Below are 55,830 nucleotides of genomic sequence, written 5' to 3' on the forward strand. Positions count from 1 at the left end.
GGTGCGGTTCGGGACCCTGGACGAGCGACACCTGTGGAGGAACCCGAGCGCCTGACGCCTGTCCGTAGCCCCAGTTACGGGACAGCCCTTAGCGATGAAGTGGCCTCACGCCGCACCCAATACACGAGACGGCATAAATGAGTCGCTTACCAGCATCACTGTGGAGCTCCTTGGTGACCGCCCTGGACGGCCGGCAGATGAGTTGATCCGTAGAGCGCTGCGTAACTGGGCTTTCGTGCTTCCGGGACCTGCCGAGCGAGAAGTGCCGGACGAGGTGATGAATGTCCTTCACTGGGTGTCCAAGGCGTCCCGGCCGCTCGCTGATCTTGCTGAGCCTGCTACGGCTCGTGCGGTGCTGGATGCCTTGAAAATCAAGCTCGACGGGACCGCAGCTGCTGCGGAAACCGTGCGGCGTAAGCGGCGGACCCTCGTGAATGCGGCGAACTACGCCGTGGACCTGGGGGAGCTGCGAGAGAACCCGATCACGGCTGTCCGCTGGCAGAAGCCGAAGGTGTCCAACCAGGTCGATCCCCGCGTCGTCGCCAACCCGGAACAGGCTCGCAATCTCCTGACGGCCGTTTCCTACGTTGGTGGGTACCGGCGGGCTCGCGGGCGTCGGCTGGTCGGCCTCTTCGCCGCGATGTACTTCGGCGGCCTTCGCCCGGCAGAAGCCGTTGGCCTGGTCGAGACGGACCTCGTCCTTCCCGAGCAGGGCTGGGGCTCGGCACTCCTGCATCGGACCCGGCCGTCAGTCGGCAAGCAATGGACGGATTCGGGGGAGACCCATGACAACCGCGGGCTGAAGAACCGACCGACCGAGGACGTTCGGCGTGTGCCCATCCCGCCTCATCTGGTTGCCGTTCTCCGTGATCATCTGGGCACTTTCGGCACAGCCGACGACGGGCGCCTGTTCTTCAGCGAGAAGGGCTCGGTAGTTCCCTCCTCGACCTACTACCGCGTCTGGCAGGAAGCCCGGCTCCTCGCGCTTCCGCCGGCCGTCGCCGCCTCGCCGCTCGCAAGTCGGCCGTACGACCTTCGGCATTCAGCGCTGTCGACCTGGCTCAATGCCGGTGTCGACCCGACCGAGGTGGCCGAGCGCGCCGGCAACAGCGTGGAGGTCCTGCTGACCCGCTACGCGAAGTGTCTCGATGGGCGACAGGACGTCGCCAACCGGCGTATCGAGGACCTCCTGCGCGAATACGAGTAAGCACCCTGCACCCCCTTGAGGCTCCGGGCATCTTGTCCGGGGCCTCTCTCGTTTTGAGCCCTTTCCGCTGCGATGCTTCGGGCTGGAAGCGGACGAGGGGGGGCTCATGGAGCTGAAGGTCACGCGCTGGAAGCGGTACGGGCATGATCGCCTGTACGCGAATCTGCCTGATGGCACTGCGGTCGGTTGGGCGGACGTGAGGACGGGGGACATCACCGTCCTGGCCGCTGAGTATCGCGACGACGTGATCGCCGTGTTGACGCACCACTTACAGGACGTCCGCGAGTCAGTGTCATCGCAGGAAGCATCCGCAGCTGACGATCGCCCTACGCTGCCGCCTCTGAAGCCGGCCGACGACCTGTCCACGAACCGTCCCGGAGAAGCTATCCGTGACCTGCTCGACAGATCCGGCCCGGGGTTCATTGAGCGAGTCGTCTCACAGCTCCTGCGGCGTCCCAGCGAGTGGGACTCGTGGCGGAAGGGACTGGCGGGGGAGAAGCGGGTGGGAGCCGAGCTGAACCGCTTGACGCGTCACGGATGGCGGGTTCTACATGCCATCCCCTTGGCCAACCGCGTGGACGTCGATCACTTACTGATCGGGCCTGGAGGAGTGTTCAGCATCAATACGAAGCACCACCACAACAAGACCGTGTGGGTCGGCGACGATGCAGTGAGGGTCAATCACGGAAAGCCGGCGCCTTATGTCCGCAAGAGCCGGGCTGAGGCCAAGCGCGTAGTCAGGGTGCTTGAGCACTACTGCGGCTTTCCCGTACCGGTCGAGCCAGTCCTCGTCTTCGTTGGCGTCACGGATCTCAAGGTGGTGGCCACGCAGCTCGACGTCCGAGTTTACCAGGAGCGCCAAGTAGCGGCTCTGGCGCCGCTCTCAGGGGCACTGACGGCTGAGCAGGTCGAGCAGGTGTACAGCGTGGCTCGCCATCGTCAGGCATGGAGCCAGGCGTGATCCGTACCCTTCAGCGGGCCGCCAGCGCTGTCCCCTCCCGGACCTCACCTGCGGCAATGCTTCAAGATCCCGTCCACGCCTCGTCCACAGACCTCGACATACGGTGGCTCAGGGCGGCACATGCCTGCACATACAACAAGACCCCGCGCTCAGCGTTTCTGCTGATCACGGGGTCTTTCGGCACTTCCTGCGAAGTGCCCCCGGCAGGATTCGAACCTGCGCACACGGCTCCGGAGGCCGTCGCTCTTTTTCGCGTTTCCCGCAGGTCAGCGGCCTATCTGAAAGCCCGTTAGAGGCGCGGTCCCAAGCATGTCCCAAGGGGTCTAGATGTCCCTTTTAGGTCACATGCCAGTCTAGTCCTGTCCGGCGGGGCGGGGAGTGCCTTTCGGGAAATAATCTTGGTCCTCCGCGACGTTCTCGCTCGGCAATCGCTGAGTGGGGGTGGCTGGACCTGAAACTGTTCGACACGGCAAACGGCGTGACCGAGGTCACGCCGTGGCTGGCTGAGGCTGAGGCCGATGTGCAGGTGCTCGTTGAGAGCGCGATGGAGCCCATGCTCGGGGTCCGCTTCCTGGCCACCGAGTACAGCACCGGCCCCGTCCACGGCGGGCGCATCGACTCGCTCGGGCTGGACGAGAACGGCTCGCCGGTGATCGTCGAGTACAAGCGGGCGACCGACCCGGGTGTCCTGTCGCAGGGCCTGTTCTACGTGGCCTGGCTGATGGACCACCGGGAGGAGTTCGAGGCCCTGGTCCGCGAGCGGCTCGGGCCGGCGGCAGCCGCCGGAGTTCTGTGGAGCACGCCCCGGCTGATCTGCGTGGCGGGCGGCTTCACGCGCTACGACTTGCACGCGGTGCGCGAGCACCGGCGGTCCATCGACCTCGTGCGCTACACCATGCTCGGCGAGCACCACATCGCGCTGGAGACGGTCGCGTCGGTCGCTGCCCAGGGCAGCGGGACGCGGCGGCAGAGCCTGCGCGGCGGACGGGGCACGTCACCGCGCCGGCGGACCGACGCCATGGCGGAGCTCGCGGCCGTGGTCGACGAGGTGCTGCTCGGGCTGGGCGAGGGCGTGACGAAGGTCGAGCGCAAGCAGTACGACGCCTACCAGCGGCTGCGGAACTTCGCCTGCGTCACTGGACGGCAGGACAAGCTGCTGGTGTACCTCAAGGTCGCGCCGGCCACGGTGGAACTCGTGCCGGGCTTCACCCGGGACGTGACGGGACTGGGCCATCACGGCACAGGCGACCTGGAGGTCCAGCTGCGCTCGGAGAAGGACGTGGAGCGGGCGCTGGAGCTGTTCCGGCTGTCGTACGCCGCGGCGTAGCGCTTGGTGGGGCGAGGATCTCGGTGGGGGAGGCGCCTTTCGACGGAGGGGCGGGGGAGTGGCGGTGGTGTCGTCCATCCTCCGCAGGATCCCCGGTTTCGGAAACCGGGGATCCTCGCCTATATTGCGCCCGCGCCGACGCCGGACGGGGTCACCAGCCGGAAGGCTTGGTGGGTCCCAGGGCGCGGGTGACGGTGATCTCGATGACGACCCGGTTGGGGTTCACGCGCGGGGTCTTGTACCGCTCGGTGTAGCGGCGCTCGGCGTCGGCGACGGCGGCGGGGTCGTCCTTGATGACGGCGGTGCCTTCGAGGGTGGACCAGCGCCGCCCTTCGGCCTGGCTGACGTTGACGCGGGCTTCGCCCCCGGAAGCCAGGGCGGCGCGGACGTTGCGGACCTTCTTGTTGCCGCCGTCGGTGATGACGCGGGCGATCCGCGTCTCAGGGTCGTAGGTGACGCCGACCGGGGTCGTGTGCGGGGAGCCGTCGGGACGGAGGGTGGTCAGGAAGCAGGTCCGGCGCTCCTGCCAGAACAGGTCCCCGTCGGTGGGCAGGGGGGCGGTGTCCAACGGTCGGTCTCCTCGGTGCGATGGCTCGAACGCCGGAACGGCGCCGTGCAGGTCGCTTCGACCGTAACGCGGAGCTATCCGCATCAGAGGGTCAGGTGCTGCGGCCGAGCGAGGTCAGGGGAGGAATCGAAGGCAGCTTCGAGATGAGCGAGGGGCGCGAGGCCGGGACACACCTCGACCTACTGGTCCCGATCCTCAGCCGAGGACGGCTTCCGGTGCCGGCCGCGTCCCTTGCCCATGGCAGGCCGGTCCCACTCGGCGGGCTTCTCCTGCACGGGCGGCGGCGGATACAACAGGGCTTTCGCGGCGGCCAAGTCCTCGACGACGCCGACGACCATCCACTCGGTGCCGGTCCACTCTTCGATCGCTCTCGGGGCGTCGGGGTCCACGTGGGCCCCACGATGAGGGCCGTCACCGAGCGGCACCGCGCGCCGCCTGCCCTTCGAGGCGGCCTGGCGTGCATCGCGCCGGCGAGCCCACTCCTCCAGCGGTTCGTCATCCTGCATCAGGGCATCGTGGCCGAGTCGCGGTCCGGGCCGCCACCCGTTCACCCGAGTGGATGAATGAACGGAGACCCCCAGGGCGGGTAGCAGCACACGGGCTGCTGTGACGCAGTCTTGGGGAATATCAGGGACCTCTAGGCTGTGGTCATGAGCAGCCGTATCCCGCGAGGGCGCGCGGGCAGGAAGGGCCAGCAGCACCGGGCGACTCCCGGTGACCTGCGGTCGTATGACGTGACCCCAGCCTCCGAGGTGACCGTGACCCGTGCGGACGGCACGGTCGAGGTCCAGCCTGCAAAGCCGGCGAAGAAGGCGACCCCGCAGCCGCGCCGACGCGGTCCGGCAGTGTGCGCGATGTGCGGCGGCAAGATCACCGGGAAGGTGTGGGTCAGCCGGGAGCAGGGGCCAAGCCGCGGGAAGCCGGTCCATGAGGAGTGCGAGAAGAAGGCGGCGGCCTTCACGACGAAGCGCCGGGCCGCGAAGCAGCAGACCACACAGCAGAAGCAGGACGGCGCGCTGTCCCTGAAAGAGGAGAGCCGGCGGCTGCTCGCCGCGCAGGATCGAATCCGTGAGCTACGGCGTGCCCGCAGCCAGCCGAAAGCGGAGCCCGACGGGACGTGACGCCCGGTTCAGGGAGACCTCTCCGTCGCAGTGGAGCGCCTCCCACCCGGCCGGCATCGGGTGGAGCGCCCCAGCCCACAGCAGGGGGCCATGAAGCCGGTCGGATAAGACCGTCCCTCGTCAGCCGTTCCCTAGGAACTCTCGTACTCCGCGGAGCCGGGTGCCCAGCTGTCGCTGAGTGGCACGGCTGTCGAGGCGTACGTCCAGGGCGCCGGGCAGGCTGCTGTCCGCTCGGCGGCCGGCGGGGAGAAGGGCGGGGTCGAGGCCGTCGCGGCGGGCGACGAGGACGCCGAGGGTGAAGCGGCTGACGGCGTCGGGGCCGGCCAGGTGGAAGACGCCGGTCGCGTCGCTCAGCGCAAGCTCCCACAGGGCAGCTGCCAGATCGGCGACATGGACGGGGCAGCGGATGTCGTCCGTGAACAGGGCGCCTTCCCGCGTGCCGGCGGCGAGTTCGTGGACGATGCGTTCGTGTGCGGAACCGCCGTCGCCGATGATCAGCGAGGTGCGGGCGACGGCCGCGCCGGGGTGAAGGACGCGTACGGCCGTCTCGGCGGTGGCCTTTGCGGCCCCGTACGGGGTGACGGGGTCGGGGAGGGCGGTCTCGGTGTAGTGGACGTCAGCACCGGAGAAGATCGCGTCGCTGGACACGTGCACCAGGCGGATTCCCCTGCTCGCCGCCGCCACGGTGAGGCGGAGCGAGCCGTCGGCGGTGACCGCCCAGTCGGCGTCGCCGCTGGATGCATTGATCACCGCGGTAGGGGTCACGGCGTCGAGAACCTCGTCGAGGCGACGCGCATCGCGTAAGTCCAGCTGGTGCCAGGTGGCGCTGGCCGGTTCGCCGGGGCGGGAGTTGAACGTCGCGGCTGTGGCCTGGCCCGCAGCCCGGGCCTGTCGCACCAGCTCGGTCCCGAGGAACCCGCTGGCGCCGATGATCAGCACCGTCATGCCGCCACACCGTACTGCAGGACGCCCCGTGGGCACCTGCCGGTCACGGTTCCTATTGAATCCCGATAGGCGGCACGAGTGGAAGTCGGCTGCGTTCTGGCGCGTGCGTAAGCATCGAGTGCGCGCGCCGGGAATTTCTTTTCCAGGCGTATCCAGAAGGTCGCATGGAGGGTTCAAGAACGGCTATCGTGGGGCCCTGTCGCCCCGTTCCTTGCGGGGGGCCTGGCTCGTGCTCCGCACGGGTGGCTCGGTATGCCGAGCCACCTGCCTGGGGCGCGCAACCGGCGTGCCCCTCACAGGAAGGTGGACCCATGTGTGGTTCAGCGGGGCGGGAGCCCGAACACCCGTCAGGAGGTAGCCCCTTGAAGGGGCTACAGAGGGTGGAGGTCATCTGCGCCATCATGGCGTCGGTGATGTCTGCGATGGTCAGCGGCATGACGCTGCTGGTCTTCCTCAGGGTCTGACGCCGTCCGGGACCGGAGCCTACCCGGTCCCGGACGGCCGTCCGGGAGGGGTCGGCGTGGACGTTCTCGTCCGCGTCGGCCCCAAACTTTTGCGGCGGCGAGATTACTAATCTGCGTCGCGGGCAACATTGCTAATCTTCCGCCGCTTAAAGTTGGCTTCGTAGTCGGCGACGTTAATTTAGCGCCGACAGTGTGACCCTAATGACTTGACGCGTAATTAGTGGGTGCGTCAAGTCGTAATCACCCTCCTAATCTAGCTAGCACGCTCCCTTAAAGCTAGTTCGCCGGGCGGAACCTGCCAGGTCGGAGCCGCATCTGTGCAGGTCAGAGTCGGTGGGCAAGCGCTGAGCGTCGGCGGCGGTCGAGACGGGTCCGGTTACCGGCCGCGGGCGCGCTGGGTGGGCACGGCTGCGGGAAGCCCGCGGGCGGGCGCCGGAAGCGGCCTCGGAGTCGGCCGTGTGGGTGACGGAAACAGGTCTGCGGCGGTCTGGGCGAGCTCGGCCAGGAGGGTGTGGGGAACGCCGGCGGAGAGATGGAGGGTCCACGCCGCCCGGTCGAGGTCTTCCCCGCCGTACAGCGTCCATCGGTCCGCCGTGGCGTGCGGGGTGGACTCGAAGGTGATGGTCCGGTCCGGTGCCGTCCAGGTGGTGCGGGCGGGGTGGCTCGCCGGGTGCCAGGCGGCGCCGTGGAGGACGTTGTCCGGGTGGTCCGCGGTGCTGAGCGGCGGGGCGTCGAGGTGCTGGAGGATCGTGCGGATGAGGGGGACGGGGGTGCCGGCGGTGAGGGTGGCGTGCCAGAGGCGCTCGCCGACGGGGCCGTCGTACTCGGCGATCGTCCAGGCGACGTCGGTGCGGTGGCGTGCTTCGTGGTCGAACTCGGCTCGTACGGTGAGGGATTCGTGGGAGGCGATGGTCGTTTCGTCGAAGGGGCGGTACTTCTCCCACTGGCGGTTCTTGTCGAAGAGGGCGGAGAGGAACGCCTCGTGCTCGCCGGGCTCCGCGGCCGGCGGTTCGGCTGCGGGGGCAGGGGTCTCCTCGGCGGCGGACGGGGGTTTGCCCGCGAGGAGCTGGCGGACGGCCTGCTCTCGGCTGGTGAGCGGGGCGGGGCCGGGGCGGACGGCGACGCCGTAGAGGCGGTGGAACTCGGCGACGGCCTCCGCTTCGGTGCCGAAGGCGAGGTCGGTCTCCTGCCGGAGGTGGTCCTCGCCGTGGAGGTGCACGTGCCGCCGGACGCCTTCCTTGTAGGAGCCGACGGCCACGATGGTGTGGCCGTCGTGAGCGTGCAGGTGGATGACCAGGCGGCCGGCGGCGATGTCGTCGTGGATGCGCTGGGCCGCGGCGCCGACCTCGCGGATCTCCTCGCGGGTGCACCAGGGCATGGGGTAGTTCGCCCAGGTCCACTCGGTGTCGATCTCCTCCTGGAGAGCGGGGTCGATCTCGGTGGTGAAGCCGTACCGCCGGAGCTGCTCGGCGGCCTGGGCGGTGTAGTGGGGCTCTTCGCAGTCGATGCGGGCCAGCACCATCGTGGCCGGGCCGGTGCTGCGCCATCCGAGGTCGTGGAGGTGGGAGCGGGCGGCGTCGGCCGTGGGGCCTGTCGTGGTGGCGATGACGGCGGGATGGTGGTCGGGGTGGAGGGCGAAGTGGATGTGGGCGTTGGCGGGGGCGTACGGCATCGGGGCCTTTCGGGGATCAGGGGGTCCGGCCGGCGGCGACGGGACGTGCCGGCGGCGAGACGGCGGGGGCGCGGCGGGCCGCGGGTCCGGCGCGTGCGGCTCGCGCCGGCGGGGGGAGGGCGTGCCCGGTGGCGTGCTGCCAGCGGGTGCGGATGGCGCCGATGTCGGCGAGGGCCCGGCGAGCACCGGCGACGAGCTGGAACGGTGTGTTCATCGGGTCGTCGGAGTACGCCTGGATGCGCCGACCGGCCTGGTCGGCGGCGGCCAGGAGCGAGCGCGTGAGGGCACGCTGGCCCCAGTGCCCGACGGACCCGGCGGGCTCGGCGAGGAGACGGAGTACGCCGCTCGGCTCACTTCCGTCGTGCAGCAGGCCGCGCTGCTGGGCCTCCCACAGGACGGTGACGGGGTCGACGGGCTCGTGCCGCCGGGCGAGGGCGGTGAGGCACTGCCACAAGCCGGCGTGCAGGGGCTGGGTGAAGTCCTCGGCAAGCAGCCACCGCACGGACTCGATGTCGGCGGGGCGGGCGGTGGCGGTGGCGAGCAGGAGCTGCTCCTCCTCCACCGCTTCGGTGGGGTCGGCCGCGGCGTTCGGCGGGGGTACCGGGGTGCGGGGCAGGATGCCGGCGCGGGGCGGGAAGCGTGTGGCGATGTCGTCCACCACGGCGGCGAGCGCGTCGGCCTCGGCGAGCACTGCCTCGACGGGCTCCGGCAGGGAGACGTCGTGGACCGTTTGGACGAGGAGGCCGGTGGCGTCCCGGAGGCGGCGGCGGGCGTGCTCGGCCTCGACCATCCGCGCGTAGGCCGCCGCGTGCCGGGGCCAGGGACAGACCTGGATGAGGGTGTGCAGGTAGGAGGCGCTCAGACCGCGTGCCTCCTCCCGGGCCGCGGCGAGCACCTGGGTGAGCCACGCGGTGGTCTTCCTGTGTTCGTTGGGATCGGGCGGCGGCAGGGTGCTGATCGCGGCGAACAAACTGGCGTGCGCGGCGGTGCTCCAGGAGTCGGCGGAGATGCCGGTCACGTCGCCGAGGAGGCGTGGGTCGAAGAGGAGCGCGCCGAGGAGGGCTTGCTCGGCGTGGAACACCGGGTGCGACGCCGGGATCGTGCCGAGGTCGTCCTCGTTGGGATCGGGGCTGTGGGACATCAGGCGGCCAGGGTGAAGTCGTCGGTGGTGAGGGTGCGGTCGAGATGTGGGGCGAGGATGTGCGCTGCCAACCTCGGGGGGACGGCGTTGCCGATCTGGGAGAACTGCTGGCCCTTGTTCCCGGCCCACGGGTAGTCGGCGGGGAAGGTCTGCAGCATGCCCGCCTCGGCGGCGGTGATCCTGATCGGCGCTGGAGTCGGCGCGTCTTCGTTCCCGGCAGGGACTGGTGTGGCGATCCAGGTGCATTCGTTGGCGCGGTGCCCGAAGAACAGCGTCCCGGCCGGCTCGTCGAGGGGCCGTACGGTGGCGTTGGGCTGGTTGTTGCTGCGCAGGGACCACGTCCAGTGGCCGGTCTTCCCGGTGCAGGTGGGGGCCGGTCCGGTGGCGGGGCTGTCGCCGCGGGCACCATGACGGGCGGTCCACCCCGCTCCGCGGGTCTGGGGCTTGAGGACGACGTCCTCGACGGCCGGGGGAGCCGTCCAGGTTCCGCGCGCCCGGGCGGCGACGAGGGTCTTGCGGGCCCCGGAGGGGAAGGGTTCGGGGCCGCCGCCGGGCCCGCCGCCGGCGCAGACGGTCGGGACGGGCCGGTCGGTCGCCCCCCAGCCCAGAGCCTCGGCCATCGACACCCAGCGGGTGCGGCCCGGTCCGAAGAGGCTCTCGGGTTCGGCGACCTGGGCGTGGGTCGGCGTCGGGGGTTCGGCGGTACGGACACGGGAGGCGACCAGGATCGCCCGCCGCCGGGTCTGGGGCACCCCGTAGTCCGCGGAGTTGAGGATGCCGCACCACACGGAGAAGCCCCAGGACCTCAGGATCTGCGCGTACTGCCTCCACAGCGGCAGCACGTCGGGCACCTCCTCCATGGCCACCCACTCCGGCTCGCCCACGGCATTCAGGGCGTGGAGGTAGCGCATCGGCTCGGCTGCGAGCAGGGAGCGTTCGTCCCGGCAGGCGGCCAGGAGCTTGGTGCGGGTGTCGATGCCGGCGGCGAGGTCGGCGACCGCCTGGTGGACGAGGTCCTGGTCGAGCAGCCCGAGCCGTTTTCCCGCCCGGCTCCATGCCTGGCACGGGGGCGAGGCGATGAACCCCCGGACCCGGCCGGCGAAGACGTGCACCGGATACGCGGCCACGTCGGTGCGGATCGTCAGCAGGCCGGCCGCCGCCCGCGTCCGGCACGCCCACTCGTCCCACTCCAGTCCGACGTCCCGGATCCCGAAGCGGTGCAGAGGCACGCTCCAACCACCAGGTCCAGCAAAAAGATCAAGGACAAGCCCCTTCGGGGGGATCACGACGCGAGTCCGAAGTCGTCCTGCTCCGGCTCGTCCCCCCGGCAGCTCCAGGGCGAGCAGCCATTCACCACGCCCAGTTCGGCGGCGTCGGCCTCGGCTTCCGCCGCGGCGTCGAGGGCGGCGCGCTCGGCCCTGGTGACGTGGTCGATCGGGGCCTGGCCGAGGGGGACGCGCGAGCGGTGCAGGAACGCCTGGCCCAGCAGGGCGTTCCCCGTCGCGTTGGCGCGGGCGTTGCCCTTCCGGATCGCGGCGTCGAACTCGACGACGTCCGCCCATTCGTCGGGCGAGGTGTCACGGATTTGTCGCCACTGGGCATTTCCGTGGAACGGGCAGCCCAGGCAACTCGATTTCGGGGTGTCCGCGAGCCCGAGAGAGGTGAGATAGCGGATGCAGTCGGAGCGCGTCCAGTCCATGTCGATCAGCGGGTGCCGGTTGCGCATGTACTTCACGTCCGCGTCCTTGGCGCGATGGAATTCGTCGGTGGATATCCCGATCCACTGCTCGACGAAGACATCCTTCGGGACCCGCGTCGGATACGGGTATCCGAGGAGCTTGCGGACTTCCTTCTTGATGGGCTTGACCTTATACTCCCCGCTGCACTGGCGCCGGGTCATCCCAGGTCGGCCGTCCGCGTTGAGGATGTAGAGCGGCATCGAAGCGAAGCGGTGATCGGGGTCCAGAGCGTCGTTGCGAATGTTTCCGGAGGAGACCCGGAGAATGGGTATTCCGGCCGGTGCGGCGATTTCCTGTTCGAGACGGTCAAGGTGTGCATAGACGCTTCGGGGCTCCCAACCGGTATCGGCGAAGATCGCGTAATCGACTTTCGGGAGAACTCCTTCTGCGGATAGGGCGAGCAGGGCGCTGGACTGGACGCCGGCGCCAAGGGAAAGAGCGCGGAACTGGGGCGAGGTGGAAATTTGGAAAATCCTTGGATGAGGGGGCGGAGAAGCGGCTCCTGGGGGCGGGAGCGGGCTCGGCGAGGAAGGGGCGTGGACGGGGCCGGGGCTTGCCGCGGTGGCGTCAGCGGCGTTTCGCTGCGGGGAGGGCAGCGGGAAGCGAAGCCGGTGCGGGGCCGGTGGCGGGGAGCGTGCGTGCGGGAGCGCCGGACCGGGGAAGCGAGGGAGGGGACGCCAGCTCGGTCGCGCTGGTCCGGAGGTCGATGGCCGTCGCGTCGAGGATCTCGTCGACTGCCTCACGGCAGCCGGATACCGCATCGATCACGCGCTGGGACGGAAGTACCGTCCCCATCGAGCCGAGTTGGCGCGTGGCGTCTGCGCTGAAGTTCCAGTGTGTGATCTCGGCATGCATGCGGCCGAGTTCTGTCAGCGCCTCGCCCAGCGGCGCCAGCGCGCCGCTGTAGGCCCTGAGCGCCGTCTTCGGCGAGGTGCCGGCGGACAGCTCGGACAAGCAGCTCTTGATGTGGGTGGTCACGTCCATGGTGATGGTGACCAGATCGACGACGAGTGCGGAGACGCCGTCCGCTGCCGGGGTCTTGGGGGCCGGCGGCAGCGTCTGGAGCTGGAAACGCAGGCGGTCGATTCGGCCGGCTGTGTCGTAGAGGGCGAGCGCCAGGGTGGTGGTCAGGGGAATCTCCGTGGGTGTGTACCTCGGCGTTTCGCCAGGGGTCAGAGGTTCGTGGTGTGCGGGGTCGGGCGGCTTGGCCGGGAGGCCGGGGCGGACGCCGACAGGAAGGTGGCTGGCGCGGTGAGCGTGGCCGCGAGGGCGCGGTGCCCGGCTGGTGTGGGGATGCAGCGGGACCAGAACCAGTGGAGCGGGGAGACCTCGCGGGTGGTCAGGCCGCGTGCTTCCAGGGAGCGGATCGTGGTGATAGCCACGGGGCGGCTCGCGCCGTGCAGGTGCACCGTCTTGTCGTCGCTCACGGCGACATGACCGAGGGCGATGGCCCGCAGGCCGGCGTGCTGAGCAGGCGACAGGCCCGCGGGCCGCTTCGAGAGGCAGGAACCCCGCTGCCGTAGGTCGGCGGCGAGCGCTTCCGCGGCGGCGAGGCAGTCCTGCGCCCCGAAGGCCATGAAGTCGCGGCCTGCGGCGACGGCGTCCCGGGCCAGCCTCCGGGCTTCCATCGCCCACGGGGCGCCCAGCTCCTCCAGGCTCGTGATCCCGCGGACCGGGGCGAGGGCGTCGGCGGCGTTGGCCAGGGCCTCGCTGGAGTCGGTGGCGAGCATGGCGAGCTGCCGCAGCCGCGCCTGGACCGACCTGAAGGTCTGGCCCTGGTGGAGCGGCAGGCCGGCGAGGCCCTCCTGCAGGTCCAGCGCGCGCCGGGCCAGGGACAGCGCCGTGGCGGCTCGGACGGTGATCTCGGGGGCTCCCTTGGGGGTGGTGAGGGCCGGTGAGGCCAGCAGGTCGTGCTGGAGGATGTGGTCCGTCCCGAAGGACAGGAGCTGCTCGATGAAGGAGACGGTCGCGCCGGGGGACCGCCCGGCGTATCGCGCACCGGCTTCCTGCGGGTGATCTGCAGTCATCGGCGGGCTCTCGCCGCGGAGGCGACGGGCCCGGCCGGCAGCGGGCTGGGCACCGACGGCGCTTCGGCGGCAGGGTGCTCCGGCCGGCCGAGGGTGGCTGCCAGGACGAGCCGTCCCATCGGGCTGGGCAGGACGCGGATTTCCTCGGCCCAGGACGCGCAGGGCACAGGCTCGATGAGCCCCTGCTGGTCGAGAGCGCGGATCGCGCTCGGGTGGACGGCGGTCTTGTCCATTCCCACCCAGGGCTGGCCGTCCTCGTCGATCGAGACGACCCCGGTCGCAATGAGCCTCAGGGCCTTGAACTGGTCGGCGCTCATTTGGTGGTGGGCCTCGGGGACGGCGTAGTTGTTCCGGTAGCGCTCCATCTCGGCGGCGACGCGCGCGGCGCAGGCGAGGAGGTCGGAGGCCGCGGTGGCAAGCAGGTCCCGGGCCGCCTGGACGTGGGTCAGCCTGGTGTCCGCGGCGGTCATCGAGACGGGGTCGGTGCTCTCGGCGGCGCTCCGCAGGGCTTCGGCCGCCGCCTTCGCCACCACCTGGAGCTGGGTCAGCCGGGAGGCGACCGTGTGGTCGGTGTGGTCGATGAGGGACATCGGCAGGCCCAGGTGGGCCGTGCCGACGGCCGCGGCGTCCTCGGCGAGCGAGGTGACCGCCGTGACCTGCCGGGCGATCCGCCCGGTCGCCTGCGGAGAAGCCAGCGAGCGGTCGTCGAGCACGTCGAAGCACTGGGCGGCCTTCGTCGCGAGGGTCAGCATCTGCAGGCAGACCTCGTAATGGGGGGCCTGAGGGAGGTGACGGGACATGGGGGGCTGCCTTCGGATCGGGGGGTGGGAGTACGGCTCAGCGGACGGGCGTCCGGCTTGCCCGGGTGGCGAGTGCGGCCGGGCGGGAGGCGACGGGGACACGGCCGAGCCAGGAGGCGAGAGCAATGCGGCCGGCCTCGGTGAGGTACAGACGGGCGGTCCGCGCCCCGGGCCAGGGGTGATGTGCCTCCCGGCGGACCCAGCCGCGTGACTCCAGGGACCGGACCGTGGCAATCGAGAACGACGCGTCCCTCATCCACGCCCACTCGCGGCCACCGGTGTCCTCGACGCTCAGGCGTCCGGTCGCGATGGCGCGCAGCGCCTGGTACTGCGTGGGCGACATCGCCTGCGGCCTGCCGTCGATCAGCTTCTGGGCGCGGAGCGCACCCGCGAAATCCGTAGCGGCACGCAGGGTGTCGGAGGCGCCGAGCGAGGTCAGCAGGGACGCTTCCTGCAGGTGGTGGCCGGCTTCGAGGAGGGTGTCGAGGACCCGGCCGCGCGGGTAGGGCCGGTGGGCGCGCTCCTGGGGCGACACCTGGACGAGGTAGGCATGGACCAGCCGCAGGTGCTCGCCCGCGAGGGCCGCCTGGGTCTCCAGAAGCCGAATGCGGCTGTACGCGTCCTCTACCGCGGGGCTCACGTAGAGCCGGACCTTGCCGATCTCGGTCCTCACCGCCCTTGCGGTATCGGCGAGGTCGTCGGCGCGTCCTGCGTGTGCCAGGGCTTCCGGCGGAGCGGCCGGCCTGGAGAACTCCAGTGTGGAAAGGCGGTCCCGGAACATGGTGACCTCCTCCGCCAGCAGCAGGACGTGGGCGGGGGCAAGCTCGGCCGGCAGCAAAGGGCGGGAATCCGAAGGGCTCGTCATCGCCGGCGCCCCTCCCCGTTGGTGGGCAGATCTCCGAGGGCGTGGACGACCTGCGCCCCGAGCCCCGAGGGGAGACCGGTGAGCGAGGTCAGCCGGGCCTCGCTCCGGGCCAGGTACGGGACGTCCGCGAGGGTGCGCTCCACCGGGTCGGGCGTGGCCAGGAAGGTGAGGAACTGGGCCGGGAGCTGGACCGGGACGGCGCCCGTGGCGTGGACGGCCCAGTGGGTGTCGAATCCGTCGAACACGGAGTGCTCCACCCGCCACGGCTGGCCGGGCGTGTGGTGCATGGTGCAGTGCCCGTCGGGAGAGGTGTACGACCCTGTGCCCGCGGTCCAGTCGTACAGGTCGGCGATGTCGGCGACGGAACATTCCGTCAGCGGGATGCGGTCCGCGTGCCGCATGTCGCCCAGCAGTTGGGGCAGCGCCTGGGTGACGCCGGCGAGGGCCTCCAGCGGCGTCTGCCGCGTAGCGGTGATCTTCCAGGCCAGGTCGTTGCGGGCGATCGTCCACCACATACCGTCCAGGCGGGAGGGCGAGAAATCCACCTGGAGCGTGTCGTCGGGACTGACCACGGTGACCTGCCCGGTCTCCCGATCGTGAGTCCAGGACCACCCGAAAACGTGGATCAGCGGCCCGAGGACGTCGGCGAGACGGTCCCCGGCTCCGGCCAGGTGCCGCGGTGAGACCAGGAACCGGCCCTGCTCATCGGTCATGGCCCTCACCTCGACCGTCCGGCCATCGCCGTCTGTGCGACAGGAGCGGGCCGGCCTGTGGGAGTGGCCGGACGGGACTGGGCGAGAAGCCGCCGGGCGCGGTCCGTGACGGTCACCCGCTGGCCCTGGCGGTCAGAGGTGGCGGCCTCGACCTGGACCAGGCGGTACTTCTCGAAGAAGGCGAAGGTGGCCGGATGGACGGAGGACCCTCCGGAGACGTAGACCTTGGTCTTGTGGCCGAAGCTGTCCTCGTACCGTCGCCCTTCGCCCTGGGCCAGGTCCTCAAGGGCGGTCGTCTGCTTGGTGTTGAGCTTGGGCAGAGGCATGGCCGCCTCCGCGCGTTCGAGGGCGCGGCCGATGCTGGTGGCGGCGTAGGAGCAGCAGGTGACGGTGAGGTCGAGGTCGTGGAAGGCTTCGGCCAGGCACTCCACGATGCCGCTCTCGGCATCGGTCTCGCGGGCCTGACGGACGGCCTTCTCGTCGACCGCCGCGCCGGGAAGGCTCGCGCCGATCAGAGGATTGACGGAAATGGCCTGGGCGAGGTGGGTGGTCACGAGGGCCGCGCTGGAGACGGTGGCGGTGAGGGTGTCCAGGGTGCTGCGGCTGCCGGGCACGGTGACGTACTCGCTCGTGCTGAGCCGCGACAACGCTGTGACGAGCTGTCTCGTCAGTTGCTGGGATTCCAGGAGGAGCGGCGTGACCGTGGAGAGGAACCCGGGACCCGGCGCCTTTTCCACGGCGTCGACTTGGGCGCGCAGCTTCGCGAAGTGGGTGGCGAGTTCCCGGAACGGTGCAGCGGTGTCCGAAGCGGATGAGGGTGTGATGGGAGGAGATCCTTTCGGGGATGGGAGGTCCGGCGGCCATGGCGAACCCGATCGCGACGTGCTGAGGGCGTGCACCCGCGGCCGGGGACGGCTGGTCACGCCGCTGAGTCGTAGTCGTCCTGCCGAGGGGCGGTCTTGGCGAGGGCCCGGGCGGTGATGGCCTTCGAGGCACGGGCGGAGGCGGCGGCGAGTTCGTCGGCGCCGGGCTCGGCGTACCAGGGGCGCAGGTCGAGCATGGCGACGCGCATGCCGGTGGCCAGGCACAACGCGCTGCCCTTGGGCAGGGCGCGGATCGCGTCGGCCGGCAGGATCCGCTCCTGCCGCATCGACACCGAGGTCGACTTCCCGGACTCGGAGTGCGAGGTGGAGACGGTTTCGACGTCGTGGTCGCCGACCATCCTGCTGAGCTTGTCCGCGAAATCGGGGTCGTCGATCCCGCTGCCGATGATCTTCACGGTGGCCGCGCTCCACATGGCGTCCATGCCCGTGTCCCCCCAGACTTTCTGGCCCTGGCGGTAGGACTGCAGGATCGTGATCGGGATGATCCCGCGCGATCCGAGGTGGGAGTACAGGTCGGGCAAGTCCGAGATCTTGCAGACGTTGGCGGCCTCGTCGAGGATCGCGAGCATCGGCGGGTCGAGTCGGCCGCCGGCGCGTTCTGCCTGGGCGGTCGCGGCCCGCATCACGCTGTCGGCGCACGCTGCGATCAGCGCGCTCGCGCCGCCGCCGCCGTCCTTCGACAGCAGGAACAACGAGTCGTTGCTCGTCACGAAGTTGGTCGGCCGGAACTCGGGGATGTCCTTCTGAGGGGTGACCCAGGCGGCGATCTCGGAGTTGAGCAGGGCGGAGGCATACTGCCTCGCGGTCTCGTAGATCCCATCCCGGGTCTCCGGCGGCCCCTCCACCGTGCCCTTCAACTGGGAGGCGACCGCGGTGAACTTGTGGTCGCGCAGGATGTCGAGCGGGCGCCGGTCGGCGGGGAAGGCCAGCCACTGCATCACGTCGGTGATCGGCCGCTCATCCAGGGCGGCGGCCAGGAACAACTGGCTGAGGATGTTGCTGCCGGCCTTGGACCAGAAGTCGCCCTGCTGGCTCGCGTCCACGCTCGCGGCGAGGAAGTGCCCGGCCAGCCGGTTGGCGCCGTCGAGGGTCTTCGCGTCGGCGAGGGGGTTCCACCACATCTCGCGGGCGGCGTGGGCGATCTGCTGCGGGTCCATCGACCACACCCGCCCCACGGCGGCACGGGCGTCGAAGGTCGCCGTAAAGGCGTCGCCTGCCGCCTTGTTGGAGGTGAGCAGGACCGGTCCGGGCGCGGCGAGGATCGAGGGGATCGCGAGGGAAGTCGTCTTGCCGGAGCGCGGGGCCATGATCGCGACGGCCACGTCCTCGAAGCCCATGCGGACCTCGTGGCGGGTCCCGGCGAGGTTACCGACGAGGATGCCGGCGTCGCGGGGTTCGATGTGCTTGGCGTGCTTCAGGCTCGGCCGCAAGGAGCGGGCCTTGTCCTCGACGGCCTTGGCGAGCAGCGGCTGGATGTCGCGGACCGTCGCCATCCCGTCGACGGTCTTCTTCCCGCCGCCGGACCGGTTCTTGTAGCGGAGCCACAGGACGCCCGCGCCGGCGGCGAGGGCCAGCGTCAGCAGGACAGGGACGATACGGGTGGCGACGAGCAGGGACGTTTCTCCTGCTGCGGGCCAGAGCTGGTCGGGATGGAGGAGCGCGTCAGCCGGGCGGTAGGACACCCACGGGGTGGTCCCGGACAACCGGGCGGCGACGTTCCCGGCCAGCCAGGCGAAGTTGGCGAGGGGGAAGCCGATGGCGAAGACGGCGATGCCGATCTTCAGGGCTATGTCATAGCCGTCGGAGCTGGAGGAAGAGGGACTGGGCAAGGGGCAGTGGTTCCTTGGCGGTGCCGGGGAGGGCCGGTGTTGAGGTGGTCAGTGGGTACGGCGCGGCGTCGCCCGAGGTGGCTGCGGCGCCGGTGACGGCTTGCTGCTTCGGCGGGCGGCCAGGCGCTGCACGCGGACGGGCAGCGCGGAGGCGAAGGTCTCGGGCGTCGCCTGCTGCCAGTGAAGGGTCAGACGCTGCCTGCTGAGGCCGAGGGTCTGCTCGTGCGTTCTCGGCAGCGGCTCTGCGACGGCCAGTGCCTGGGTGAAGGCCGTTACGACGCTGGCGGGGGCGCGGCCGTCGAAGCGCGCCTGCCAGACCGTGTGGTCCTGGTCGAGGGCGGCGGTGATGAACCAGCTGGTCATGCCGGAGAAGGTGATCCGCTCGCCCGTCACGATGTTGTCGGGGGAGCGGAACTCGCCGGAGGGCGCCGTCTCCCACCCGGCCTGGCGCAGCGGCTGAGTGGGATCGGCGACGGCCCGCTCGTTGTAGGCAGGGTCGGTCAGGGTGTCGGTGACCGCGGCGATCAGCTCGACGGGGGTCCGCGCGCCGAAGGATGCGTACCAACTGGTGGCAGCGCTGCCGCCGTTGTGGATGATCCGCCACCACTGGTCGCCGGGTGCGGGCTCGAGTCGCAGGAGTGTCTTCTGGTCCGGACTGGAGAGGAGGACCCGGGGCAGCAGGGGCTCGTGTCCGTGGCTCCAGCCAGCGGCCTCGTGTAGGGGGACGGTCACCCAGGCCGCGTCGCCGGGGCCGGCGAGGTAGCGGGGTGAGATGAGCGCCTGGTCGATCATGTCGGTCACCGAATCCTCCGCCCTGCCGCGGCGAGACCGGGTCCACCGGCTGGAGACGGCGGTGGCGAGGGAGCCGCGCGCCGGGAGGTGAGCTGCTCGACCCGCTCGGGCAGGGCCCGGGCGACGTGCTCGGCCGGCCGCCGTTCCCACTCCAGGGTGATCCCGCGGCGCGGGAAGCCCTTCATCTGCTCGGCGGAGCGCCGTGCCGGTTCTGGGGAGGCGAGGGCCTTGAAGAGCGAGGCCAGGATGACGGTGGGTGTGCCTGCGGACAGGAAGGCATGCCACAGGGGGTCGTCCTCGTCGAGTCTGGCGGTGATCCGCCAGGAGCGGCTGCCGGCGAGGGTGTTCCGGCCGCCGCGGACGTGTCCCTCCGGGGAAAGGAAGGCCCCCCGGCCGGGGACGACGGTCCAGCCTGCCTGCCGCAGGGGCTCGTAGGGGTCGACCGGCTGCCGCAGGGGGTAGCCGGGGTGGGTCAGGGCGTCGGTGACGGCGGCGATCAGTTCGACAGGCGTGGACCCGTCGAAGGAGGCGTGCCAGTTCGTTCCGGTGCGGCCGTCTCGGTGCGACACATGCCACCACGGCCCCTCCAGCACCGGCTCCAGACGAAGCTCGCTCTTGGAAAGGGGACCGGTCAGCACGACATGAGGAACGAGGGGGGCGTTCAGCGCCGTCCAGCCGGACACCGTGGTCAGAGGCACGGTGACCCAGGCCGGGTCGCCGGGGCCGGCGAGGTAGACGGGGGACACCAGCGCCTGGTCGACCAGCTCGTGCTTGGTCATCAGCGCCTCACCGCCGACCGGCTGGTGGTGGGCAGACAGGTGGGGTCCGCGACGGCGATGGGGGCAGGGGCGGTGGCTTTGAGGGCGACGAAGTGCAGGTCGAGGAGGGCGTGTCCGTGGATGGCCCAGGTGTCCAGTTCGCTCCACGCCTCCGCATTGCGTTCGGCCAGAGCGTCGATGAACTGGGCATGCGCCGGCTGGGAGATGCGCCGGTCCTCGCGGGCCTTGGCCCACTCGGTGCGCAGAGCCTCCAGGCGGTCGAGCGCCTTGGCGAGCTCGGACAGCTGCCACGGCCAGCGGGGCTCGATGTCGCCGGCGGCGATGTGCTGCAGCTGGAACCGCGCCGTGGCGAGGAGGTAGCGCGCCGAGCGGCGGACGGGCTCGAAAGCGCGCCAGGTCTGGGCGTCTCGCTGAACCTTGCGCCAGCCGTACGACTCGTCGTCGTACGGCCGGCCGTCGGTGTCGGTGTGCTTCTCGGAGTAGGAGTCCCAGGAGGCGAGGATCATCTCGCTCTGCACCACGAACACCGCCAGTGCCTGGAGGGCGGCGGCGTGCTGGTCGGCGCGATAGGGGAACGGGGCGGTCAGAGTGGTTCCTTCGGTCGGGATGGTGCTCACCGGGTACGGCGAGGGAGGGGACTGCCCGGGCGCTGAGGGGAGGGCGGTAGCTCGCGGCTGGTGCTCAGGGGGAAGAGCTGGTCGACCCGGGCCCACAGCGTTGCCTCCGCCTGCTGGGCCGGGACGCGTTCGCGCTGGATGCGGACGCTGTACCGCAGCGCGGGGGCCATGGTCCGTTCGTGGCGCAGGACCGGGTCGGGGGAGACGAGGTCGGTGAGGAACGCGGCGACCACGTGCGGCGGGGTGTGCTCGGTGAAGTGCGCTTCCCAGACGGCCACTTGCTGCTGCGAGATCCGCCAGGGTTCCATGCCGGCGGTGACCTTGATGTGCCACGAGCCGTTGGCGAGACGGCCGATGTGGACGTGCCCGTCGGGGGAGTCGAAGTGCCGTTGGTGGCGCGAGGGCCAGCCGGCCTGTTCGAGGACCGTGACGGGATCGAGGAGGTCTTCGGGCGTGGGACCGGCGGCGTAGGCGGTGGTCGCCGCCGTGATGATCTCAGCCGGTGTGCGGGCCCCGAACGACATCGTCCAGGGCTCCTCCTCGCCGGCCCCGAGGTGCCGCAGGATCCACCAGGGCTGGTCGGGGTCGGGCGACAGGTGCAGTTCGGCCTTGCGGTCGCGGGGGATGACACGCACCACCGGGCTGAGGGGGAGGTGCGCGATCTGCCACCGGTAGACCTGCTGGAGGGGCGCGGTGACCCAGCGGGGGTCACCGCCTCCGGCGAGGTACCGGGGCGAGACCTGGGCGAGTGCGGGCTGCCGGGCGGTCTCGGTCACGGGCGGCCCGGGGCAGGAGCGTCGACGGCGAGGGCGATGTGGCCGTTGGTGGCGCTGCGGCGGGCGATGGCGAGACCGATGGTGTCGGCGTACGTCGCGATCAGGCCCACGCGGGAGGAGTCCAGGTCGCCCTCGGGCGGGAGGAGGACCTCGTCGCCCTCCTCCATCAGCCAGGCCGGGCCGTGGACCCAGCCGGCCGTCTCGGCGAAGCCGGAGGCGATGCTCCGCTGGGCGAGCGTGCCGGACGCCGGGGCATACAGGACCTGGATCGCGACGGCCTGCTGGCGGGTGGGCGTCAGGTCGGGGGCGGCGCCGACGGCGATGTCGGCGGCGATCCGGGCGAGGGGCAGGCCGAGGGCCTGCTCGACGGCCCAGCCGATCCAGTCGCCGCCGATCCGCCCATTGACCTCGATCACGCGCGGGCCCGTGGGGGTGAGACGGATCTCCACGTGCTGGATGCCCCCGGTCACGCCGGTCGCCCGCACGGCGGCCTTGGCGATCGGGGCGACGGTCTCCAGGAGCGGGTCGCCGGCCGTGAGGGTGTGGCCGGTCTCCTCGAAGAGCGGCTCGCTGCCGAGTTCCTTGCGGGTGACGGCGACCGGCGTGGTCACGCCCTGGTAGGTGACACACTCGACGCTCACCTCCGGGCCGGACAGGTACTCCTCGACGAGGACGCTGCAGTTGTCGCCGCCGTGCTGCTGCACGCCGCGGGTCGCGAACGCGTACGCCTCGGCGAGGTCCTCGCGGGTCTCGGCCTTGATGACGCCGATGCTGCCGCCCACGGCCGCCGGCTTGACCACGACGGGGAAGCCGATCGCCTCGGCGACCGCGAGAGCCTCGTCGAGGGACGCGGCGGCTACGGAGCGGGCGGAGGGCACGCCGTGGCGGGCGAACGCGGCGCGGCTGGCGGCCTTGTCCCGGCAGGTGCGGACCGACTCCGTGGTCGTGACCGCCAGGCCGAGACGTTCGGCCAGCTGGGCGACCGCGGTCAGGTGGGACTCGTTCCAGGTCAGCACGCCCGCGACCGGCCGGCGCGTGGTGATGGCTTCGGCGGCGTTGAGCAGGGCGTCCACGTCGTCGAAGTCCGGCACCGTCTCGTGGTCGACGACGTACGGCTTCTCCCAGGTGAGGGGGGCGGTGGTGAGGACGGCGATGTCGTAGGCGTCGGCGACCTGGCGCAGGCAGTAGCCGCGGTACACGTCATCGCCAGGGGCGACGACCAGGACGAGCGGGCGCTGGGACACGAAGGGCTCCAAGAAAGTGAGGTGAGGAAGAGGAAGAGAGAGAAGGGGGGTTCAGCGGCGGCGGGCGGGCGATGCCGTTGTGGCGGCGTGCGGTGTGCGGGTGGTGAGGCGGATGCCGGTCTGCCCGGCCCGCACGGTGGCGGCGTGGATCTCCAGCACGGCGCGTCCGTGGGTGAGCCAGTCGACCAGGGCTTCGGAGGCTTGCCTGTTGCGTACGGCGGAGGCTGCGAGGAGGTCCTCGGCGCTGGTGGACGGATCGGCCACCACCCGCTCGTACTCGGTGTGGGCGGTGTCGACCCGTTCGAGGGCCCCGCGCAGATGAGCGAGCTGCCAGCTCCAGCGGGCCTGGCCGGACTTCCCGGCGAGATGGTCGGCGGACGTCTCGGCAGCGTCCAGCAGGGCGGCGGCTTGCTCTCGCAGGGGAGAGAAGCGGCGCCAGAGGGCGGCGTCCTTCTCGGCCTGCCGGGCGTCGTAGGCGTCCTGGTCGTACGGCCACCCGTCGAGGTCGGTGTGCTCGTCGTCGAACCGCTCCCACGCGGCCAACACGGCGTCGCCTTGCAGCAGGAAGGTGGAGAGCCGGGTGATCAGTGGTGTGCGGTCCGGGGGCGGGGGGACGGAAGGAGAACGGTGGGGCACGGGGGGTCTTTCGAAGGTCAGCGAAGGGAGACGGAGGCGGGGGCGGAGGGCGCGGTCGGTGCGGGCAGGGAGACCACAGGCCGGGTGCGGCGATGGGGCCGGGCCCGCCGGTCGAAGGCGTCGACTCGGGCGAAGTGCGCTTCGACTGCCTCCTCCGGGGCAAGGCCGCTCGGCTCCTGCCGGGCGCCGTGGCTCTCCGGGTCGTACATGCCGCGGACGACGGGGGCGGTGGTGACGAGCTGCTCGGCGAGGCCGTCCAGCAAGTGCTCCGGGATCGCGCCACTGATCCACATGCGCCAGACAGGCGCCCCGCCGTATTCCGGGAGGGCTTCGATCCTCCAGGCCGTCTGCTCCGGGTTGTCGTCGTAGACCTTGGCGAGGTCGGCCCGTATCTGATGGGGACCGGAGGAGCAGGCTTCGGCGGTGCCGTCGGGCCGCCGCTCGACGACCCAGCCCGCCTCCTCCATCCGCGCCCACGGGCCGATGCCGCCGTGCGGGGTCCCGGCGATGAGGCGGTCGGTGAACCCGGCGACGATCTCGGCGGGCACCATCCGGCCGAAGGACGCGCACCAGCTCCAGTCGGCGGATTCGATCTGCCAGTAGGAGGTGGAGAGCGGGTCGAGGACGAGCCGGTGACGGGCCTGGGCGGGGCCAGCCAGCACGGTGCGGGGGTCGCCGGGGGCGGAGGTGACGCTCCAGCCGGCGGCGAGCAGCGCGTGGGTGACGTGCCGGGGGTCGCCGGGGCCGGCGAGGTGCCGGGGCTCGGTGAGGAACGGGATCTTCGAGTGGTGGTCGCGGCTGTAGGAGGCTCGCTGGGAGGTGCTCAGAGCCACGCGCCCGCCTGCGTGAATTCGGTGGCGCCGGTCTCGGCCGGATCCGGAACGGTGGGACATGAGAGCGGAGAAGGCACGGGGGTCCTGGGGTCAGTGGGGGATGTGCTGGCGTGCCTTGGTACGGGGCCGGGCGACGCGGACGGAGTTGCGGGCCCAGGTGGCGGCGCGGGCGGCGGTGATGCGCGCCTGCTGCCAGCCTCTGAGCTGTTCGGGAAGGACGGACACGGAGGTGACCCGGATGCGCTTGCTCGGCGGCACGTGTCCGCGCGGTCGCATCACCGGCTCGGGGGAGGCCAGAGCCTCGGTCAGGCCCTGCAGCAGGTGCAGCGGGGTCGTCGGGGCGGCCTGCAGATTCCAGACCGCGCCGTGCTCGTTGCGGGCGCCGATCCACCAGTGCTGATCGGGGCCGGTACCGACGTACTGGACGAAGGCGTCCCGGGTGGGGCTGACGGCGGTGTACTCCTGGCCGGTGTCGGTGGACCAGCCGTGTTCGGAGAGCGGCGCCCACACGTTGGGGGCGTGTGCGGAGCGTTCCCTGGTCAGTGCGTCGGTGAGGCCGGCGACGATCTCCACCGGCGTCTGCGCGGTGAACGTGACCTGCCAGGCCGGCTGGTGCCCTTGGGCGGCGCCGTGGATCTGCCAGCCGCCCGGTGGCTGGTAGGCGACACGGACGGCCCCGTCGGGAGAGCCGAAGACGAGAGCGGCGGACGACCGGGGGGTGCTGTCCTTCCAGCCGGAGGCGCGCAGGTATTCGGTGATGTGCCGCAGGTCCCCGCCGCCGGCCAGGTAGCGGGGCTCGATGAGGTAGTGCTGCTGTGCGGCCTGCTGGTCGCCCCAGCCAGACCACTTCTGTCGCTGTTTGCTCACCGGTGCCGCCCCCGGGCGACGAACGCGGTGGCCTTCGGCGGCGCGGAGGCGGGTGCCTGTTTGCCGATCTGCTCGAAGGCGCTCCGATGCTGGTCGAGGTCGCCCGAGACATTGGCCAGCGTGTTGCCGGCACGGCCGAAGGCCAGCCACGCCTCTGGCGGGAACAGTCCGTCCGCGGCATGGTTGCGGGACGCCCGGCTGCAGTCAGTGACGAGGTCGGTCAGCTTGCGAAGGACACCGTCCTCCAGGTCCACGACCCGCGCCAGGATCTGTGCGGCCTGCCGAGCGTCTGCCTGCAGCAGATGGTTGGCGAGCTGGTCGAGGTGCTGGGCGATGGCGTCGAGGAGGGCGTCGTCGGTGACGGGCGGGTTCATGGCGTTCCAAGGGGATTGGCCCGCGAAGCTGGTCAGCGGGTTCGGCGGGAGACGGGCGCAGCCGGACCGGAGGGCGGCGCCGGACGGGCAGGAAGACTGCTGGTCCCGCCCGCCTTGACCACCGCCGCGCGCAGGTAGCGGCGCAGAACGAAGACGGCGAGGCGAGGCCGGCGGACCGGATCGAGCGGAGGAACGGACGGGCGCGGGGTACGGGCCTGCGTCACCGGTGGCGAAGGGCCGCGCGGCCACCGGGCTGGGACGCGGGAAGGGAGACATCAGCCGCGGGGCGGGGGGCCGTTCGCAGCGCCACACCGATGCCGAGGCGGGCGAGCCGGGCGCCGGCGGCCTGGACCGCGTGGCCCTGGGCGCGGGTGTCGTCGCCGGCCAGCACGTAGGCGTTCGAGGCGGTCTCCCACACGAAGCCCTCGGCGAGCAGCACCTCGGACGCGGGCCGGGCGGTGGTCGTCGCCGCGAGGGAGCCGTCCTCCCGCCAGGTCATCACGACCGTCGTGTCGGGGCGGGAAGCGGGCTGCGGGGGATTCATGACGGCGTGCCTGACCTGGGCGAGTGCGACCTCGTAGCGGGGCAGGAGGTCGGCGGTGACGGCGTGAGCGGCCCGCTCGGGATCGCCCGGCACGGCGATTCCGTCGGGCTCCCGGACCCCTTCGAACGCCTCGGCGGCGATCGATCCGGTCGGGGCGATGGCCGCCACCAGGAACTCGTCGTCGTGCAGCGGGCGGATCGTGACGTACAGGCGGGTGCCGTCCTGCCGGATCAGGTGGGCGTCCTCACACAGGACGAACTCGGCGATGGCGCCGCTGACCAGGTTGAGGTCCCAGACGTCTTCGGCGTGCCGGAACTGGTCCTCGTCGCCTTGGTGCGGGTGGTACTCGACCGTCCAGTTGCCGGGCAGGTGCTCGGCGAGGACGGTGGCGAACGATTCCAGATCGCGGTCGTCGTCGGGGAAGGATCGGGGGAGGGACATGGGCTCCTCGATGAGGGGACAGGGGGGAAGGTCATCGGGTCCGTCCGAAGGCGGTAGACGTTGGTGGAGCCGGTGGCGGGGGGTGAGGCCCGCGACGGCCCGGGGGCGTAGCGCGGTCCGCGAGGGTGGCACGTACGCTCCTCAACTCCGTTGCGAGAAGTTGCAGTTCGTGATCCGCCTCGCTGCGCAGGCGGGAACCCCAGCGCGGATCGGACGGCCTGCTGAACCGGTCGTATGCGTCGGCGAGCGCGTGCAGGACCAGACCGAGCGAGGCGACGATGCCGTCGTGCGTCGCGGTGAGCTCCGCGAGCTCGAAGGTGAGGTCGTCCACGGAGGCGGCCTCGCGGATCCGGCCGGCGAGGTTCTCGATCGCCCGGCCCGTCGTTACATAACGTGCCTCGGTGCCCTCCCAGGCGAACTCCGGAGAGGCGAGGACCCGGTACCCGGCGGCCTGGAGGCGCGCCACAGCCGTACGGGCGACGGCCTGCTCTTCCTCCGGCATGACCGTGGGGGAGAGCCGGTGCCAGGTGACCCCGCGCGTCTCCCGCAGGAAGAAGGAGCGCTCCAGGATGCCGTGGGCCAGACCGTCCCCGCCGCTCGCGGTGATCACGTCGGTCGCCAGATCGCGCACGATGACCACCGTCTGCTCGGCGTCCGCGTCCGCTGTTCTCACCGCCGCACCGACGCGGCCGGCGTAGACGTCCGCGGGAGTGTGGGCGCCGGGCCTGGGGCGGGCGGAGCGGGCGCGAGGCGGGCGGCGATCTGTCCGAGCTGATCCTGCACCCCGTGGAGGCGGCGGGCCGCCCAGAACAGGTCCCGGCCGGCGGCGGCGGTCTCGTGGCCGGGCAGGGCGGCGGCCTGGCGGCCGACCTGCTCGACGAGCTGCCGCACCGCCGCGATCGGCCCGGCCTGTTCGGCGGCCAGCTGGTTCAGGATGCCTGCGAGCGGACTTGTCGCAGCCGGAGTGCGGGCAGGTGAGGCGGCGGTCGGCCGGGTCGCCGCGGGCTCCTGCTCCTGGACGGACGGGTGTCCGGTGTGAAGAAGCAGGTCGGCTTCGATCCGGCGGGCTTCCGCCTCCAGGGCTTCGGCCAGGCGGCGGGGGGTGGTTGCCCAGGCGCCGTCGAGGCGGATGAGGTTGCCGATCAGGTCCATGCGGTTGGCCTTGTCCCGTACGGCGACCCAGCGGCAGGACCACTCGTCGCCGGGCGGAGCCAGGCCGGCCGTGCGCGCCAGTCGGTGGCCGACCTCGGACCACTCGGCCGGGGAGAGCTCCCGGTCCAGCGGATGCAGGCGCACGTACAGGTGGAGGATCGCGCGTCGGGAGCCGTCCGGGGCGGCGGCGAAGGGATGCTCGACCAGCGGATCGGCGAGGTGCTGGGCCCACTCCGGTGTCGTCCAGTACCGGCTCTCGTCGGTGTAGCGGTCGAGCTGGTCCCAGTAGGCCACCACGGTGCCGCCGGGCTCGGTCGTGAGCCCCTCGTCCGCGCTGAGGGGGCGACCGAGTGCATCGGCCAGGGCGTCGGCGGCTTCGAAGCCGCGCCGGTACAGGTGAATGATCATGTTCTCGCTGGAGGTGTCGGACTGACAGGTAGGGGGCGGAGGGATGTGGGCCTGTCCGTCTATCGGCCGACGTCAGCGACGTGGACCAGCTGGTTGAGCGCGGTCACCGAGTACCAGCGGCAGTCGACCGGCTCCTCGCCGGTCCCGACGCGCGGTATCAGGTACTCGCGCAGGGCCTGCTGGTGCACGAGGCACTCGGGGCACCGGGTGGACAGGTGCACCATGTAGCGGGGGTGGGCGGTCAGGTAGGAGCGGTGGCCGCCGTTCGGGTCGAGCAGCCGCCACCCGTTCTCGTCGGTCGGTATGTGCAGCGAGTCGGTGACCACTTTCATCGCGTCGCCCCACAGCCGCCCCTCGGCGGCCCCCTTGAAGATCATCACGTGCTCCCCGGGCCGGAAGTGCGCGTGGGTGATGTCCCGCTTCGGGGTGAGCGGGTCGTGCGGCAGGTACACGGGGCGGGTCTCAGGCACGGACGGTCCTTCCACGAGGTCGCGGGGCGGCGGTGGAAGACAAAGGGTCCGGAGAATCCCCGGTTTCGGAAACCGGGGATCCGCCGCTATATTGCGCGCTGCGCGCTTACCGGAACGGGTTCTCCGTAGGCCGGTCCCGGTCGCTCGCGGCCTCGACGAGTTCCGGCAGATCCACGCCGTCGGCGTCCCGCTGGTCCACCCACCACCCGGCCCGGGTCAGCAGCCGGACCTGCTCCTCCAGCTGCGCCCAGTCGGCTTCGTCCCAGCTCCCCTCGGTGACGAGAGCCTCGTACGCACTGGTCACGAGCTGGTGCCGGCAGCGCTCGCCCCAGCCGAGGATCTTCTCGGGACCCTCCAGCTCGGGCATGTCGAACTGAGTGGCCCACGCCGCCGCGGCGGCCTGTTCGTTGGCGCGCTTGGCGGCCAGCCACTCCGCGGTGCTCGCGGCATCGGCCTGATGCTCGGCTCGCCAGCACTCGGTGCACTTCCGTTCGGCGAGCCACCGGGCGTACCTGGCGCGCTGGTCGGCCGACCGGGTCGACATGTCGTAGGGGACGGCGTGTCCACAGCTGTGGACGACTTCGAAGGACGTGGGCACGGCCATGAAGATCTCCTTGGGTTCGAGAAGGGAAAGAGGGAAGGGGGTGTCGTCAGGCGGGACGGGCCGAAGCCCTTCCCGCGCGGTGCGCGGGAACACGGCGGTGCCGACCGCGGCGTGCGCGGGTGCCGGGTACGTAGATCCAGCTCCACGCCGCGGCGAGCACGGCGATGGTGAGCGCCGCTCCGGCGGCGGGGAGGCCGGCGCCGAGCTGGGGGTGGGTGGTGAGTTGGCCGGCGAAGGCTGTGCCCGTGGCCTGGCCGATGCCGATGGCGGCGATCAGCCACGCGTACGCCTCGGTGACAGTGCCGGCCGGGGCGAGCGCGTCCACGGTGAGGAAGGCGCTGGTCACCAGGGCCGGGAGGGCCAGACCCGGCAGGGCGGATACGGCGACGGCCGCTGCCGGTCCCGGGCTCAGCAGCAGGGGGAGCCAGCACACGGCGAAGGCGGCGGAACCCGCAACGAGCTGAGCGGTGAGACTGCCCGGCCACGCCCGTCGGCTGTAGAGCGTGCCGCCGAGGAGGCTGCCGACGGACAGTGCCGCCGGCAGGAGTCCCAGCAGCAGAGCGCTCTCGTTCCGCTCGGCAAGTGCGACGGCCCAGACCGTGTGGGCGCCGAGTGCGACGCCGGTCCCGGTCATGGCGACGAGCAGAGCGACCAGCCCAAGCGAGCGCAGGGGGCCGAGAAGCCCGGACGACGCGGCCGTGCCGGGGCGCCAGCTCCGGGACGGGGCGGCGCTCAGGACGACCGCCGCCCCGACCAGGCCGAGCATGGCTGTCGCGACCATGGCGGTGTCCGGTCCGGCGAACGTGGTGATGGCGGCGACCAGCGGGGGCCCCGCGATGAAGATCAGCCCCTGCGAGCCGGTGTCCAGGGCGAGCGCGGCGCGCTGCTGCTGAGGATCGGGCAGCACGCTCGGCCACAGGGCTCGAAGGTTGGCCTCGGCCGGCGGGGTGGAGATGCCGGCGAGGATGACCAGGGCGATGAACAGCGGCGTCTGCGTGGTCGAGTCGACGTGGGGCATGGCCAGCATCGCCAGACTGGTGACGCCGGTAGCCGTCCAGGTCACGGCCGTCTGCCCGTGCCGGTCCACGACCCGGCCGAGTGCCGGCTGCCCGAGCGCGGAGGCCAGCCCGTAAGCCGCGCACATCAGGGCGGCCGTGGACGCGGCCCCGCCCTGGTCGGCCACCAGCAGGAGGAGGACGACCGGCACCATGCCCGTCGGGAGCCGCGCGATCATGGTGCCGACCAGCAGCCGGGCCACGTACGGCTCGCCCAGAACCGGTCCCGACGTCCGTGCGGTCGTCACCTGCTCATCCCCGGCCGGCGCCCTTGATGTGGCGGCCCGGGCGGGAGGGGAGCAGGTGCCGACGGTGTGACCGAGGAGGCGGTGAAGTTCGGGTCGAGGGACTGCACCAGGTCGACGAGCAGTGTGCCCTGCTGTAGCCAGCGCTCCAGGAGCTCAACAGCTCCTTCCTCGTCCTGCGCGCTGCCTTCGGTCAGGGCTGTATCGGCTCCGCGGAGGAGATCGTCCAAAGCCTTCGGCAGCGGACCGTACACGCCTTGGCGTAGATGATGGTCGAGGCTGTACCAGCGTTGGCAGAGGTCCTCGTTCAACGCCCAGACGCGGGGCAGGGCGCCGTTTGTCCGGGCCGACCGGATCTGATCAAGGACGCGTCCTAGGAGCCGGAAGTGGGCCTGAGCCAGGGCGTGTTCGTAGGAAGGCAGGAGTGTCTCCGTGACCTTCTTCAGGACGCCGGCGACATCGGGTGCGGCGATGCTGACCGGTGCCGCCGTCCCCAGCGAGGTGAACTGCGCATCCGGAGCGAGGGCGCCGACGACGATCTGACCGTCCCACGGGCGTCGCAGCACCGCCAGTTCGAGGCCGTTTTCTGAGCGGAGGAAGGCCACTGCCGATACCTGCTCCGAGTACGACTGCATGACGTAGGACAGCGATCCCCCCAGGGAGTCCCAGAGGAAGTTCAGGCGGCTACGTGAATCCGAGGGTGAAAGCAGGCAGTTGCCGACCTCCACCGTCCAGGAGTCGTCCAGGCGTGCAGCGATGCCTCGCCCGATGTCGCTGATGAACGTCTGGCGGGTGGTGGTCACTGTGATGCCGAACCGGTTCGCGTTGGTGTAGAGCGTGTCGAGCGCCTTCTGCGCACGGTCGAGGTCGGACATCGGAAGGACGTGGATTCCTTCGGCGGCCGACTCGAAGTGCGCGAGGTCAAGGGCGATGACGGCCCAGTCGGCACCTGGCCCGCCGGGGAGGGCGACGATGCCGTCGTCAGGGCTTGAGTACAGAGTGATGTGGGCGGTAGGGGACACGGGTGTTCTCCGGAAGGCGGCGCGTCAGCGGCGGCGCGACGGAGCCGCGCGCAGGGCGGGAGCGCGGCGATGAGGCGGGGCGGGGGGAGGGGCGGAGCTGAGGCTGGAGTCGAGGACAACGGGGTACCGCGCGGTGCGGAGCATGTCGGCGGCCCACTGGGCGCGGTCGTTCTCCCAGGTCTCGCCCATGTCGAACGGGAGACGGATCCAGGGGCCTCTCAGCGTCGGCTGGGTCAGGAAGCCGGCCCGCAGGAGCAGTTCCATGGCGAGCGAGTCGACGGGGCCGGTGACTTCCACTTCGCCGCCGCGCTCACGGACGATGCGAATCGAGGCGTCGTCCACGGGTCACTGACCCCGCGAGACAGCAGCGCGAACTGGTCCGGCGGCGGGGATGGGCGCCGTTGTCGAAGGCGCGGTCGTGAGGGGGCGCTGAGGGGAACGGCTGGCTGCCGCCGCTGCGATGCGGGCTCGGCGCTCGGCCAGCCCGTTGCCTCGCGTGGGAGCGGGCGGGGCGGACTGGGCGGGATCGAGGCTGTAGTCGGCCTGGACGGCGAATCCGGCTTGGCGGAGATCGTGTACGGCTTGCCGGCCTCGTCGCCAAGGATCGTGGTCCTGCCGGGTGAGCCGGTACAGATCTGCGGTGCCGGGAACGAGCTCGAACTGCTCATGCACTAGGTACCAGTTGGCCAGATGCGGCGTGATCTCCGTTGTCGGTCGGGCTACGACACCGAGGCCGGGGTCGAGGCCGAAGTGGAAATGGGGGACATGGGGCATGTACGTCCTCGGAGTGGGAGGGGAGGAAGGAGAGCGGGCTCACCGGCCGCGACCTGAGGCGGTCGGGGCTGCGGGGGCTCGGGGAGCCGAGGTGAGCGCCCTGCGGGAGTCGGCCGCGGACGGGGGTGACAGGGTGGCCCGGGCGTGCTTCAGGAGTACGGGGGCGTCGGCGAGCCATCGGCGTACGTCGTCGGCCGACGCAGGGGGCAGCGGGGCCGGCGCCCTGAATACAGAGGGTCGGTCGCCTCGCCCCGGCCGGAGCAGAGCGGTCAGCCGGTCCAGCGCCTCGGCATCCGCCCGGTCCGGGGTGGTGGCCCACCAGACTCGGTCGAGGAGGTGCGCCGCGTGGGGGCGAAGCCGGCGGAGCACGGCCGTCGAGCTCTCGGCGTGGCCGTCACCGGCAGAGCGCCGCAGGTCTTCCAGACGTCCGTGCCCGCTCTCGACCTCCGCCAACAGGCGCTTGTGCACCGCGTGCTCATAGCGGGGAAGAAAGCTGGTCGTCACCTGGGCGGCGGCGAGCTTCGGGTATTTGGGCAACCCGATGGCCGGCGGAGCGAACGGATTGTCGTAGTTGTCGTCGAAGGTGCTGCTCGCGCACGCGCCGAGCAGGTAGCGACCTGCGGCGCCGGGCTGTTCGATCAGGAGCAGTTCCGCGCCGGTCGAGCTGGTGAGGACAGCGCCGTACGGGACGCGGCAGCGCTCCATTGCCTCGGTGAGCAGACCGCTGTCCCACAGCAGAGGGAGCCAGTCCTCCTGCCACACCGGGTGGGCGTAGACCTCGACCGTCGCTGTCCAGTTGCCGGGCAGGCAGCGCGCCAGCTTCTGGGCGTAGTCCCCCAGATACGGGTTGGAGCTGGTGGTCAGTGCGACCCGATAGAGCTTGGCGGCCTGGGCCAGCGCGGGCATCACGTCGCGCATCGTGCTGAGGTCGCGCAGGACGTGGAAGCCCGCCTTCTGTTTCTCGAAGGCGCCCGTCGAGCGGAGGGCGGTGTGTCCGTGGGAGTACTTCTCGCCCACGGGGATGGCGACCAGGCCCTCCTTGGCGCTGACACAGAGGATGATCTCGGCGTCCGGCCGTGCCTGCGGCAGTGCGGTGCCGGCCATGTTCACGCTGCCCGGGCGGCGACGAAGGCGTTGCGCAGGGCGTGGCCGTAGGCGTGGGCGTGCTGCCGGGCGGCGAGCTCCAGCTCGTCGTACTGCTCGCCCTGTGTCATCTGCCCGTCGTGCTTCCGGTACTTGTAGACGGGCAGGGGCAGCAGGACGCCGGGGGCCAGGTTGGTGACGCCGACGGCGGCCATGTAGTCCTCGCCCTGGACGAGGCCGCCCATGCCGCCGGCCGCGCGTACGAGGCGGGTGCGGGCCAGGATCGTCGTGGGCCCGATCGGGATGGTGTCCTGCGGGAGCGGCCAGTACGTGACCACGTCGCCGGCGGCGTGGAAACCGGGCGGGGTGGGGCACTCCCACACGCGGGTGGTGCCGTCCGGCAGCCAGTCCGCGCTGTACCCGGCAACCCACCCGAGGCGGTCGGTGACTGCGGCCAGCCGTACGCCCAGGCTCCAGTCGGGGAAGACGTCATCGTCGTCGGCCCAGTTCACGAACTCGGTGTTCACGAGGTTCAGGCCGAGGTTGCGGGCGCAGGCGGCGCCGACTGGACGGGGCAGGGGGAGAACCCGTACCCGCGGGTCGGCGGCGATCGGGGCAGGCACGTTTTCGGGCGGGGCGCCGTCGAGGACGAGCACGGCCTCCCACGGAACGGTCTGCCGGGTGAGGCTCGCGTGCATCTGCTCCAGGTAGAGCAGGCGGTCGGGGCGGAGCTGGGTGGCGATGACGACGGTGATCTGCGGGGCGGACAGGGATGGGCTCCTGGAGTCGGGGTCAGCGGGTGACGCGGGTCTTGGCCGGGGCCGGCAGGGGACTGGCGGGCGCGGCGACCTTCAGCGCGGGGCGGACTGGCCGGACGGGTACGGGCTGGTCGCGGCCCCACAGCGACGGGGTTCCCTGGAAGCGTGTGAGCGGGGAGGTGTCCCAGCTGACGATGGGGCCTCCGCGGTCGTCCCAGGTCAGGGCGATGACCTCGATGCCGTGGTCGTGCAGGACGTAGCCCCATTCGAGGCCGCCGGCGTTGGCCTGCGTGATGGTGATGGGCTCGGCCGGCTCGCCCGAGAGGGTGACGATGTCGTCGAGGGGGCGGCTGGGGAAGCGCTCCGCGTGCGGATCGATCTGGTTCAGCACGTGCTCGGGGGCGCCTTCCAGCAGGTCCATACCGAGCCCCGACCAATCGTGCGGGGCGTCGACGAGATGGCGGCGAAGGGCTTCGAGGTCTCCGGCGAATCGATACTGCAGACCGCCGAGCAGCAGAGGGAGCTGGTTCTCGGGGTAGCCGTCGAAGTGGCAGTAACGGCCGGCGTACCGGCTTCCGGTCGAGGGGTCGGTGGGGCGAGCGATGAAGGAACGGGTCGACAAGTTCAGCCTTCGGAAGGGTGTTAGCGGCTGGGCTTAGGGCCGGAGGACGGCGCCTCAGGCGGGGCAGGCGGGAGGCCCGGTGCGGGCTTCGACCCCGGTTGTGTAGGAGCGGGGTCGTACGTCGCCCGGAGCGCGGCGAGGTCGGCTGCCTCGGCGTCCCAGAGCGTGGACATGAGGCGGTTGGCCGCCTCCATCACCTTCCGGGACGGGGAGTCGGCTTCTGACTTCCCATACCGGCCGTTCCAGTCGGCGATGTCTGACAGGACCTGGCCCATCGACTCCAGCACGGGCCTGCAGGCTTCGATCAGGTGTCTGGTGACCGCACTGACCTCGGCGATTGTCCGGGCCTCGTTGAGTGCGACGCGATATGCGGCGGTGTCGAGAGGGACAGGCGAGCCAGTCGGCAGAGGACGCTCGGCGAGGTACGCCTCGGCGTCACGACGAGCCCATCGCAGGAGGTCGCCCTCCGTCGCCATGCCGAAGTGCGCGGCGATGATCTGTTCGGTGCTACGACCGATGTTGTCGTAGTGCTCGTAATCGGGGTGCAGGGGAACTCCAGGAGAAGGGGTCAATGCATACGGGAATCGGTGTCGAAAAGGTCCAATTCGGCTGCGTGTAGCTGATGTTGGACGACGAAGCTGCGTCCGGCGACCTTCCAGAGGCCGCGGCCCCGGCTGAGGTGGGACAGGGCTCCGGCTTCTACGGAGGTCAGGCCGAGGAGGCTGGAGGCGGCGGCGAGCTGGTCGGTCTCCTGGCGGTAGATCACGCGCGTGCTGCAGTCGGCGAGCAGGCCCTCGGCCAGGGCGCGGCTCTGGCTGCCGGCGTCGCCGGCTGAGAGCAGGTCGGACAGGCGGTGGATCACCATCAGGTTCGCGATGCCCAGGCCGCGGGAGAGCTTCCACTGGCCCTGCATGCGCATGAGGAGGGCAGGGTGGCGCAGCACGCGCCACGCCTCGTCGTAGACCACCCAGCGCCGTCCGCCGCCGGGGTCGGTGAGGGCGGCTTCCATCCACGCGGAGGCGCAGGTCATGGCGAGGACAAGCGCGGTGTCGTCGCTGCCGCCGAGGCGGGAGAGGTCGACGGTGAGCATCGGCCGGTAGGGGTCGAAGACCGTGGTCGACGGGGCGTCGAACATGCCCGCCAGGTCGCCGAAGACCAGGCGGCGCATGGCGTGGGCGAGGTCGCGGGCGGCATCTCCGAGGCGTCCGGAGAGCAGGCCGCCGGCCAGTTCGAGGCCGGGACCGTCGGCCAGGGCGTGGGCGACGTCGCCGAGGAGAGGCTCGCGGCTGGCGGCGGCGGCCCGGGCGACGGCGCTGTCGAGCGCGATGTCGAGGGCCGTGTGCTCCATGGGCAGCAGATCGCGGCCCAGGACGGTGCGGGCCAGGGAAGCAAGCAGGAGCAGACGGCGAGTGCGGACCTCTCCCGCCCATTCGGTCTGTGGGACCGAGGAGGGCCGGGGTGCGGCGTCGAGGGGGTTGAGGCGGCCGGGCAGGCCCGGGCCGAGCGCGATGGACTCGCCGCCCAAGGCCCGGGCGACGTCCGACCATTCGCCCTTGGGGTCACACGGGACGTAGACGCGGTAGCCGAAGGCGATGCTGCGCAGGGCCAGGCTCTTGGCCAGGGCGGACTTGCCCTGGCCGATCACCCCGGCGAGCAGCACGTTGGGGTTGGTGAAGCCCTCGACGCGCCCGTACAGGGAGAACGGGTCGAAGGTGAAGCTGCCTTCGGCGTGGAGGTCCTTGCCGATGTAGATGCCGTCGGCGCCCAGGCCGCCTTCGGCGAGGAAGGGGTAGGCGGCGCTGGCGACGGCGGTGGTCATGCGGTGGGCGGGGAGCTTGAGGCGGTTGCCGCGGGCGGAGGCGGGACCGGGACGTCCGGTGGGTGGGTAGAACGGCGCGGGGAAGGCTGCTTCCCCGGACTGCTGGTCGGGTCCGGTGCCGGCGGCGGTGCGGGCCCGGGCTTCTGCGCGGGCGGTCTGCTTGCGCAGAGCCCGGCGCTGGGCGCGGTCGATGCCATGCGGGGTGAACAGGGGAGTGGCGCTGGCGCGGCGGTGGGACAAGGGACGCTTCCAGTAGGACGGTTCAGGACGCGAGGTCGGCGGCGGTGGTCTTGCGCCGGATCGCGTGGACGGCGGCGAGGTGCCGCTGGCAGATGGTGAGGAAGGGCGGTCCCTCGGGAAGCCGGTCGGGCTGGCACTTCTCGTCCTCCGTGGCCGCAGGGACCAGGTGGAAGGCCGCGTGGACGGAGTCGGCGGCCTGCCACACGCGGGTGTGGGCCGTGGCCAGGTGACGTCCGGCTGCCGGGCGCTCGGGGCGGGTCTGCTCGGCGGCCTGGTCGATGAGGCGGTGCAGGGCGGTGAGGTGGGCGTGGAGCGCGTCGAGTTGGGGCCGGTCGCTGGGCTGGTCCTGGCCGGTCGCGCTCTGGGCGCGGGTGTGGTGGCGCAGCCCGGCGGTGGCGGCCCGCAGGTAGGGGTACGCGTCACCGTCGAAGGCGTCGCGGCGGTCATCAGGGGACATGGGCTTCTCGCGGGGAAGGAGGACGCCGTCGGGCGGCAGGGCGGGCTACAGGGTGCTGCGGGCGAGCGGGAGGGCCGCGGTGATGAAGGCATCGGCCTGCTGGTAGATCAGGCGCCGCAGGTCGACCTGGGCGTCGGCGGCGGCCGTCTCGATCTGGGTGCAGGCGGCGTCGAGGTCCTGGTCGGTGTCGGCGGAGACGGTGAGCAGTCCGGTGAGGGCGACGTCGGCGTGGCCGGAGATGAGCTGCTTCTCGCGGGTCTTCACGTCGGCGTACTCGACGCTGTCGGCTTCGGAGTCGACCTGTCCTCGGCGCTGGCGCTCGGAGGCGTCCGCGATGATCGCGGCCTTGCGGCGCTGGACGTCCCGCAGAGCGGAGTCGATGCCCTGGGGCGCGTAGATGAGGGAGAAGGTGCGGCGGACGCCGGCGCTGAACATCAGGCTGTGCAGGAAGCCCGGGCTCGTCTCGGTCCGCGGCCAGTTCTCGATCCAGAAGGTGGCGTGCCGGGCGCTGTCGGTGACCAGCCGGTCGGCCTCCTCGACCTGGGCGACCGGTCCGGCGGCGGCAGGGTCGGCCTCTGCCTGACCGGTGGCGGACCACTGCTGCAGGTGCGCGGTGGCGGCCGGGTCGTACGCGGTGCGCAGCACGGCGGCGATCTCCTGGGGCCCCAGCCATCCGGAGACGGTCAGGCCCGCGTTGCGGGCGGCCTGGGCGACTGAGGAGGTGGTCTGTTCCATAACGGTGAAGGCGCCGGTGAGGCCGCCGCCGGCCTGGCTGATCAGGCGCTTGGCGGCCTTCAGGTCCAGGGCGATGGCGAGGTACGCCTCGTGCGGGGCGGCGGCAGGTCCGGCCGAAGCGAGGAGTTCGGTGTAGATCTGGCCGGCGATCGGGGCATGGGGGTTGCCGTGCTCGGTCCAGTGGCGGGTGAGGCTGTCGCCGGAGTTCGGCACGGTCCGCTCCAGGACCTGCACGGTCGAGATGCGTCCGGTGCGGGCGATGCCGGCAAGGGCCCGGCCCCACGCGGATACGTTGGCGGTCTGGGTGGCCGGGTCGAGCAGTGCGAAGGCGCGGGAGCTGACGCGGGCGACGGCGGTCAGGGTCTGGGTGTGGGGGTCGTGGACGGCGGCGGCTCCGGAGTCGGCGGTGGCGACGCGCAGGGATGCGGCGGTGCCGGGCAGGTGCAGCAGCCCTTCCACTCGGGGCCGGGAGACGGGGCGGGCGCGCCACAGGGTCTGGCCGGTGCGGCGGCGGTGGGCGAAGCGTCCGGCGAGCGGCGCCCAGTCGATCAGGGAGCGGCCGTCGCGCCGTACGCCGACCAGGACGGCGGTGGTGAGCCACAGCGGAGCCAGGACGACGGCGCCGAGCAGGCCCGCGGTCACCACGGTGGCCAGCAGCACGGCGAGGGTGGAGGAGACCAGGACGAGCTGGGGGAGGGTCAGACCGAGGAGGATGCCGCGGCGCGACCGGGTAGGGAATTTGACGGTGAGAACGGAGGACACGATCGCTTCCGGGAGGGAGGAGCCGGGGGCAGGGCGGGGAGGGTCCCCTGCCCCCGGCGGCGGGTGTACGGGAGGGGCGGCTACGGGCCCGGCGGCGGGCCGGCGGGCGCGGAGTCGCTGCTCGCGGCCCCGTGAGCGGGCGGCATCGCAGCCGAGCTGCTGCCGAACTCACCGCTCTGCTGCCCCGCGGGGGCCGCTTCGCTGCCGGCCCAGTTCCCGCTCCAGCTCGGAGGGGTGCCCTCCTGGCCGTCGGGCGTGCCGCCGCCCTGGGACTGAGGTGAGATCGTCTGCTGGAGCAGGTCCTGCAGACGGCTCTCGGAGTCGCCCTTGGAGCCTTCGCTTTGCATGCCGGTGCCGGTCGCGGGGTTGGCGGCGATGTCACCGGGGAACCCGCCACCGCCGGCCTGGGCACCTCCTGCCGCGCCGGCTCCGGCGGCGGCGCCGCCCGTGCCGGCGGTCGCCGCTGCGGCTGCTGCCTTACGGCCGGCGTTCTCGGCGTGCTGGCGGGCCACTGAGGCTCCTGCGCCACCGGCGCGGTGGATGGATTCGCCGTCGGTGCCCTCGGACGCCCAGTGGACGAACTTGAAGACCATGTACGGGCACAGCAGCACGAGCAGCATGATCACCATGCCTGCCGCGACGTCCGCCAGGGCGGCGAGGCCGTCCTTGCTGTCGGCTTCGCCGAGCGCGGAGATGCCGAGGACGAAGACGATCGTCATCAGAAGCTTGGAGACGACGAGGGTGGCGGTGGCTTCGATCCAGCCGCGGCGCCACCGGCGGGCGACCTCCCAGCCGCCGCCCGCTCCCGCGAACACGGCCAAGGTGACGAGGATCAGGATGCCGACCTTCCGGACCATCATCACGCACCAGAACAGGAACGCTCCTGCGGCTGAGGCGAGCGCGGCGATGACCGCGACGAGCCAGCCCAGTCCGGCGACGGCACCGATGGCCGAGACCTTCACGATCCGGCGCACGGCGGAGGCGATGTCCGTGCCGGCCGCCGCGAACAGTCCGGCGGACAGCGCGTCGACGACTTCGATGGCCACGGTGGTGAAGGTGATCGCACAGAATGCGAAGAGAACGCCGCTCGCTGTTCCGGTGAGGGCCTGGACGAGGGCTTGGCCGTCTCGCTTGACGGCTGCTCTGACGAGCTGGGCGCAGAAGGTGGCGACCAGCACGATGAGGCCGATGGGCAAGATCGTCTCGTAGTTGTCGCGGAACCAGCTCGCGCCGAGGTCGATGGCGGTGGTGCGGTCGATGGCCTTGGCAGCCAGGTCGGCCGCCGCGGCGGCGAGGTCACCGGCGCTCTGCACCATCCAGTTCCCGATCGCGCCGACGGGATCGGAGGCGAACTCGATCGCGTCGCCGATGTCGCAGATCGAACCGGCGACGGGCAGGTCACAGAAGCCCACGTCGGGCGTCCTTTCGGGTCAGGAAGTACGGGAGAGGGCTACTGGGCGACGCGCGGGGCGACGGCGACCAGGCGGCAGTCCGCGCTGGGCCGGCACTGGACGGCCAGGGTGATCTGGCGGTCCTCGGCTCCCGACCCGCCCCCGGTCCAGGCCAGCTGGGTCTTGCCGCGCACGGTGACGGCGTAGATGTACGCCTCGGTGATCGCGGCGGGATCGTCGGCGATGGCCTGCTTGAAGGCACTGGGGAAGTGCGCCTCGGAGACGGCTGCGGTGGCGTGCTGGCCGTTGTCCTTCAGCCGCGACCACAGCACCGGGTCGGGGATCTGGGCCTGCACGGAGTCCCAGTCCGCGTAGGCGGATTCGGACGTCATCCAGGACTTCATCCCGGCGAGCTGCTCGGCGTGGCTGGTGGTCCGGGCGTCGAAGGACCACAGCATCACCGCGCTGGCCCGGGCGAAGACGAGCGGGTCAGAGACCGGAGGCGGCCCGGCCACCGGCGCTGCCGATTCGCCGTCCGGAGGAGGAGCCGAACCGGCGGCGCCGGCAGGGGGCGAGGTCGTGGCGTGCGGCTGTGGCGAGGCGTCGGCCGTCTTACTGCTGCCGGTCCACCAGGCGACCACGCTGGCCACGAGCAGCAGCATGATCAGTGCGCCGGCGGCGATGACGATCCGTCGTGATGGCCTCCAGCCGACACGGGGGGAGAGGGAACGTTTCCCCATTACTGGACCTGGGACCCGAGGGCGGAGAAGAAGGCCACGATTCCGTTGGCGGCGCCGAGACCGAGGGCGGCGCCAGCGGCGACCACGGCGCCCTTCTTGCCGTTGGCCTCGGCCTGGTGGCCGCCGGTGTGGTGACCCCAGGCCCACACGCCGAGGCTGACGGCGAGCGCGCCGACCACGGCCACGATGCCGAACAAATTGATGCTGTTCACGACGGTGCGCAGGACTTCGAGGCCCGGCAGACCGCCGCCCTTCGGGGAAACGCCGGGGTCGAAGGCGAGCAGGAGATGGTCGTACGGGAGGGCGGTGAGGGTGGCGGGGGAGATGGTGGTGCGCTCCTTGTGAGGGCAGGGCACAGCGGCCCGTGCCGGGGAACGGGAGAAGAAGGAAGGAGAGGGGGAGAAGCGCTCGGCGGCGCGAAGTTGGCCCGGCCCGCCCGGCGCCTCGAAAGGGCGGGCCGGGCGGGGCCGGTGTCAGAGGACCCGGCGCGCGCTGTGGGCGGCGTAGTCCGCGAGGGTGCTGAACCGGACGTTGCGGCCGGTGCGCGGGGCCTCGATGACGAGCCCGTGGCCCGCGTACAGACCGACGTGCTCAGGGGCGGCCTTGGTCCCGCGGCTGAACAGCAGATCGCCCGGGCGGAGCTGGGTGAGGGAGACGGCTCGCCCTTCGTGCGCCTGGGTCTGGGAGACCCGGGTGAGAGCGATGCCGGCGGCCTTGTACGACTGCTGGGTTAGGGAGCTGCAGTCGCAGCGCTTAAGGGCGTCTTGGCCGTGCGCGTCCGTGCAGGACCCGCCCCACTGATACGGCGTACCGAGCTGGTGCATGGCCCAGTCGAGAGCGGTCTTCGCGCGAGGATCGGCGTCCGCGGGGATCGTGTATCCCTTCGGGACCGTGCCTTCGGGGATCGGACCGGTGGCGGCACCGCCGGTCTGCGGCTCGCACGAGTCGGCCGGCTGCTGGGCCGGTGTTCCGCCTGCGGAACCGTCGGGCGCGTGGAGTGCGGTCATCAGCGCCTGCTGCAGGGCGCGGGCGAGAGGCTCCCACTGGGCGTAGGCGTCCGGGAAGCCGGAGCGCTGTACCGCCTGCGCGGCCTGGGTGATGGTCATCTGCTGCCAGCCGGAGACCTTCAGCAGGCCCTCGTAGAACTTCCTGCTGGCGTAGGCGGGGTCGCGGATCTGAGCGGGAGTTCCCCAGCCCTGGCTCGGGCGCTGCTGGAACAGACCGAGCGAATCGCGGTCGCCGTACGACAAGTTGCGCAGCCGGGACTCCTGGATCGCGGTGGCCAGCGCGACGACCTGGCCGCGTTCGGGAACGCCGAGGTCGATGCCGGTGGCGACGATGGTGCGGGCGTGCGGGATCTGCTCGGCGGGCAGTTCGAGGCCCTCGATACGCGAGCCCTTGGCTTCGGACCCACCGAGAACGGCGGCGACCTGCTTCTGTACAGCGGCGGCGTCGACCGGGGCGGTGGTGCAGGACGGCACCGTCACGGCCGAGGATCCGCCGGCGGCGGCGACAACGGCCGTGCCGGCGAGGAGAAGAGGGGGAAGGCAGAGCGCGCCGATCGCGGCGGCGATGCCCTTCACTCGCGGGCGGTCTCCGGACGGCGGTCAGCGAAGCGGTCGCATGGGGAGGGGGAGGGGCGGGACAGGAACACGGCGAGTCCTTCGGGGAGGGCTCCGGCCGCACGGTGCGCGAGAGGAAGGGCCGTGCGGCCGGAGCGGTGGTGCGGAAGCGGGCTGGCCGGGGTGCGTGTTGGCTCACGCACCCCGTCAGGCGGGGGTGTTACGGACGGAACATCAGCGGGACCTCCATGGAGCGGGGAGGGAAGACGAGGAGTTCGGGCGGGGTCAGCAGGGGCGGTACATGAGGGCCTCCGTCTCAGGTCAGTGGTGCTGGGGAGGAAAGGGCGAACAGGGCGGCGCGGAGCGCGTGCGGGGTCACGGACGGAACACAAGGGCCTCCTGGGCAGGAGTGGGGAGAGGGAGAGGGCGCCATCAGCGGTGTCCGCCGGGCAATGACAAGACAGTAAACCCGGATCCCCGGTCACCGAAATCGCCAGCCGGAATCGGAGCGCTTTTTCTGGCTCTTCGGCGGTGATGCTTCTCAACCGGGGATCGTGCCCTAGAGTTTCGGCCTCCCCCCCTTTGCGCCCGGTCGAACTCGGCTTCTGCCGCCGGGCCTGCCATCAGGGGACCCTCCTTCCGTTTCTCCTCCGAATTGGGGCACCCTCATGTCTTTTTCCCTGCACCACGGTGACGCGCTGAGCGTCCTGTCGACCCTGCCCGACGGCTGTGCCGACTCCGTCATCACCGACCCGCCGTACAACTCGGGTGGCCGGACCGCGCAGGAGCGAACGAGCCGTTCGGCCCGGCAGAAGTACGTCTCCGCGGACGCCAAGCACGTCCTGCCGGACTTCACGGGCGAGAACATGGACCAGCGCAGTTACACGCTCTGGCTGACGCAGATCATGACCGAGGCGCACCGGGTCACGAAGACCGGCGGGACGGCGCTGCTGTTCACCGACTGGCGCCAGCTCCCGGCTACCACCGATGCCCTCCAGGCTGCCGGCTGGCTGTGGCTGGGTGTCCTGACCTGGCACAAGCCGCAGGCCAGGCCCCAGAAGGGCAAGTTCCGGCAGGACTGCGAGTTCATCGTCTGGGGAGCGAAGGGCCGGGTCAACGCCTCCGCGAACCCCGTCTACCTGCCTGGCCTCTACAGCGCCTCGCAGCCCTCGGGCAAGGACCGCAAGCACATCACCCAGAAGCCCGTCTCGGTGATGCGCGAGCTCGTCAAGATCGCCCCGCCGGGCGGCACGGTCCTGGACTTCTGCGCCGGATCCGGCTCCACCGGCGTGGCCGCTCTGCTCGAAGGACGGCAGTTCATCGGCATCGAGAAGACCGAGGAGTACGCGTCCGTCGCCACCGAGCGCCTGTCGGAGACCCTGCGAGAGACCGCATCCCAGGAGGACTTCGTCCTCGGCGCCTGAGCGGCAGGGCGCAATATAGCGGCCGATCCCCGGTTTCCGAAACCGGGGATTCTCCGGACCATCGGAGCCACTGAGTCAACGGCTCCGGCTGCAAGGAGATCCTTTTCGTGTCCGAATTCACCGAGTCCCCCGACGGCGGGGAATTGGAGCCCGTCCGTGTTCCGGAGCCTGACCTCGAATCGATTGAGGTGTCCGTCCGGAAACTCCTCGATCGCTCGGCCGAACAAGCGCGGGTCATCGACCGTCTCGCCGCCGCCCCGCCGACCGATCCGCGGTCGGCGGGCATGCCGTTCGCCGGCTTCCCCGGCATGCCGGCCTTCACCCCGCCACCGGACCCCAAGCCGATCCTGGAGCTGGAAGGCAACGAGTTCGAGGACGAGCTGGCCGTGTTGAGCGACTGGGTCGACGACGTCCTGATGGACGTCTACGGCGCCGAGATCACCACCGCCGCTCCCTGGTGCCCCGAGTGGCAGGAGCACCTCGACGTCGTGGCGTGGCTGCACGCCTTGTGGATGGCCTACCAGCAGCACAAGGAGCCGGACGCCGGCGCGTCCGGGATGTTCGTCTGGCACCGCGACTTCCTCACCCACGCCATGGCCCACGTCCGCTCACCCGGCGGGCCGCTCAGCGCCTGCCAGACGGACCCGGAGCGTCCCGAGCACCGGCTCCTCCGTGGTCCCGGCCCGTCGACCAGGACCCTCGCCCGCGATGCCCGATCGCGGCAGGAGAACGGTGACGCGCCCTCGACCGAAGCCGGCCCCGCGTCATGACGGCTGAGCCCCGCCCTGCCTACGGGCTGTCGTTCAACCCCGGCGCCCTCACGGACCTGCGTGCCCTGCCGCAGGGCATCCGGGACCGGGCACTCGACCTGATCGAGGGCGTCGTCCGGGCCCGGATCACCGGCCCTGAACTCGCCTACGAGCTGAGCGAGTACCGCAAGCTCTACCTCGGCGCCGGCGCCGAATGGCGGATCGTCTACCGCCTGCAGAAGGCCCCGCCCAGCTCTCAGTACACCGTCGAGGCGCACATCGTCGCCGTCCGGCCCCGCGCCCGGCACGAGGTGTACGACGTCGTCCGCGCCCGCGTGAACCGGCCGCGCCCACCGGCGGGCCCTCGTGTCCACGCGGCCCGCACCATCCCGCCTCAGCTGCAGAGCAATGCTCCGCAGCCTGCGCCCAAGGTCGCCACGACTGCTCCGGCACCGCCCTGGCGACCGGCGGACCTGTTCACCTCACCCACGCCCCACACCGACCCCAAAGGACCTCAGCGTTGACCACCCGAAGCCCGTTCCTCCGCCTCCTTGGCGCCCTCCTGGACGACGACCTCACGGGCGCCCGCACGCCCGAGCCGAACCCGCACCATCAGGCACTCCTGGACGCGAAGGCACGCCAGGACGACCTCGAACGTGAACTGCTCGACATCGTCAACGGGCCGAGGCCGGTCACCGACGCTGAGGTCGACGACGAGATCGAGGACATCGCGGCCATCCTCAAGGATCTGATCGCAGCAGGACGGGAGGTGGATCGCCTGCTGGGCGACGACACCTGCTCGGCACCGGCCGTCCCGGTCGAGACCGACCGGGACGGGGCCGTCCCTCAGCTGGACCCGTGCTGCTTCCCTCGTCGTCCTCTCGGCGGAGAGTGCATCGCGGCTGCCTGTCTGGCCGTCTTCTCCGCGTACGGCTCACCGGACGCCCTGGCCTCCGCCGACCTGGTCGACGGGCTTCGGACTCTGCCGGGCGTCGCCGAGGGCCGCTGGCCGTACGCGTCCCTCACGCAGGCCAGGCTGGCCACGCTGCTTCGCCCGTATGAGATCTCCAGCCGCGACATCACCCTCCCGGACGGCCGACGGCGCAAGTCCTACCGGCGCACGGCCCTCCTCGCGGTCCTCTGCTCGGACTGCGCAGGCTTCTGGCAGACCCGGTGACAGCTGCCCCCCGAACGGCGGCGCCGACAGCCCTGGACGGACCGATCGAGCAAGCCGTGGGAGACCTGGCCGGCCTGCACCACGATCACCACGCCGGACTGCTCTCGGAGGACCGCGCCGCCCTGGCGTCCGCGCACCGCGACCTCGGGGTCGCCGAAACCGCGGTCGCCTACCACCGCAACGTGCTGATGCAGCTGTCCTCCGGCGCGCACGTCGTCGAAGACGCCCTGCTCGACCGGATGCGGCGGACCCTACGGGACCTCGCTCAGGCCGTGGACGACCGGGACGAGAAGCAACTCCGCGCTGCTGCTGCCCTGGAGAGGGTCCGGGCCTCCGCCCCGCCTACGCCCGCGATCAGCGCCGAACTCACCGCGCACGACCTGGCCGCCCTGCTCTCGCTCGCCGCCGGCGGAACCGTCCGCGAGCACCTGCACACCCACCGGGTCTCCGCGCGGACGGCCCAGGGCCGTCTCGTGGACTACATGGCCTTCCAGCGCCTCGAACACCACGGCCTCGTCGTGAGAGACGCCTCCCGCGACCTGATCGTCGGCCAGCCCGTCACCCTCACCGACGCCGGCCGCTCCACCCTCGTCGGCTCCCGCCACACCGCACAACAGAAGCCTGCCGCGCCCGCACGTCCCGCCGGCGCCTGGCCAGTTCCGGCGCGCAGCCGCTGAATCACCGCCCGCCGCCCAACGGCGGACGGCCCCGAGGCCACCAGCCTCGCCGCCGGCGGACGCTCTGCCCGCCCGGCAGCCCCGCCTTCCCCCCCCCAGAACCCTCAAGGAGTCCCTCCGTGCGTTTCACCCGTGCCGCCCTGTGCGCCGTCGCCCTCGCCACTGCCGCTGTCCCGGTCGCAGCCTCCGCGGCCACCGCCGCGACCACCACAGCCCCTGCGGCCACGCCGCTCGTCCGCGCCTGCGACCTCCCCGGCCCGTGGACCATCGGCACCAGCGCCGTCAAGATCCGCAAGAGCCCCACGACCAGCTCCACCGCCGTGGGCGTCCTCTACAAGGGCCACCGCTTCACCGTCCACTCCTCCCGCAGCGGCTGGCACTACATCACCGACCTCACCACCGGCGTGAAGGGCTGGGTCTCCGGCACCTACGTCTACCGCGACGTCCGCATGTGCCTCGACTGATCCCCCAGCCGGGCGCTGCCCGACCTTCCGGCCACCCCCGTCCGGCACCCGCGTGACTCGTCGCGCCGCGTCGTGTCCCCGCTCCCGCAGCGGGGACACGACGGCGCCGCGACCACCCTCCCTTCGACCGAAAGCCCCATCGCACGTGACCGACGACAGCCCCGACTACGACCTCGACGGCTTCGAGCCCGCCGCCCCCTGCCACGAGGACCTCCTCGATGCCGTGGAGAGCTCGTCGTACAAGGTCCTCGGCGAGCACCGCACGTGGACCGACGCCTACTTCGTCCTGTACGACGAGGGCGCTACCTGGGGCATCCCCGGAGACTCCCAGCTCAGAGCGGTACACGTCGCCCGAGACTTGAAAGACCGAACCTTCACGATCGACAGCGCGGAGTTTCCGCTGATCGCGATGGCCGAATCGTGGCTGATCGCGCGAGGCTGCCCGGCCGCCGTGGTCGGCCCCGACCGCTACCAGCCGGCCGACGCCGTCACGCACGCCCTGGAAACCCGCATCCGCCGCGACGGCGACCACTTCGCCCTGCTCGCCAGCTACACCGACGACGAGCGCGACGCACCCGAGACCGCGGTGATGCTGCGTTCCCTCAACCCGGAGGCCGGACCGGAGTTCAGGATCCTGCGGGAGTGCGTCGACATGAGCACCGGCACACACACCCTGCGCGAGGGCGGCTTCGCCACCTACGACCAGGCCATCCAGTGGTGGGAAGCCTGGAGCGACGGCGACGCCCCACCGCTCAAGCCGCCCGCCCCCACCGTCCTGCGCACCGTGCCGACGGCCGCGCCCGTCACCCCGGCACCGACAACGGCCAGGCCACCAGGACGCTGACCTGGCCGGGCCTACGCCACCGGAGCCGCCCCTCCCGGACAGGTTCGGCCAGCATCAAAAGTGCGCAATATAGCGGCGAATCCCCGGTTTCCGAAACCGGGGATTCTCCGGACCCTTGCCTACTACAGCGGCCCTCTCGCAGGGCTGCCATTTCCCTGTTCCCCCTGGTCCGGAGCCTCCGCCGTGTGCTACTCGCCTGCTTCCATCGAAGCCACCGTCCTTCCGAGCCGCCCCCTCGCGTCTCATCCGCCCCGGGCGGCCGGCCGGACGGCCCCATCCGGCGGAGGACGTCACGTCGCCCCAGCCGCAAGCGCCCCCGGCTCAGCCGACGCCGGGCACAACCGCCGCGACGACCGCGACCGCCCCTGACCTTCCCCGCCTTTCATCCCTTTCTGGAGCACCTTCCGTGTCCGAGACCCCCGACTTCCTCGACGGCGAGATCGTCGCCGTGCTGGCCGGCCGCATCGAAGCCCGATTCGGGACGCCGCTCGACGAATTGATCCGGTCCGCGAACCAGGCGTCCGCCACGGCCGGACTCACCAGCGTCATCCACGCTTACGGCCTGCTCACGCAGGCGCAGTCGGCGCTGGAGGAGGCCGAGGACGCGCTCGTCGCCGCCCTGGAGACGGCCACGGGCGAGGTTCTGGACGACCCGGTGATGGGCCTGGCCCACCAGGTGAACCGGGCTGTCGAAGCGCGGGACCTGTACGCCCAGTGGGTGACCGCGCTGGTGGAGGTCCCGGCCGGACCACAGCGCGCGCGAACCAGTCCGGCGCCCCGGCTGACCACCACGCTCCCTGTGGCCGCCCCGGCTCGGCCCGCGCAGATCGGGATCGCACGATGAGCGTCGCCGACAAGAAGAGCAGCCGTGACGAGGCGCTGGAGCGGGCGTTCGGCGCTCCGCTCGCCGACCTCTACGCGCAGGTCGTTCGGTCGGGGGCGTCCCCCGCGCTCACACGGGCCCTTGAGGTGCGGGCGATGCTCGCCCTGTCCGAGGAGCAGGTCGTCCGCGTCCGCGACCGCGTCCACGCGAGCATGGCCCCCGCCGGAAACCTGGACGAGCTCTCGGCGGAGACCCTCCAGACCGACGTGTACTGGCTCGACGCCGCGCTCGATGGCCGGCGCGGATACATCCGAACGCTGGACGCACTTCTGGCCGCGATGCCGCCGCCGACCACCCGCCTCACCCCCCTGACCAGCACTCTGCCTCCCACGCAGCCCGCCTCCTCGGCACAGATCCGGCCGGCAGCACGGGGACGCTGAGTGCCCGATCCGTACGCCGCCTCCCGGGCGGCGGGGGACCGGATCGCAGCTCTCTACGGCCGGCCGGTCACCGAACTCGCGGTCGGCGCCGAGCCGGGCACCATGCGGTACGCCCTGCTCAACGCCTTCGACGCCCTGCAGCACGCCGACCATGGCGTCGTCTTCTACGCCGAGCAGCTGCATCGCCTGACCGCTCCCGGGCGCACCTTCGAGGCCACGGACGCCGGGCACATCGTCGACGCCGCCCGCCGCCTGGCTCACGCCGTTACCGCCCGAGATGCACACGACCAGGTCCTTGGCGACGTCCTGCAGAGCCTCCACCGCGTACCCGAGCCAGCGCCGGCCACCCCACCAGCCGTTCCCGAGACCGCCGTCGACCTGCCGCCGGCCGTCGTCTCTCCTGCCGCCCGCGCGCGGTAACCCGCTTCCCACCCCGTTCCTCTTCTTCCGCTGGAGTTCCGTCGTGGCCGCTGCCCGAGCCCTTTCCCCCGACCTGCGTCGCGTCGCCGAGACGCTGGAGATGATCGCGCCGCGCTGGAGCGTCTGGATGCTCATGACCCTCGCCTCCGAGCCGAAGGGCCTGCGCTACACCGAGATCCAGTCCCGCCTGCCCTGGCTCATCGCCAGTCAGATCACCCCGCGCGTGCGCGCCCTGTGCGAGACCGGGCTGCTGGAGCGCACCGAGGTGACCCACCGGCACGTCACCTATGGCCTCACCGACCGCGGCCGTGCACTCCTTCCGACGCTGCACGCCCTGGCGGAGTACGGCGATCAGCACCTCGACAAGGAGCTCGTCGAGACGACGATCATCATGGAGGGCAAGCCGCAGGTGATGCAGCTGCCCGAGCGGATCCCGGCTGCCCAGAACGCCGAGGACGCCCTCGCCCTGATCTCCTACCGGCACGCCACCCCCCTGCTGTGGGCCCTCAAGGAACGCGGGCCGTCCAGCATCGTGTCCCTGCGTAAGACGCTGCTCCCCGGCTACAGCCCCAGTGCCGTGTACCCGCCCGTGCACCGGCTCATCGACGACCGCCTCGTCTCCGTCCGCCAGCCCGTCTGGCCCACCGGGGCCGAGGACGAGGGGATGGAGCTGCGTCTCACCGACGCCGCCCACGCCCTGGCCCCCGTCTACCGGGCCGCCTCCGTCTGGGCGAGCGGCCGGCCCCACAAGGACGCGGCCAGCCACCCGCTGTGGGGCGCCCCCCGCCTCCCGGCCGCCGCGCGGACGGGGCAGTGGGCCGCCCATCAGGCCCGGCAGAGCACGCGCCCTGCTCTGCCGGTTGCCCAGCCGCCCGCTCCTGCCCCGGCGAAGACCTGGCGGCCGGCCGACCTGTTCTCCTCCCCGACGACCGGCCCCTGCCGGTGACCCGGACACCCCGGCCGGCGCCCCGGCTCGGCGAAGCCACCGTCCGCTCCCTGCTCGGCGGGATGCCCGTCCGGGATCCCGCCAGCAGCCAGGCGGCTGCCCTCCTCAGCCGCCTCATCCGCGAAGAGGCCGACGTGCTCGACGGCATCGCCGAGCAGCTCCACCAGCAGGCCGAGTACGCCATCGATCAGCTCAGCCGCGTCGCCGACGGCCGCGACCAGTACCGCCACCGTTCCACCGACGGCGTCCTGCAGCTCACCGGCCCGCAGATCGACATGCTCCTCGCCCGCCGCGGCGACGCCGTACGCCACCTGACCGGCCTGTGCACCGCCTTCAAGGCCGTCTCTCAGACCACCGCCGCGCCCGCCCCGGCCGTCAGCCGTGCCCCGGCCCACCGTCCCAACGGCCGCTGAACCTCAGTACCTTCCACCGGAAACGCCCGATGCCCCGCACGCACTCCACATCCCGGCCACCCGCCGGCCGCCACGCCCGCATTCCGGCCTTCGGCCCCGTGCGCGGCGTCTACGTCCCTCGTACCGCAGACGCCGGCGCGTTCGCGATGAGCACCTACGGCATTCCCCTGCTCGTTCTCGCCGTCACCGACTCCGCCGCCCTCACCGGCCTGGCGTTCGTCCTCGAATGGCTCCCCAGGCTCTCGGCGTTCGCGCTCGCGGGCGCCGCAGTCGACAGGGTCGGCAGCACGCGGGTGCTGCGCACCGCCTCGGTGCTGCGGGCCGTGGTCGTCCTGGCCGCCGCCGGCGCCCTGCCCGCGATGGGCGACGGCCTGGGCGCCGTGGTCACCGTCATGGTGCTTGCCGCCGCGACGGGCGTCCTCAGCGAGTTCGCGTACATCGCGGCCGAGACCGCCGGCGGCGCCGCGAGCCGGGACGCGGGCGAACACGCCCACCGGGTCCAGGCCGTCCTGCTCGGCATCGACCAGTGCGCCACGCTCGCCGGCCCGGCCCTGGCCGGCGTCCTGCTGCAGTACGTCGGCGCGACCGGCATGCTCCTGACGATCGCCGCCTGCTCCCTGCTCGGCGCCGCGCTCGCCCCGCGCCAGCGCCCGATCTGGCCGCAGGAGGCTCCCGCCCCGGTCGTCCAGGGCATGAAGACCGGCTGGAGGACGCTCCGGTCGCTGCCCGCCCTGGGGTGGCTCTGTGTCGGCCTGCTCCTCTCCAACTGCGCGATCGGCCTGGTCCAGGCCGCCGGCCCCGTACTGGTCATCCAGCAGCTCGGTGGTACCAGCAGCCAGGTCGGACTGGTCTGGTCGGCCGCCGCCGTCGCCTCCCTGGCCATGGTCGCCCTCGCCCGACTCGCCATCGACCGCGTCGGCCTGTGGCCGGTCGGCGCCGCAGCCGCCGCCCTCGCCTCCGCCACCTGCCTCGCCCTGGCCGCCGCCCACACCTACACCGTCTTCCTGGTCCTCGTGGCCCTCCTCATGGCCGGAGAGGCAGGCATGACCGTCGTCCTGCGCACCCTGCGCGCCCGCCTGGTCCCCGCCGAGGTCTTCGGCGCCACCCTCTCCCTGATCATCCTGCTGCTCCTGGCCCCCTTCCCGATCGCCGGAGCCCTGGTCGCTCTCACTCCGCCCGACCTGCTGGGCCACGCCATCACCGCATGCGCCGTCCTGCAGGCCCTCGGACTCGCCGTCTCCTTCGCCAAGCTCCGCGGCCACCCCGCCGCCCGGCGCCCCGCGACCGCGTGACCCCTACCCGTACAAGGAACCGCCCCGCCATGACTCAGCCGACCGACGACACCCGGCACGAGCGTCTGCACCTGCACGAGGTCGCCTTCCTCGACGACCGCTCCTTCGACCTCTATATAGAGGAGCGGTTCGACCAGCTGGTCACGGCTGCGATAGCCGACGCCGACGGCCGGCTCCGCCCCGAACAGCACACGGCCCTCCACGCCCCCGGACGCCTCCTTCAGCTGCACGACGCCCTCACCTTCGCCCAGGGCGACCTCCAGGTCGCCGCCGAGCGGATGACCTACCACGGCGACGCCCGCGCCGCCCGGACCACCCGCCTCCTGCGACGCGTCCGCACCGCCCTGCACGAGGTCACCCGGAAGACCACCGCCGTGCGGCGCGAGGAGGGACGACAGCGTGAAGCCGAGGCCACGCCACCCTCCACCGACGTCATCGTCATGGCCCGCAACTGGCTCGTGGACGCCCTTCCCGACCACTTCAACCGGCTGCTCACCAGGACGTTCACCGAGGCCGGATTCCCCCTCCGCCCCGCCGCTGCCGACGTCTTCGGCACGGTCGAGGAAGGATGGGACGACGGCCTCCTCACCGAGCCGCGCACCCAGCAGGTGGACGATCTGCTCGCCAAGGGCGCCGTCGCCTTCCGCGGCCTGGTCGCCGACGACGTCCGGGCCCAGAACGCCCGCACCACGGCACTGCGCCACCCGCTCCTCCAGAGGCGCTGGGCCCAGGCACTGGACGAACTCGCCGAGCTGACCATCCCCGTGGCCCGGGCTTCCAGCTCCTCGGTCCTCGGTCCGCTGCCCGCCGGCGTCTACGACCTGCCGGAGACCGACGCGTACAAGGTCTTCAACTCGCGCCGTTTCCTCACCGCCGTCTGGCAGCGCCAAGCCGAACGCAAGCACCTCCTCCGCCACTACGCCGCCACCGTCACCGAACGCCGCCGCTCCTCCCCGGAACACGACCTGCGCCGCCGGGCCGTCGAGACAGCCATCGACCGCCTCGTCAACCAGCAGCCGGCCGCCGCCTCCCGTCTCGTCACCGGCCTGCTCCCGCACACCACCGGCGACGGCCTGATCGAACTCCCGCCCGGCGAACGCGCCAGCCTCAAACGCCGGCTCATCGCCGAAGCCCGCGCCGCCGCCGTGCCCGCACGGACACCGGACACGGCGCCGCCTCTGCCCGCGCCTGCACCCCGGCCAACCGCACCCGCCATGCGCTGACCAGCCCCTCCTCACGAACCCCGGAGCCACCCCTGCCCACCCCGCAGCCCGTACACGGCGACGTCTACGTCACCCCCCGATACCTGGCCGGATCCTCCGGCCACGGCGACGCCGGCTTCGCGCCCGTCTCCCACTGGCCCCACCACCACCTCGACGACGGCCCCCACCAACTCGTCGTCACCAGCCCGGACCACCGCATCCGGATCGGCTGGGCCGGAGACGACTACGACCTGTGGACCATCAGCGCCGCACCCGACGCGATGTCCTCACCGCAGTGGACGGCCACCGCCAACCAGAACATGCCCGCCGAACTCGTCGGTGCCTTGACCAACGCGCTCGCGCACGACTGGGCGGAAGACAGTAACCGCTTCCTCCACGCCACCGGCCTCCGGTCCGACGCCGTCGCGCCGCTGATCGCGGCCGGCTGGACACTCAGCGGCCCGGACCGCGGACGGCTGCACGTCACCGCCCCCGACGGGCAGGCCGGGGCGAGCATCGACATCGTCGACCGGTACCCCGACGAGGCGATCACGCTGTGGGCCGGACCCCCTGGGTGGGGCACGCGCGCCGGGATCGCCTTCAGCTCCCGCACGCCCTCCCACTTGATCGCCGCCACCGCGAAGGCGTTCACCGACCCGGCACCTTTGCCCCGCTGGCGAGACACCCTTCATCCGCGTCTGGCCGCCCACGCCACCCTCACGCCGGTCGAACCGCCCCAGGCACCGGTCCCCACGCCGCGCGACATCCGATCCCGGATCGCTGTCCGCCGCCCGGTCCCCGTCGGCAGCGTCCCGCGCTGGAGCACGGCCACCCCCTCGGCGCTTCTGCCCGCCCGCCCCGCCGCCCGCCGCTGACCACCAGGAGTCCGCACGTGTCCCTGTTCGCCGAGCAGTTCTTCGACGACCACCTCACCCTCCCGTATCCGGAGGCGGCCGTCGTCGGAGACACCTATTACGCCAGACCCGCCCCCGACCTGCCTCTCCGACTGCGAATCACTTTCACCGACACCCGCATGCACCAGCGCTACGACGGCCTGCGCCTCGAAGTCGTGCACCTGGAACGCGGGTTGATCGACGCCCAGTGGCTGAGCTTCGCCGACCACGGTGCCTTCGCCGCCCGAGACAAACGACTGGGCACCAGGCCCGGGGAAGGGAGCTACGGCACCTTCACCGACTGGGGCCACGCCGACGCGCCGCCCTGGCAGGGCATCGGCACCGCCGGCCTCCGCAAGGCGATCGACCGCTACGCCCAGCTCTGGTTCCCCGGCGCCCTGCGGATCCGTACGGAAACGAAACCCTCTGCGGCCCTGCCCGGGCGGGCCGTCGCCCCGCTCTCACACAGCCGGTAGCCCCACCTCGCCGGTTCCCTCCCACCGACACCCACTCCGACAGGACTTCACCATCTCCATGCGTCTTCGCTCCGCCCGATCTGTACCCCTGGCCGTCGCCGTCGCCGCCTGCACGGCGGGCACTGTCCTGGCCACCCCGGCCCTGGCGGCGCCTTCGGCCGGCGAGATCCTCGGCCCGGGCTACACCATCCCGGACTCCGAAGGGAACGCCGGCTCCAGCCACATCGGTGCCTACGGCCCGCCCGGACCGGCCGTTCACGGCGACGCCGAGACCTACTGCGCCGACCCCGAGCGCAAGGGCCCCGCCGACGCTGGCGGCTACGGCGCCCCGCGGCCGGTGACGTCCTGGACGTCGTCGGTGACCGGCAAGGCCGTGCCGAAGGAGCGTCTCGCCCAGGCGGCGTACGTGATCGGGCGGTACGGGCAGACCCGCGACAACGCGCGGGCGGCGGCAGTGGACGCGGTCGTGTACGAGTACCTGGCCGGCGGCACGTACGCGCTCGACGGCGCCCGCGGCAAGCAGCGACTCGCGTACCCGATCGTCTCGCCGACCGCCCGCACCCTCGCCCAGGGCTACATCGCCGAGGCCAAGCGGCTCGCCGGCCCCTACACCCTGACGATCACCCCGTCGGTGAAGACCACCACCGCCGGGACGAAGGTCACCGTTGCGGTGAAGGTCGCCACGAGCGCGGGCGCCCCTGTGCCGAAGGTGACCGTCGCGCTGGCCGAGTCCGGCTCCGGCACCGCCTCCGGGAAGGTCACCACGAGCGCGAGCGGCACCGCCCGGTGGGAGTTCACCGCGAAGACCGCGGGCACCGCCAGCGTCACGGCGAAGGCCGACGGCCTGCCCGCCACCGACCTGCAGGTCCTCACCCCGAAGAACCCCGCCGCCCAGCGGATGCTCCTCGCCGGCGGCACCACCAGCGTCAAGGACTCGGCCACCGTCACCGTGGACGAGGCGACCGGCGGCGTCACCATCCGCAAGAAGGACCCCGAGGGCAGCCGCCTGGTCGGCGCCGCCTTCGAGCTCCTGGACAAGGACGGGAAGAAGGTCGCCGCGGGCAAGACCGACGCGCAGGGCATCCTCGCCTTCGACCAGCTCCGGGCCGGCACCTACCGCCTGCGCGAAACGTCCTCCGGCAGCTCCGTCCACGACCTCGTGCCCGATCAGACCCTCACGATCACCGCCGGACGCACCGCCCAGGCCAACCCGATCGACCTGGTCGACCCGTTCAAGAAGGCCGATCTGTCGGTGAAGAAGATCGACAAGAACACCGGCAAGCTGCTCGCGGGCGCGGTCATCGCCATCCGGGCCGACGAGACGGACAAGACCGGCAAGCACATCCCCGGCAAGGTCGTCACCACGCTCACCACCGGCACGAACGGCACCGCCGAGGCCGACCTCGACGTCACCCTCAAGGCCGGCACCCGCTACTGGGCCGCCGAGACCAAGGCCCCCGACGGCTACCAGCTCGACACCACACCCGTCGCCTTCACCGCGAAGCCCGACGCCGACGTCACGGTC

General features: G+C 71.7%; 62 protein-coding genes and 1 pseudogene (1 of these 63 only partly in view). 21 read left to right on the top strand and 42 right to left on the bottom strand.

The genetic code is table 11. The features are described from left to right. Positions 1 to 88 precede the first annotated feature (88 nt). From ACFYZY_RS02390 to ACFYZY_RS02400, 3 genes and pseudogenes are all read left to right on the top strand, one after another. A pseudogene (locus ACFYZY_RS02390) lies at positions 89 to 1,207 on the top strand (tyrosine-type recombinase/integrase); the annotation flags it as partial. 106 nt (positions 1,208 to 1,313) lie between these two features. Continuing rightward, the gene (locus ACFYZY_RS02395) at positions 1,314 to 2,168 is read left to right on the top strand and encodes a nuclease-related domain-containing protein (RefSeq protein ID WP_388688798.1); all 855 of its coding nucleotides are present in this window, start codon (positions 1,314 to 1,316) and stop codon (positions 2,166 to 2,168) included. A 526-nt stretch (positions 2,169 to 2,694) separates the two neighbouring features. Further along, complete coding sequence (locus tag ACFYZY_RS02400; protein WP_388688800.1) at positions 2,695 to 3,495, top strand: transporter; 801 nt, start codon at positions 2,695 to 2,697, stop codon at positions 3,493 to 3,495. A 151-nt stretch (positions 3,496 to 3,646) separates the two neighbouring features. On the opposite strand, the gene ACFYZY_RS02405 is transcribed toward ACFYZY_RS02400, so the two are convergent. Both ACFYZY_RS02405 and ACFYZY_RS02410 read right to left on the bottom strand, forming a co-directional pair. After that, a complete protein-coding gene (locus ACFYZY_RS02405) occupies positions 3,647 to 4,063 on the bottom strand; it encodes a TIGR03618 family F420-dependent PPOX class oxidoreductase (RefSeq protein WP_351105175.1) in 417 nt (138 codons plus the stop codon). 179 nt (positions 4,064 to 4,242) lie between these two features. Then, complete coding sequence (locus tag ACFYZY_RS02410) at positions 4,243 to 4,569, bottom strand: DUF6087 family protein (RefSeq protein ID WP_190044844.1); 327 nt, start codon at positions 4,567 to 4,569, stop codon at positions 4,243 to 4,245. A 144-nt stretch (positions 4,570 to 4,713) separates the two neighbouring features. On the opposite strand from ACFYZY_RS02410, the gene ACFYZY_RS02415 reads away from it, so the two are divergent. After that, positions 4,714 to 5,184, top strand: a complete 471-nt coding sequence (locus ACFYZY_RS02415; protein ID WP_388688801.1) for a hypothetical protein — start codon at positions 4,714 to 4,716, stop codon at positions 5,182 to 5,184. A gap of 120 nt (positions 5,185 to 5,304) precedes the next feature. Here the strand turns inward: ACFYZY_RS02415 and ACFYZY_RS02420 are convergent, their stop codons facing one another. The 40 genes from ACFYZY_RS02420 to ACFYZY_RS02615 form a co-directional block, all read right to left on the bottom strand. Continuing rightward, complete coding sequence (locus ACFYZY_RS02420) at positions 5,305 to 6,129, bottom strand: SDR family oxidoreductase (RefSeq protein WP_388688802.1); 825 nt, start codon at positions 6,127 to 6,129, stop codon at positions 5,305 to 5,307. Positions 6,130 to 6,969: 840 nt separating this feature from the next. Continuing rightward, complete coding sequence (locus ACFYZY_RS02425; RefSeq protein ID WP_388688804.1) at positions 6,970 to 8,265, bottom strand: DUF317 domain-containing protein; 1,296 nt, start codon at positions 8,263 to 8,265, stop codon at positions 6,970 to 6,972. 16 nt (positions 8,266 to 8,281) lie between these two features. Beyond that, entirely contained in the window at positions 8,282 to 9,406 is a 1,125-nt protein-coding gene (locus tag ACFYZY_RS02430; protein ID WP_388688806.1) for a DnaB-like helicase N-terminal domain-containing protein, read from the bottom strand. After that, positions 9,406 to 10,635, bottom strand: coding sequence for a DNA cytosine methyltransferase (locus tag ACFYZY_RS02435; RefSeq protein WP_376424985.1), 1,230 nt, complete (start codon positions 10,633 to 10,635; stop codon positions 9,406 to 9,408). The genes ACFYZY_RS02430 and ACFYZY_RS02435 overlap by 1 nt, the downstream gene beginning before the upstream one ends. 53 nt (positions 10,636 to 10,688) lie before the next feature. Then, positions 10,689 to 11,549 (bottom strand): hypothetical protein, encoded by an 861-nt coding sequence (locus ACFYZY_RS02440; RefSeq protein ID WP_388689344.1) that lies wholly within the window; start codon positions 11,547 to 11,549, stop codon positions 10,689 to 10,691. Between the two features lie 163 nt (positions 11,550 to 11,712). Further along, positions 11,713 to 12,129 (bottom strand): hypothetical protein, encoded by a 417-nt coding sequence (locus ACFYZY_RS02445; RefSeq protein ID WP_381528981.1) that lies wholly within the window; start codon positions 12,127 to 12,129, stop codon positions 11,713 to 11,715. A gap of 188 nt (positions 12,130 to 12,317) precedes the next feature. Continuing rightward, on the bottom strand, positions 12,318 to 13,172 hold the full coding sequence (locus ACFYZY_RS02450) for a hypothetical protein (protein WP_388688808.1): 855 nt from the start codon (positions 13,170 to 13,172) through the stop codon (positions 12,318 to 12,320). Beyond that, positions 13,169 to 13,972 carry a hypothetical protein gene (locus ACFYZY_RS02455; RefSeq protein WP_388688810.1) on the bottom strand — a complete coding sequence of 268 codons (804 nt, stop codon included), beginning with the start codon at positions 13,970 to 13,972 and terminating at the stop codon, positions 13,169 to 13,171. The genes ACFYZY_RS02450 and ACFYZY_RS02455 overlap by 4 nt, the downstream gene beginning before the upstream one ends. A gap of 37 nt (positions 13,973 to 14,009) precedes the next feature. Further along, positions 14,010 to 14,837: a hypothetical protein gene (locus ACFYZY_RS02460; RefSeq protein WP_388688812.1), complete on the bottom strand. Its 828-nt coding sequence runs from the start codon at positions 14,835 to 14,837 to the stop codon at positions 14,010 to 14,012. Continuing rightward, on the bottom strand, positions 14,834 to 15,550 hold the full coding sequence (locus ACFYZY_RS02465) for a DUF317 domain-containing protein (protein WP_388688814.1): 717 nt from the start codon (positions 15,548 to 15,550) through the stop codon (positions 14,834 to 14,836). Before ACFYZY_RS02465 ends, ACFYZY_RS02460 begins: the two co-directional genes overlap by 4 nt. A 5-nt stretch (positions 15,551 to 15,555) precedes the next feature. After that, on the bottom strand, positions 15,556 to 16,287 hold the full coding sequence (locus tag ACFYZY_RS02470; protein WP_388688815.1) for a hypothetical protein: 732 nt from the start codon (positions 16,285 to 16,287) through the stop codon (positions 15,556 to 15,558). A gap of 182 nt (positions 16,288 to 16,469) precedes the next feature. Next, positions 16,470 to 18,263, bottom strand: a complete 1,794-nt coding sequence (locus tag ACFYZY_RS02475; protein ID WP_388688817.1) for a type IV secretory system conjugative DNA transfer family protein — start codon at positions 18,261 to 18,263, stop codon at positions 16,470 to 16,472. Positions 18,264 to 18,311: 48 nt separating this feature from the next. Next, positions 18,312 to 19,055 carry a DUF317 domain-containing protein gene (locus ACFYZY_RS02480; protein WP_388689346.1) on the bottom strand — a complete coding sequence of 248 codons (744 nt, stop codon included), beginning with the start codon at positions 19,053 to 19,055 and terminating at the stop codon, positions 18,312 to 18,314. 5 nt (positions 19,056 to 19,060) lie between these two features. Further along, entirely contained in the window at positions 19,061 to 19,834 is a 774-nt protein-coding gene (locus ACFYZY_RS02485) for a DUF317 domain-containing protein (protein WP_388688819.1), read from the bottom strand. Beyond that, entirely contained in the window at positions 19,834 to 20,451 is a 618-nt protein-coding gene (locus ACFYZY_RS02490; RefSeq protein WP_388688820.1) for a hypothetical protein, read from the bottom strand. Before ACFYZY_RS02490 ends, ACFYZY_RS02485 begins: the two co-directional genes overlap by 1 nt. Beyond that, the gene (locus tag ACFYZY_RS02495) at positions 20,448 to 21,227 is read right to left on the bottom strand and encodes a DUF317 domain-containing protein (RefSeq protein ID WP_388688822.1); all 780 of its coding nucleotides are present in this window, start codon (positions 21,225 to 21,227) and stop codon (positions 20,448 to 20,450) included. The genes ACFYZY_RS02490 and ACFYZY_RS02495 overlap by 4 nt, the downstream gene beginning before the upstream one ends. Next, complete coding sequence (locus ACFYZY_RS02500) at positions 21,224 to 22,471, bottom strand: acetyl-CoA carboxylase biotin carboxylase subunit family protein (RefSeq protein ID WP_388688824.1); 1,248 nt, start codon at positions 22,469 to 22,471, stop codon at positions 21,224 to 21,226. The genes ACFYZY_RS02495 and ACFYZY_RS02500 overlap by 4 nt, the downstream gene beginning before the upstream one ends. A 51-nt stretch (positions 22,472 to 22,522) precedes the next feature. Further along, the gene (locus ACFYZY_RS02505; protein WP_388688825.1) at positions 22,523 to 23,107 is read right to left on the bottom strand and encodes a hypothetical protein; all 585 of its coding nucleotides are present in this window, start codon (positions 23,105 to 23,107) and stop codon (positions 22,523 to 22,525) included. 17 nt (positions 23,108 to 23,124) lie between these two features. Beyond that, entirely contained in the window at positions 23,125 to 23,940 is an 816-nt protein-coding gene (locus tag ACFYZY_RS02510) for a DUF317 domain-containing protein (protein WP_388688827.1), read from the bottom strand. Positions 23,941 to 24,030: 90 nt separating this feature from the next. Continuing rightward, positions 24,031 to 24,807, bottom strand: a complete 777-nt coding sequence (locus ACFYZY_RS02515; protein ID WP_381528944.1) for a DUF317 domain-containing protein — start codon at positions 24,805 to 24,807, stop codon at positions 24,031 to 24,033. Then, complete coding sequence (locus ACFYZY_RS02520) at positions 24,804 to 25,181, bottom strand: hypothetical protein (RefSeq protein ID WP_376425008.1); 378 nt, start codon at positions 25,179 to 25,181, stop codon at positions 24,804 to 24,806. The genes ACFYZY_RS02515 and ACFYZY_RS02520 overlap by 4 nt, the downstream gene beginning before the upstream one ends. 220 nt (positions 25,182 to 25,401) lie before the next feature. Beyond that, positions 25,402 to 26,166, bottom strand: a complete 765-nt coding sequence (locus tag ACFYZY_RS02525; RefSeq protein WP_388688828.1) for a hypothetical protein — start codon at positions 26,164 to 26,166, stop codon at positions 25,402 to 25,404. Between the two features lie 31 nt (positions 26,167 to 26,197). Next, positions 26,198 to 26,839 carry a hypothetical protein gene (locus ACFYZY_RS02530; RefSeq protein WP_388688830.1) on the bottom strand — a complete coding sequence of 214 codons (642 nt, stop codon included), beginning with the start codon at positions 26,837 to 26,839 and terminating at the stop codon, positions 26,198 to 26,200. Continuing rightward, complete coding sequence (locus tag ACFYZY_RS02535; RefSeq protein WP_388688832.1) at positions 26,836 to 27,726, bottom strand: relaxase/mobilization nuclease; 891 nt, start codon at positions 27,724 to 27,726, stop codon at positions 26,836 to 26,838. Before ACFYZY_RS02535 ends, ACFYZY_RS02530 begins: the two co-directional genes overlap by 4 nt. A 59-nt stretch (positions 27,727 to 27,785) precedes the next feature. Beyond that, positions 27,786 to 28,196 (bottom strand): hypothetical protein, encoded by a 411-nt coding sequence (locus ACFYZY_RS02540; RefSeq protein WP_388688833.1) that lies wholly within the window; start codon positions 28,194 to 28,196, stop codon positions 27,786 to 27,788. Positions 28,197 to 28,302: 106 nt separating this feature from the next. After that, positions 28,303 to 28,800: a hypothetical protein gene (locus ACFYZY_RS02545; RefSeq protein ID WP_381528934.1), complete on the bottom strand. Its 498-nt coding sequence runs from the start codon at positions 28,798 to 28,800 to the stop codon at positions 28,303 to 28,305. Between the two features lie 46 nt (positions 28,801 to 28,846). Beyond that, positions 28,847 to 30,103, bottom strand: coding sequence for an MFS transporter (locus tag ACFYZY_RS02550; RefSeq protein ID WP_388688834.1), 1,257 nt, complete (start codon positions 30,101 to 30,103; stop codon positions 28,847 to 28,849). Further along, positions 30,100 to 31,122 carry a hypothetical protein gene (locus ACFYZY_RS02555; protein WP_388688835.1) on the bottom strand — a complete coding sequence of 341 codons (1,023 nt, stop codon included), beginning with the start codon at positions 31,120 to 31,122 and terminating at the stop codon, positions 30,100 to 30,102. The genes ACFYZY_RS02550 and ACFYZY_RS02555 overlap by 4 nt, the downstream gene beginning before the upstream one ends. A 24-nt stretch (positions 31,123 to 31,146) precedes the next feature. Further along, positions 31,147 to 31,464 (bottom strand): hypothetical protein, encoded by a 318-nt coding sequence (locus ACFYZY_RS02560; protein WP_388688836.1) that lies wholly within the window; start codon positions 31,462 to 31,464, stop codon positions 31,147 to 31,149. Between the two features lie 471 nt (positions 31,465 to 31,935). Continuing rightward, positions 31,936 to 33,000 carry a hypothetical protein gene (locus tag ACFYZY_RS02565; RefSeq protein WP_388688837.1) on the bottom strand — a complete coding sequence of 355 codons (1,065 nt, stop codon included), beginning with the start codon at positions 32,998 to 33,000 and terminating at the stop codon, positions 31,936 to 31,938. Positions 33,001 to 33,002: 2 nt separating this feature from the next. Further along, positions 33,003 to 33,734 (bottom strand): glycosyltransferase family 2 protein, encoded by a 732-nt coding sequence (locus ACFYZY_RS02570; protein WP_381528975.1) that lies wholly within the window; start codon positions 33,732 to 33,734, stop codon positions 33,003 to 33,005. A gap of 37 nt (positions 33,735 to 33,771) precedes the next feature. Then, the gene (locus ACFYZY_RS02575; protein ID WP_388688838.1) at positions 33,772 to 34,359 is read right to left on the bottom strand and encodes a hypothetical protein; all 588 of its coding nucleotides are present in this window, start codon (positions 34,357 to 34,359) and stop codon (positions 33,772 to 33,774) included. Between the two features lie 20 nt (positions 34,360 to 34,379). Then, the gene (locus ACFYZY_RS02580; RefSeq protein WP_388688839.1) at positions 34,380 to 34,931 is read right to left on the bottom strand and encodes a hypothetical protein; all 552 of its coding nucleotides are present in this window, start codon (positions 34,929 to 34,931) and stop codon (positions 34,380 to 34,382) included. After that, complete coding sequence (locus ACFYZY_RS02585) at positions 34,928 to 36,418, bottom strand: ATP-binding protein (protein WP_376394925.1); 1,491 nt, start codon at positions 36,416 to 36,418, stop codon at positions 34,928 to 34,930. Before ACFYZY_RS02585 ends, ACFYZY_RS02580 begins: the two co-directional genes overlap by 4 nt. 22 nt (positions 36,419 to 36,440) lie before the next feature. Continuing rightward, positions 36,441 to 36,875 (bottom strand): DUF6238 family protein, encoded by a 435-nt coding sequence (locus tag ACFYZY_RS02590; protein WP_388688840.1) that lies wholly within the window; start codon positions 36,873 to 36,875, stop codon positions 36,441 to 36,443. 45 nt (positions 36,876 to 36,920) lie between these two features. After that, positions 36,921 to 38,372, bottom strand: a complete 1,452-nt coding sequence (locus ACFYZY_RS02595; RefSeq protein ID WP_388688841.1) for an SCO6880 family protein — start codon at positions 38,370 to 38,372, stop codon at positions 36,921 to 36,923. Between the two features lie 80 nt (positions 38,373 to 38,452). Continuing rightward, positions 38,453 to 39,784, bottom strand: a complete 1,332-nt coding sequence (locus ACFYZY_RS02600; RefSeq protein WP_351104339.1) for an ATP-binding protein — start codon at positions 39,782 to 39,784, stop codon at positions 38,453 to 38,455. A 38-nt stretch (positions 39,785 to 39,822) separates the two neighbouring features. Further along, positions 39,823 to 40,503 carry a hypothetical protein gene (locus ACFYZY_RS02605; RefSeq protein ID WP_388688842.1) on the bottom strand — a complete coding sequence of 227 codons (681 nt, stop codon included), beginning with the start codon at positions 40,501 to 40,503 and terminating at the stop codon, positions 39,823 to 39,825. Then, on the bottom strand, positions 40,503 to 40,787 hold the full coding sequence (locus ACFYZY_RS02610) for a DUF6112 family protein (RefSeq protein WP_031008868.1): 285 nt from the start codon (positions 40,785 to 40,787) through the stop codon (positions 40,503 to 40,505). Before ACFYZY_RS02610 ends, ACFYZY_RS02605 begins: the two co-directional genes overlap by 1 nt. A gap of 189 nt (positions 40,788 to 40,976) precedes the next feature. Then, a complete protein-coding gene (locus tag ACFYZY_RS02615; RefSeq protein ID WP_388688843.1) occupies positions 40,977 to 42,086 on the bottom strand; it encodes a C40 family peptidase in 1,110 nt (369 codons plus the stop codon). Positions 42,087 to 42,733: 647 nt separating this feature from the next. Between ACFYZY_RS02615 and ACFYZY_RS02620 the strand changes: the two genes are divergently transcribed. From ACFYZY_RS02620 to ACFYZY_RS02700, 17 genes are all read left to right on the top strand, one after another. Further along, the gene (locus ACFYZY_RS02620; protein ID WP_388688844.1) at positions 42,734 to 43,489 is read left to right on the top strand and encodes a DNA-methyltransferase; all 756 of its coding nucleotides are present in this window, start codon (positions 42,734 to 42,736) and stop codon (positions 43,487 to 43,489) included. Positions 43,490 to 43,596: 107 nt separating this feature from the next. Next, the gene (locus ACFYZY_RS02625) at positions 43,597 to 44,259 is read left to right on the top strand and encodes a DUF4913 domain-containing protein (RefSeq protein WP_381575972.1); all 663 of its coding nucleotides are present in this window, start codon (positions 43,597 to 43,599) and stop codon (positions 44,257 to 44,259) included. Then, the gene (locus tag ACFYZY_RS02630) at positions 44,256 to 44,762 is read left to right on the top strand and encodes a hypothetical protein (RefSeq protein ID WP_388688846.1); all 507 of its coding nucleotides are present in this window, start codon (positions 44,256 to 44,258) and stop codon (positions 44,760 to 44,762) included. The genes ACFYZY_RS02625 and ACFYZY_RS02630 overlap by 4 nt, the downstream gene beginning before the upstream one ends. Continuing rightward, the gene (locus tag ACFYZY_RS02635; protein ID WP_388688847.1) at positions 44,759 to 45,415 is read left to right on the top strand and encodes a DUF3631 domain-containing protein; all 657 of its coding nucleotides are present in this window, start codon (positions 44,759 to 44,761) and stop codon (positions 45,413 to 45,415) included. The genes ACFYZY_RS02630 and ACFYZY_RS02635 overlap by 4 nt, the downstream gene beginning before the upstream one ends. Next, the gene (locus tag ACFYZY_RS02640; protein WP_388688849.1) at positions 45,412 to 46,092 is read left to right on the top strand and encodes a hypothetical protein; all 681 of its coding nucleotides are present in this window, start codon (positions 45,412 to 45,414) and stop codon (positions 46,090 to 46,092) included. Before ACFYZY_RS02635 ends, ACFYZY_RS02640 begins: the two co-directional genes overlap by 4 nt. 119 nt (positions 46,093 to 46,211) lie before the next feature. Next, positions 46,212 to 46,556, top strand: coding sequence for an SH3 domain-containing protein (locus ACFYZY_RS02645; RefSeq protein WP_364294556.1), 345 nt, complete (start codon positions 46,212 to 46,214; stop codon positions 46,554 to 46,556). Between the two features lie 145 nt (positions 46,557 to 46,701). Continuing rightward, positions 46,702 to 47,400 carry a hypothetical protein gene (locus ACFYZY_RS02650; RefSeq protein ID WP_388688850.1) on the top strand — a complete coding sequence of 233 codons (699 nt, stop codon included), beginning with the start codon at positions 46,702 to 46,704 and terminating at the stop codon, positions 47,398 to 47,400. A 406-nt stretch (positions 47,401 to 47,806) separates the two neighbouring features. Then, positions 47,807 to 48,244 carry a hypothetical protein gene (locus ACFYZY_RS02655; RefSeq protein WP_388688851.1) on the top strand — a complete coding sequence of 146 codons (438 nt, stop codon included), beginning with the start codon at positions 47,807 to 47,809 and terminating at the stop codon, positions 48,242 to 48,244. After that, positions 48,241 to 48,663 (top strand): hypothetical protein, encoded by a 423-nt coding sequence (locus tag ACFYZY_RS02660; protein ID WP_376233988.1) that lies wholly within the window; start codon positions 48,241 to 48,243, stop codon positions 48,661 to 48,663. Before ACFYZY_RS02655 ends, ACFYZY_RS02660 begins: the two co-directional genes overlap by 4 nt. Then, positions 48,664 to 49,083, top strand: a complete 420-nt coding sequence (locus ACFYZY_RS02665) for a hypothetical protein (protein ID WP_388688853.1) — start codon at positions 48,664 to 48,666, stop codon at positions 49,081 to 49,083. 43 nt (positions 49,084 to 49,126) lie between these two features. Beyond that, positions 49,127 to 50,029, top strand: a complete 903-nt coding sequence (locus ACFYZY_RS02670) for a winged helix-turn-helix transcriptional regulator (protein WP_351104317.1) — start codon at positions 49,127 to 49,129, stop codon at positions 50,027 to 50,029. Beyond that, entirely contained in the window at positions 50,026 to 50,442 is a 417-nt protein-coding gene (locus ACFYZY_RS02675; protein WP_388688855.1) for a hypothetical protein, read from the top strand. Before ACFYZY_RS02670 ends, ACFYZY_RS02675 begins: the two co-directional genes overlap by 4 nt. Before the next feature lie 29 nt (positions 50,443 to 50,471). Further along, positions 50,472 to 51,734, top strand: coding sequence for an MFS transporter (locus ACFYZY_RS02680; protein ID WP_388688856.1), 1,263 nt, complete (start codon positions 50,472 to 50,474; stop codon positions 51,732 to 51,734). Positions 51,735 to 51,763: 29 nt separating this feature from the next. Beyond that, the gene (locus ACFYZY_RS02685; RefSeq protein WP_388688858.1) at positions 51,764 to 52,957 is read left to right on the top strand and encodes a hypothetical protein; all 1,194 of its coding nucleotides are present in this window, start codon (positions 51,764 to 51,766) and stop codon (positions 52,955 to 52,957) included. A 239-nt stretch (positions 52,958 to 53,196) separates the two neighbouring features. Continuing rightward, on the top strand, positions 53,197 to 53,811 hold the full coding sequence (locus ACFYZY_RS02690) for a DUF317 domain-containing protein (RefSeq protein ID WP_388689349.1): 615 nt from the start codon (positions 53,197 to 53,199) through the stop codon (positions 53,809 to 53,811). Positions 53,812 to 53,828: 17 nt separating this feature from the next. Next, on the top strand, positions 53,829 to 54,305 hold the full coding sequence (locus ACFYZY_RS02695) for a hypothetical protein (RefSeq protein WP_388688859.1): 477 nt from the start codon (positions 53,829 to 53,831) through the stop codon (positions 54,303 to 54,305). A 58-nt stretch (positions 54,306 to 54,363) separates the two neighbouring features. Beyond that, positions 54,364 to 55,830, top strand: the 5' portion of a protein-coding gene (locus ACFYZY_RS02700) for a collagen binding domain-containing protein (RefSeq protein WP_388688860.1). Its footprint extends 264 nt past the window's final position; 1,467 of the gene's 1,731 nt are visible here — the first part of the coding sequence; it begins with the start codon at positions 54,364 to 54,366; its stop codon lies off the right edge, out of view.

Origin of the sequence: Streptomyces sp. NPDC001744 (genome assembly GCF_042892575.1) — a bacterium.
Lineage (GTDB): Bacteria > Actinomycetota > Actinomycetes > Streptomycetales > Streptomycetaceae > Streptomyces.

Coding starts and splice junctions, on each gene's coding strand:
- ACFYZY_RS02420 (WP_388688802.1), bottom strand. CDS start 6,129: ATGACGGTGCTGATCATCGGCGCCAGCGGGTTCCTCGGGACCGAGCTG.
- ACFYZY_RS02430 (WP_388688806.1), bottom strand. CDS start 9,406: ATGTCCCACAGCCCCGATCCCAACGAGGACGACCTCGGCACGATCCCG.
- ACFYZY_RS02395 (WP_388688798.1), top strand. CDS start 1,314: ATGGAGCTGAAGGTCACGCGCTGGAAGCGGTACGGGCATGATCGCCTG.
- ACFYZY_RS02415 (WP_388688801.1), top strand. CDS start 4,714: ATGAGCAGCCGTATCCCGCGAGGGCGCGCGGGCAGGAAGGGCCAGCAG.
- ACFYZY_RS02590 (WP_388688840.1), bottom strand. CDS start 36,875: ATGTCCCCTGATGACCGCCGCGACGCCTTCGACGGTGACGCGTACCCC.
- ACFYZY_RS02525 (WP_388688828.1), bottom strand. CDS start 26,166: ATGTCCCTCCCCCGATCCTTCCCCGACGACGACCGCGATCTGGAATCG.
- ACFYZY_RS02455 (WP_388688810.1), bottom strand. CDS start 13,972: ATGTCCCGTCACCTCCCTCAGGCCCCCCATTACGAGGTCTGCCTGCAG.
- ACFYZY_RS02410 (WP_190044844.1), bottom strand. CDS start 4,569: ATGCAGGATGACGAACCGCTGGAGGAGTGGGCTCGCCGGCGCGATGCA.
- ACFYZY_RS02445 (WP_381528981.1), bottom strand. CDS start 12,129: ATGGACGTGACCACCCACATCAAGAGCTGCTTGTCCGAGCTGTCCGCC.
- ACFYZY_RS02520 (WP_376425008.1), bottom strand. CDS start 25,181: ATGAACCCGCCCGTCACCGACGACGCCCTCCTCGACGCCATCGCCCAG.
- ACFYZY_RS02425 (WP_388688804.1), bottom strand. CDS start 8,265: ATGCCGTACGCCCCCGCCAACGCCCACATCCACTTCGCCCTCCACCCC.
- ACFYZY_RS02630 (WP_388688846.1), top strand. CDS start 44,256: ATGACGGCTGAGCCCCGCCCTGCCTACGGGCTGTCGTTCAACCCCGGC.
- ACFYZY_RS02545 (WP_381528934.1), bottom strand. CDS start 28,800: ATGGCCGTGCCCACGTCCTTCGAAGTCGTCCACAGCTGTGGACACGCC.
- ACFYZY_RS02680 (WP_388688856.1), top strand. CDS start 50,472: ATGCCCCGCACGCACTCCACATCCCGGCCACCCGCCGGCCGCCACGCC.
- ACFYZY_RS02565 (WP_388688837.1), bottom strand. CDS start 33,000: ATGGCCGGCACCGCACTGCCGCAGGCACGGCCGGACGCCGAGATCATC.
- ACFYZY_RS02620 (WP_388688844.1), top strand. CDS start 42,734: ATGTCTTTTTCCCTGCACCACGGTGACGCGCTGAGCGTCCTGTCGACC.
- ACFYZY_RS02535 (WP_388688832.1), bottom strand. CDS start 27,726: ATGATCATTCACCTGTACCGGCGCGGCTTCGAAGCCGCCGACGCCCTG.
- ACFYZY_RS02485 (WP_388688819.1), bottom strand. CDS start 19,834: ATGACCAAGCACGAGCTGGTCGACCAGGCGCTGGTGTCCCCCGTCTAC.
- ACFYZY_RS02480 (WP_388689346.1), bottom strand. CDS start 19,055: ATGATCGACCAGGCGCTCATCTCACCCCGCTACCTCGCCGGCCCCGGC.
- ACFYZY_RS02460 (WP_388688812.1), bottom strand. CDS start 14,837: ATGACGAGCCCTTCGGATTCCCGCCCTTTGCTGCCGGCCGAGCTTGCC.
- ACFYZY_RS02450 (WP_388688808.1), bottom strand. CDS start 13,172: ATGACTGCAGATCACCCGCAGGAAGCCGGTGCGCGATACGCCGGGCGG.
- ACFYZY_RS02660 (WP_376233988.1), top strand. CDS start 48,241: ATGAGCGTCGCCGACAAGAAGAGCAGCCGTGACGAGGCGCTGGAGCGG.
- ACFYZY_RS02465 (WP_388688814.1), bottom strand. CDS start 15,550: ATGACCGATGAGCAGGGCCGGTTCCTGGTCTCACCGCGGCACCTGGCC.
- ACFYZY_RS02605 (WP_388688842.1), bottom strand. CDS start 40,503: ATGGGGAAACGTTCCCTCTCCCCCCGTGTCGGCTGGAGGCCATCACGA.
- ACFYZY_RS02685 (WP_388688858.1), top strand. CDS start 51,764: ATGACTCAGCCGACCGACGACACCCGGCACGAGCGTCTGCACCTGCAC.